The 42,100-nt window shown below is 71.5% G+C and carries 44 protein-coding genes and 1 pseudogene; 24 read left to right on the top strand and 21 right to left on the bottom strand.

Going from position 1 to position 42,100, the window contains the following annotated elements:
- From DLJ58_RS20910 to DLJ58_RS20880, 7 genes and pseudogenes are all read left to right on the top strand, one after another.
- A pseudogene (locus DLJ58_RS20910) lies at positions 1-324 on the top strand (nitrate- and nitrite sensing domain-containing protein); the annotation flags it as partial.
- Positions 324-746 carry a roadblock/LC7 domain-containing protein gene (locus tag DLJ58_RS20905; protein ID WP_112584065.1) on the top strand — a complete coding sequence of 141 codons (423 nt, stop codon included), beginning with the start codon at positions 324-326 and terminating at the stop codon, positions 744-746. The pseudogene DLJ58_RS20910 and the gene DLJ58_RS20905, both read left to right, overlap by 1 nt.
- Positions 736-1,125, top strand: coding sequence for a DUF742 domain-containing protein (locus tag DLJ58_RS20900; protein ID WP_124858707.1), 390 nt, complete (start codon positions 736-738; stop codon positions 1,123-1,125). The genes DLJ58_RS20905 and DLJ58_RS20900 overlap by 11 nt, the downstream gene beginning before the upstream one ends.
- Positions 1,106-1,708 (top strand): GTP-binding protein, encoded by a 603-nt coding sequence (locus tag DLJ58_RS20895; RefSeq protein WP_091405745.1) that lies wholly within the window; start codon positions 1,106-1,108, stop codon positions 1,706-1,708. The genes DLJ58_RS20900 and DLJ58_RS20895 overlap by 20 nt, the downstream gene beginning before the upstream one ends.
- A gap of 66 nt (positions 1,709-1,774) precedes the next feature.
- Complete coding sequence (locus tag DLJ58_RS20890) at positions 1,775-2,833, top strand: lactonase family protein (RefSeq protein ID WP_124858710.1); 1,059 nt, start codon at positions 1,775-1,777, stop codon at positions 2,831-2,833.
- Positions 2,834-2,990: 157 nt separating this feature from the next.
- Positions 2,991-4,748, top strand: a complete 1,758-nt coding sequence (locus tag DLJ58_RS20885) for a substrate-binding domain-containing protein (protein WP_124858706.1) — start codon at positions 2,991-2,993, stop codon at positions 4,746-4,748.
- Between the two features lie 216 nt (positions 4,749-4,964).
- Positions 4,965-6,446 carry a sugar transferase gene (locus DLJ58_RS20880; RefSeq protein WP_124858705.1) on the top strand — a complete coding sequence of 494 codons (1,482 nt, stop codon included), beginning with the start codon at positions 4,965-4,967 and terminating at the stop codon, positions 6,444-6,446.
- A 7-nt stretch (positions 6,447-6,453) separates the two neighbouring features.
- Here DLJ58_RS20880 and DLJ58_RS20875 read toward each other — a convergent pair whose 3' ends face one another.
- Entirely contained in the window at positions 6,454-7,584 is a 1,131-nt protein-coding gene (locus DLJ58_RS20875; RefSeq protein WP_124858704.1) for a PP2C family protein-serine/threonine phosphatase, read from the bottom strand.
- A gap of 97 nt (positions 7,585-7,681) precedes the next feature.
- On the opposite strand from DLJ58_RS20875, the gene DLJ58_RS20870 reads away from it, so the two are divergent.
- A complete protein-coding gene (locus DLJ58_RS20870) occupies positions 7,682-8,308 on the top strand; it encodes a MarR family winged helix-turn-helix transcriptional regulator (protein ID WP_124858703.1) in 627 nt (208 codons plus the stop codon).
- 28 nt (positions 8,309-8,336) lie between these two features.
- Here the strand turns inward: DLJ58_RS20870 and DLJ58_RS20865 are convergent, their stop codons facing one another.
- Positions 8,337-9,947, bottom strand: a complete 1,611-nt coding sequence (locus tag DLJ58_RS20865) for a PP2C family protein-serine/threonine phosphatase (RefSeq protein ID WP_244219058.1) — start codon at positions 9,945-9,947, stop codon at positions 8,337-8,339.
- A 126-nt stretch (positions 9,948-10,073) separates the two neighbouring features.
- Positions 10,074-11,312 carry an ROK family transcriptional regulator gene (locus tag DLJ58_RS20860; RefSeq protein ID WP_208741240.1) on the bottom strand — a complete coding sequence of 413 codons (1,239 nt, stop codon included), beginning with the start codon at positions 11,310-11,312 and terminating at the stop codon, positions 10,074-10,076.
- 78 nt (positions 11,313-11,390) lie between these two features.
- Between DLJ58_RS20860 and xylA the strand changes: the two genes are divergently transcribed.
- The 3 genes from xylA to DLJ58_RS20845 all read left to right on the top strand — a co-directional run bounded on the left by xylA (position 11,391) and on the right by DLJ58_RS20845 (position 15,542).
- Positions 11,391-12,578, top strand: a complete 1,188-nt coding sequence (gene xylA / locus DLJ58_RS20855) for a xylose isomerase (RefSeq protein ID WP_124858701.1) — start codon at positions 11,391-11,393, stop codon at positions 12,576-12,578.
- A 9-nt stretch (positions 12,579-12,587) separates the two neighbouring features.
- Positions 12,588-14,015, top strand: a complete 1,428-nt coding sequence (gene xylB / locus DLJ58_RS20850) for a xylulokinase (RefSeq protein WP_124858700.1) — start codon at positions 12,588-12,590, stop codon at positions 14,013-14,015.
- 93 nt (positions 14,016-14,108) lie between these two features.
- Positions 14,109-15,542, top strand: a complete 1,434-nt coding sequence (locus DLJ58_RS20845; RefSeq protein ID WP_124858699.1) for an MFS transporter — start codon at positions 14,109-14,111, stop codon at positions 15,540-15,542.
- Positions 15,543-15,892: 350 nt separating this feature from the next.
- Here the strand turns inward: DLJ58_RS20845 and DLJ58_RS20840 are convergent, their stop codons facing one another.
- The 5 genes from DLJ58_RS20840 to DLJ58_RS20820 form a co-directional block, all read right to left on the bottom strand.
- A complete protein-coding gene (locus tag DLJ58_RS20840) occupies positions 15,893-17,566 on the bottom strand; it encodes a glycoside hydrolase family 13 protein (protein ID WP_124858698.1) in 1,674 nt (557 codons plus the stop codon).
- 30 nt (positions 17,567-17,596) lie between these two features.
- A complete protein-coding gene (locus DLJ58_RS20835; RefSeq protein WP_124858697.1) occupies positions 17,597-18,643 on the bottom strand; it encodes a LacI family DNA-binding transcriptional regulator in 1,047 nt (348 codons plus the stop codon).
- A gap of 69 nt (positions 18,644-18,712) precedes the next feature.
- Positions 18,713-19,681: a carbohydrate ABC transporter permease gene (locus DLJ58_RS20830; RefSeq protein WP_124858696.1), complete on the bottom strand. Its 969-nt coding sequence runs from the start codon at positions 19,679-19,681 to the stop codon at positions 18,713-18,715.
- Position 19,682: 1 nt separating this feature from the next.
- Complete coding sequence (locus DLJ58_RS20825) at positions 19,683-20,729, bottom strand: carbohydrate ABC transporter permease (RefSeq protein WP_124858695.1); 1,047 nt, start codon at positions 20,727-20,729, stop codon at positions 19,683-19,685.
- A 70-nt stretch (positions 20,730-20,799) separates the two neighbouring features.
- Entirely contained in the window at positions 20,800-22,146 is a 1,347-nt protein-coding gene (locus DLJ58_RS20820) for an ABC transporter substrate-binding protein (protein ID WP_124858694.1), read from the bottom strand.
- Positions 22,147-22,423: 277 nt separating this feature from the next.
- Here DLJ58_RS20820 and DLJ58_RS20815 point away from each other — a divergent pair, with 277 nt between their 5' ends.
- On the top strand, positions 22,424-23,170 hold the full coding sequence (locus DLJ58_RS20815; protein ID WP_244219057.1) for a M23 family metallopeptidase: 747 nt from the start codon (positions 22,424-22,426) through the stop codon (positions 23,168-23,170).
- Positions 23,171-23,221: 51 nt separating this feature from the next.
- On the opposite strand, the gene DLJ58_RS20810 is transcribed toward DLJ58_RS20815, so the two are convergent.
- From DLJ58_RS20810 to DLJ58_RS20795, 5 genes are all read right to left on the bottom strand, one after another.
- Positions 23,222-23,716 carry a TspO/MBR family protein gene (locus tag DLJ58_RS20810; RefSeq protein WP_124858692.1) on the bottom strand — a complete coding sequence of 165 codons (495 nt, stop codon included), beginning with the start codon at positions 23,714-23,716 and terminating at the stop codon, positions 23,222-23,224.
- A gap of 172 nt (positions 23,717-23,888) precedes the next feature.
- On the bottom strand, positions 23,889-24,032 hold the full coding sequence (locus DLJ58_RS34105) for a GPGG-motif small membrane protein (RefSeq protein WP_007464364.1): 144 nt from the start codon (positions 24,030-24,032) through the stop codon (positions 23,889-23,891).
- Entirely contained in the window at positions 24,023-24,799 is a 777-nt protein-coding gene (locus DLJ58_RS20805) for a metallophosphoesterase family protein (protein ID WP_124858691.1), read from the bottom strand. The genes DLJ58_RS34105 and DLJ58_RS20805 overlap by 10 nt, the downstream gene beginning before the upstream one ends.
- A 9-nt stretch (positions 24,800-24,808) precedes the next feature.
- Entirely contained in the window at positions 24,809-25,081 is a 273-nt protein-coding gene (locus DLJ58_RS20800; protein ID WP_124858690.1) for a hypothetical protein, read from the bottom strand.
- Positions 25,078-25,662, bottom strand: a complete 585-nt coding sequence (locus DLJ58_RS20795; protein ID WP_091405683.1) for a nucleotidyltransferase family protein — start codon at positions 25,660-25,662, stop codon at positions 25,078-25,080. The genes DLJ58_RS20800 and DLJ58_RS20795 overlap by 4 nt, the downstream gene beginning before the upstream one ends.
- Positions 25,663-25,844: 182 nt before the next feature.
- On the opposite strand from DLJ58_RS20795, the gene DLJ58_RS20790 reads away from it, so the two are divergent.
- Positions 25,845-26,513: a dTMP kinase gene (locus tag DLJ58_RS20790; protein ID WP_124858708.1), complete on the top strand. Its 669-nt coding sequence runs from the start codon at positions 25,845-25,847 to the stop codon at positions 26,511-26,513.
- Here the strand turns inward: DLJ58_RS20790 and DLJ58_RS20785 are convergent.
- Positions 26,498-27,190 carry an SDR family NAD(P)-dependent oxidoreductase gene (locus DLJ58_RS20785; protein ID WP_124858689.1) on the bottom strand — a complete coding sequence of 231 codons (693 nt, stop codon included), beginning with the start codon at positions 27,188-27,190 and terminating at the stop codon, positions 26,498-26,500. The two genes, DLJ58_RS20790 and DLJ58_RS20785, sit on opposite strands and share 16 nt — an antisense overlap.
- A gap of 157 nt (positions 27,191-27,347) precedes the next feature.
- Between DLJ58_RS20785 and DLJ58_RS20780 the strand changes: the two genes are divergently transcribed.
- The 4 genes from DLJ58_RS20780 (at position 27,348) to DLJ58_RS20765 (ending at position 31,659) form a co-directional block, all read left to right on the top strand.
- On the top strand, positions 27,348-28,364 hold the full coding sequence (locus DLJ58_RS20780; RefSeq protein WP_124858688.1) for an NAD-dependent epimerase/dehydratase family protein: 1,017 nt from the start codon (positions 27,348-27,350) through the stop codon (positions 28,362-28,364).
- Between the two features lie 75 nt (positions 28,365-28,439).
- Positions 28,440-29,354 (top strand): MurR/RpiR family transcriptional regulator, encoded by a 915-nt coding sequence (locus DLJ58_RS20775; protein WP_091405675.1) that lies wholly within the window; start codon positions 28,440-28,442, stop codon positions 29,352-29,354.
- Positions 29,351-30,292: an N-acetylmuramic acid 6-phosphate etherase gene (gene murQ / locus DLJ58_RS20770; protein ID WP_124858687.1), complete on the top strand. Its 942-nt coding sequence runs from the start codon at positions 29,351-29,353 to the stop codon at positions 30,290-30,292. Before DLJ58_RS20775 ends, murQ begins: the two co-directional genes overlap by 4 nt.
- Before the next feature lie 377 nt (positions 30,293-30,669).
- Positions 30,670-31,659 (top strand): sigma-70 family RNA polymerase sigma factor, encoded by a 990-nt coding sequence (locus DLJ58_RS20765; RefSeq protein WP_124858686.1) that lies wholly within the window; start codon positions 30,670-30,672, stop codon positions 31,657-31,659.
- 72 nt (positions 31,660-31,731) lie between these two features.
- On the opposite strand, the gene DLJ58_RS20760 is transcribed toward DLJ58_RS20765, so the two are convergent.
- A complete protein-coding gene (locus DLJ58_RS20760) occupies positions 31,732-32,709 on the bottom strand; it encodes a C40 family peptidase (RefSeq protein ID WP_124858685.1) in 978 nt (325 codons plus the stop codon).
- A 501-nt stretch (positions 32,710-33,210) separates the two neighbouring features.
- Here DLJ58_RS20760 and DLJ58_RS20755 point away from each other — a divergent pair.
- Positions 33,211-33,732 (top strand): DUF6232 family protein, encoded by a 522-nt coding sequence (locus DLJ58_RS20755; RefSeq protein ID WP_124858684.1) that lies wholly within the window; start codon positions 33,211-33,213, stop codon positions 33,730-33,732.
- 51 nt (positions 33,733-33,783) lie between these two features.
- Here DLJ58_RS20755 and DLJ58_RS20750 read toward each other — a convergent pair whose 3' ends face one another.
- The gene (locus tag DLJ58_RS20750; RefSeq protein WP_124858683.1) at positions 33,784-34,113 is read right to left on the bottom strand and encodes a DUF3817 domain-containing protein; all 330 of its coding nucleotides are present in this window, start codon (positions 34,111-34,113) and stop codon (positions 33,784-33,786) included.
- A 25-nt stretch (positions 34,114-34,138) separates the two neighbouring features.
- Positions 34,139-34,561, bottom strand: coding sequence for a hypothetical protein (locus tag DLJ58_RS20745; RefSeq protein WP_208741238.1), 423 nt, complete (start codon positions 34,559-34,561; stop codon positions 34,139-34,141).
- A 134-nt stretch (positions 34,562-34,695) separates the two neighbouring features.
- On the opposite strand from DLJ58_RS20745, the gene DLJ58_RS20740 reads away from it, so the two are divergent.
- The 3 genes from DLJ58_RS20740 to DLJ58_RS20730 are packed head-to-tail and all read left to right on the top strand — an operon-like array spanning position 34,696 to position 35,965.
- Positions 34,696-35,031: a DUF6158 family protein gene (locus tag DLJ58_RS20740; protein ID WP_124858681.1), complete on the top strand. Its 336-nt coding sequence runs from the start codon at positions 34,696-34,698 to the stop codon at positions 35,029-35,031.
- Complete coding sequence (locus tag DLJ58_RS20735; RefSeq protein ID WP_124858680.1) at positions 35,031-35,369, top strand: SRPBCC family protein; 339 nt, start codon at positions 35,031-35,033, stop codon at positions 35,367-35,369. Before DLJ58_RS20740 ends, DLJ58_RS20735 begins: the two co-directional genes overlap by 1 nt.
- A gap of 53 nt (positions 35,370-35,422) precedes the next feature.
- Entirely contained in the window at positions 35,423-35,965 is a 543-nt protein-coding gene (locus tag DLJ58_RS20730; RefSeq protein ID WP_124858679.1) for a DUF1360 domain-containing protein, read from the top strand.
- Between the two features lie 56 nt (positions 35,966-36,021).
- Here the strand turns inward: DLJ58_RS20730 and DLJ58_RS20725 are convergent, their stop codons facing one another.
- The 3 genes from DLJ58_RS20725 to DLJ58_RS20715 form a co-directional block, all read right to left on the bottom strand.
- Positions 36,022-36,216 (bottom strand): hypothetical protein, encoded by a 195-nt coding sequence (locus DLJ58_RS20725; protein WP_124858678.1) that lies wholly within the window; start codon positions 36,214-36,216, stop codon positions 36,022-36,024.
- A gap of 40 nt (positions 36,217-36,256) precedes the next feature.
- Positions 36,257-36,490, bottom strand: a complete 234-nt coding sequence (locus DLJ58_RS20720; protein WP_386997473.1) for a hypothetical protein — start codon at positions 36,488-36,490, stop codon at positions 36,257-36,259.
- 435 nt (positions 36,491-36,925) lie between these two features.
- Positions 36,926-38,020 (bottom strand): 3-deoxy-7-phosphoheptulonate synthase, encoded by a 1,095-nt coding sequence (locus DLJ58_RS20715; RefSeq protein WP_124858676.1) that lies wholly within the window; start codon positions 38,018-38,020, stop codon positions 36,926-36,928.
- A gap of 273 nt (positions 38,021-38,293) precedes the next feature.
- Here DLJ58_RS20715 and DLJ58_RS20710 point away from each other — a divergent pair, with 273 nt between their 5' ends.
- Entirely contained in the window at positions 38,294-38,512 is a 219-nt protein-coding gene (locus tag DLJ58_RS20710; protein ID WP_091405628.1) for a hypothetical protein, read from the top strand.
- Here the strand turns inward: DLJ58_RS20710 and DLJ58_RS20705 are convergent.
- Positions 38,479-39,228 (bottom strand): phosphodiesterase, encoded by a 750-nt coding sequence (locus DLJ58_RS20705; protein ID WP_124858675.1) that lies wholly within the window; start codon positions 39,226-39,228, stop codon positions 38,479-38,481. The two genes, DLJ58_RS20710 and DLJ58_RS20705, sit on opposite strands and share 34 nt — an antisense overlap.
- A 103-nt stretch (positions 39,229-39,331) precedes the next feature.
- Between DLJ58_RS20705 and DLJ58_RS20700 the strand changes: the two genes are divergently transcribed.
- Together DLJ58_RS20700 and DLJ58_RS20695 are read left to right on the top strand one after the other, a co-directional pair.
- Positions 39,332-40,621 carry a M16 family metallopeptidase gene (locus tag DLJ58_RS20700; RefSeq protein WP_124858674.1) on the top strand — a complete coding sequence of 430 codons (1,290 nt, stop codon included), beginning with the start codon at positions 39,332-39,334 and terminating at the stop codon, positions 40,619-40,621.
- The gene (locus tag DLJ58_RS20695) at positions 40,618-41,955 is read left to right on the top strand and encodes a M16 family metallopeptidase (protein WP_124858673.1); all 1,338 of its coding nucleotides are present in this window, start codon (positions 40,618-40,620) and stop codon (positions 41,953-41,955) included. The genes DLJ58_RS20700 and DLJ58_RS20695 overlap by 4 nt, the downstream gene beginning before the upstream one ends.
- The last annotated feature ends 145 nt before the right edge of the window (positions 41,956-42,100 follow it).

Below are 42,100 nucleotides of genomic sequence, written 5' to 3'. Positions count from 1 at the left end.
CCTGCCAATGGGCGCAACGAGGAATCGGCGACCCCAGACGAGCCGGACGATGAGCTGGATGGCCTGCCCCGCCGGGTGCGCCGTCGTACCCCCACCGCCCAGCCTCGCTCGACCGTCACCGACACGCCGTCGCCCCGCTCGCCCGAGGAGGTCCGCCAGGTGATGGCGGCACTCCAGGCCGGCACGGCGCGCGGACGCGCCACCGCAATCACCCCGACGGCGTCAACCGGCCCGACGGCGTCAACCGACCCGGCGGTCCAGGCGGTGCCCACCGACCCGCCGACGACCCCCGAACCCCCGACCGTGACTGAGAGGGACGCCTAGTGCGGCATTCGACGAAGCAGAGCGCCGGCCTGGACTGGTTGCTCGACGAACTGGTGCAACGGGTACCGGCCGCCCGCGAGGCGGTGGTGCTCTCCGCCGACGGCCTGCTGCTGGGCTGCTCGGCCGAGCTGGAGCGCTCCGACGCCGAGCACCTCTGTGCGCTCGCCGCAGGCTTCTCCAGCCTCGCCCGAGGCGCCAGCCGGCACGTGGACGGCGGCCCGGTGCGGCAGACCGTGGTGGAGATGGAGGCGGCGTACCTCTTCGTCACCGCCGCCGGGCAGGGTGCCTGCCTGGCCGTGGTGAGCGACGCCGACGCGGACATCGGGCTGGTCGCGTACGAGATGGCGATGCTGGTGATCCGGGTGGGGGAGAGCCTTGCCGCGCCGGCCCGATCGGCAGCGGGTGCCGGAGATGCGGACTGAGCCGCCCGGGCCGCAGCACGAGTGGCTGGACGGTGAAGCCGGCCCGGTGATGCGCCCGTACACGCTCACCGGAGGCCGGGTACGCTCCGCCGTCGACGATTTCAACCTGGTCGCGTTCGTGTTGGCCGGCTCGGACGTCGATACGTCAACCCAATCGCATCTGCTGCCGGAGCATCGACGGCTGGTCACCTTGGCCCACCGGCCGGTGTCGGTGGCCGAACTGGCAGCCGAGCTGGACCTCGCGGTCGGCGTGGTCCGGGTACTGCTCGGTGATCTCCTCGCCGAGGGCCTGGTCGCGGTGCACGAGCCGCCGGCCGCCGGCATCCTTCCCGACGACGATATCCTCAAGGCGGTGGTCAGTGGACTCCGTGCGCTATGACCAGGTGGGCACCAGCACCACCATCCCGCTGGCACTGAAGATCCTCATCGCGGGAGGCTTCGGGGCTGGCAAGACGACCTTGGTGAGTGCCCTGAGCGAGGTCCGTCCGTTGCAGACCGAGGAGGTGCTCACCGGTGCCGGAATCGGCACCGACGACATCTCCGGCGTGGAGGGCAAGTCCACCACCACGGTGGCGATGGACTTCGGCCGAATCACCATCAACGACGACCTTCAGGTCTACCTGTTCGGCACGCCGGGCCAGGACCGGTTCTGGTTCCTCTGGGACGAGTTGGCCTTCGGCGCGCTCGGCGCGGTGGTGCTCGCCGACACCCGGCGGTTGGCCGACTGCTTCCCCTCCATCGACTACTTCGAGCAGCGGGGAATCCCCTTCGTGGTGGGCGTGAACTGTTTCGACGACTCCCGCCGGTTCAACCTGGAGACCGTACGCCGAGCGCTCGACCTGGACCCGGACGTGCCGATGGTGCTCTGCGACGCCCGGGACCGGCAGTCCGGAAAGATGGTATTGATCTCTCTGGTGGAGCACGTCGCACGACAGCGCGGCGAGCCGGTGCCGGCGGCCTGAGATCCGGGCCGGAAAGCCGGTTAACGGGCGGGCAACGCGGGCAGCCTCTGGTTGGATCAACGAAGGATGCCGGCGGAGGAGTTGAGCGTGAGCGGTCACGGTGAGGTCGTCCACATCGGGGGTTACACCGCGCAGAGCGGCGGGCGGGGCAGCGGCATCGTCGCCGCTCGTCGCGACCCGAGGACCGGGGCGCTGACCCCGCTCGGCACGGTGGCGGTCACCCCGTCCCCCTCCTTCCTGGCGCGGCACCCCACCCAGCCGGTGCTCTACGCGGTCAACGAGCTGACGGACGGCGAGATCAGCGCCTGGCAGGTCGGGGCGGACGGCGCGCTGGACCCGCTCGGCAGTCGATCGACCGGCGGCGCCGAGCCCTGCCACCTGGCGGTGCTGCCCGGCGGGGGTCACCTGCTGGCGGCCAACTACGGCAGCGGCAGCATCGCGGTCTTCCCGCTCGACCCGCAGGGCGTGCCGGGCGAGCGCACCGACCTGGTGGTGCACGAGGGGCACGGCCCCGACCCGGAGCGCCAGGACCACGCCCACGCCCACATGGTCTCGCCCGGGGTGGGCCAGGGGCCGATCTTCGGCGTGGATCTCGGCACCGACTCGGTTTACCGGTACGACCTGGACGAGGCGACCGGACGACTGGTGCCGCGTGCGCCCCGGATGCGTACGAAGCCCGGCACCGGGCCCCGGCACCTGGCCCGGCACCCCGACGGACGGCGCTGCTACCTCGTCGGTGAGCTGGACGCCTCGGTCACCGCCTACGAGCTGACCGACGACGGCGCGTTGCACCAGCGCGGGCGGGTCGAGGCGAGCGAGCGCGCCGGTCACGTCCAGCCGTCGGAGGTCTCGGTCGCCCCGGACGGCCGGTTCCTCTACGTCGCCAACCGTGGGGTGGGGACCGTGGCGGTCTTCAGCCTGGGCGGGGAGCTGCCCGAGCTGGTGGCCGAAGTGGACACCGGCGGGGAGTGGCCCCGGCACTTCGCCCTCGTCGGGGAGCACCTCTACGTCGCCGACGAGCGGGCGGACATGGTGCGGGTGTTCCGCCGCGACGCCGACACCGGCGTCCTGGAGGCGGTCGGCGAGCCGGTGCCGGTGCCGAGTCCGACGTGCGTAATGTCCTGAACGATGGTTTAGAGACGTGAGAGCGACGCTGGTTTGGCAACGCCGTGAGGCTGTCGCGTCACTCTGTGTTGCAAAAAAGAGGTCAACTGTTTCTCCTCCGTAACTTTAGTCCGAACGGATGTGGCAGGGACGGCACCTAGTACGCAAGATGGTCACCGTGTCAGCAGGCCGCCATCGCATGCGTTCGAAACTCCACCTAGCCGCCGCCGCCGCAACGGCGGGGGTGCTCGTCGTGACGACGGGCGCGTGGTTCGGCTATCAGGAGTTGATTCAGCCCAGCTGCTCGGGAGAGATCCGACTCGCCGTGGCGGTCGCCTCCGAACTCGCGCCAGCGGTGGACGCCGCCGCGTCCCAGTGGGTCAAGGATGGCGCCGCGGTCGGCCCGACCTGCATCCGCGTCGACGTGTCCGCGTCCGACCCGGTCGACGTGGCGGCCGTGGTGGCAGCCAAGCACGGCGCTGTGCTGGCCGGCGTGGGGCAGGCCAGTGGCACCGCCGTCAGCCCGGACGTCTGGGTGCCCGACTCCTCGACCTGGCTGCTGCGGTTGAAGAAGGACGCGACCGCGTTCGCTCCGACCAACGGCGCCTCCATCGCGCGCAGCCCGATCGTCGTCGCGATGCCCGAGCCGATCGCCACCCGGCTGGGCTGGCCGGACAAGAAGTTCAACTGGACCGACCTGCTCAAGCAGGTCACCAACACCAGCACGCCGCTGCGGACCGGGATCGTCGAGCCGACCCGCGACGCGGCTGGCCTGTCCGGTCTGCTCTCGCTGACCGCGGCCGCCAACGGCGCCGGTGGCGACGCCCAACGCAACACCGTCGGCGCGCTCCGCGCACTGGCCATAGGGCGTTCCTCGCTCCGCAACGACCTGCTGGCCCGCTTTCCTACGGCCAACGACTCGACCTCCATCGCCAGCGGTCTCGGCGCGGCGGCCCTGTCCGAAGAAGACGTGATCGCGTACAACAGCAAGAAGCCGCCGGTGCCCCTCGCCGCGCTCTACATGGAGCCGGCGCCGATGCCGCTGGACTACCCGTACGCGGTGTTGCCGGGCATCGAGCCGAGCAAGGCGTCGGCGGCCAAGGTGCTGTTCGAGCTGCTCACCAGCCCGAACTTCCGCAACCGGCTGGCCGCGCAGTCGCTGCGCGCGCCGGACGGCAACTGGGGCGAGGGTTTCAAGGCGCCGCAGGGTGCTCCGAGCCCGTCCGGCGGCGCGCCCACCGCACCGGCGAACGGCGGCACCGCGGCGGGTGGCCTCGACCCGGCCGCCATCCAGCGGGTCGTCTCCAGCTGGTCGATCGCCACCCAGTCCGGTCGGATGCTCGCCGTCATCGACGTCTCCGGCTCGATGAAGGACCCGGTGCCCAGCGCCAACAACCGCAGCCGGGAGGAGGTCACCGTGGACGCGGCCCGTCGCGGCCTCGGCCTCTTCGACGACTCCTGGTCGATCGGCCTGTGGACCTTCTCCACCAAGCTCGTCGGCAACCGGGACTACCGGGAGCTGATTCCGATCGGGCCGCTCTCCGGCCAGCGGGCCCAGTTGGAGGGCGCGCTCGCCACCATCAAGCCTTCCAGCGGTGACACCGGCCTCTACGACACCATGCTGGCCGCGTACCAGGCGGTGCAGGAGAACTGGCAGCCCGGCCGGGTCAACTCGATCGTGCTGTTCACCGACGGCAAGAACGAGGACGACAACGGTCTCAACCAGCAGCAGCTGCTCGGCAAGCTCAAGCAGGTCGCCGACCCGGAGCGGCCGGTCCAGGTCATCATGATCGGTATCGGCGAGGGCGTCAGCAAGGCAGAGCTGGAGTCGATCACCAAGGTGACCGGTGGCGACGTCTTCGTCACCAAGGACCCGAGCGAGATCGGCAGCATCTTCCTCAGCGCCATCGCACGGCGTCCGCCAGCGCCGCGCTGATCCGACGCTCAGACGTCCAGGGGCCTGCCGTACCGTCGATTCGGTGTGGCAGGCCCCTTTTCGGCCACCAGGTTGTTGAAGAAAAGTGACGGCAATACGTCGGAAGCAATCGGCAGTCATAGTTGTCAAGGCAGGATGTCGACTGTTCCGGCATAGTCGGTCCGCCTCCGGTCCGACCCGTCGGCCGGGGCCATCCTGTACAGAGTGGGAGGGCCGGTGAGCGTGGCGACACTGTTGACCCCCGCCACGTCGGCGGAGCCGGACGCTCGACGCGCCGGGCTGGTGGCGCGTGCCGACGAACGGTCCTACGTGCGGGTCCTGGTGGTGCTGGACACCACCATCCTCATCATCGCGCTGCTGATCGGGTACGTGGCCCGTTTCGGTGACGACGAGCCGACCGGCTCGGAAATCCCGTACGTGCTGGTCGCCCCCGGGTTGGTGCTGGCCTGGCTGATCTCGCTCAAGGCGCTCGGCTGCTACGACGACCGGGTGATCGGCTACGGGGCGGACGAGTACCGGCGGGTCAGCTCAGCCAGCCTGCGCCTGGCCGGGGCGATCGCCATCATCGGCTACATCGCCGACGTCGGCGTCTCCCGGGGTTTCCTGGGCATCTCCTTCGCGGTGGGCACCGTCGGGCTGGAGGTGGCGCGGTTCGCCGCCCGCAAGCGACTGCACCGGGCCCGCTCGCTGGGCGCCGGCTGGTCCCGCAAGGTGCTGGTGGTCGGCGACACCGCCCACGTGTTGGAGTTGGTCCACACGCTGCGCCGCGAGCCGTACGCCGGCTACCAGGTGGTGGGCGCCTGCATCCCGGACGCGCTGCTCGCGCCGGTGGCACAGCGGCTGGGTGACGTGCCGGTGGTGGGGTCGTTCCGGGGTATCCCGGAGGCCGCCACCGCGATCGGCGCGGACACGGTCGCGGTGACCGCCTCCGGTGAGCTGACCGCGACCCGGCTGCGCCGCCTCGGCTGGCAGTTGGAGGGGACCGGCATCGACCTGGTCGTGGCGCCCGCGCTGACCGACGTCGCCGGCCCGCGCATCCACACCCGCCCGGTCGCAGGCTTGCCGCTGATCCACGTCGAGGCGCCCGAGTTCCGCGGGGTCCGCAAGCTGGTGAAAGGTTTCGTCGACCGGTCCGTCTCGTCGCTGGCGCTGGCGGTGCTACTGCCGCTGATCGCGTTCATCGCGCTGGCCATCAAACTGGACAGCCGGGGTCCGGTGCTGTTCCGGCAGGTCCGGGTCGGCCGGGGCGGGCAGGAGTTCGGCGTGTTCAAGTTCCGCACCATGGTCGTGAACGCGGACGCGCTGCTCGCCGAGTTGACCGCGCGCAACGAGACCGACGGCCTGATGTTCAAGATGCGCCACGACCCCCGGGTGACCCGCGTCGGCCGGCTGCTGCGCAAATGGTCACTGGACGAGCTGCCGCAGCTGGTCAATGTGCTGCTGGGGCAGATGAGCCTCGTCGGGCCCCGCCCGCCGCTGCCCTCGGAGGTGGCCCGCTACGACGGCGACGTGGCCCGGCGGCTGCTGGTCAAGCCCGGCATGACCGGCCTGTGGCAGGTCAGTGGCCGCTCCGACCTGAGCTGGGAGGACGGCATCCGGCTCGACCTCTACTACGTGGAGAACTGGTCCCTCGCCGCCGACCTCACCATCCTCTGGAAGACCTTCGGCGCAGTGCTGAACGGCCGCGGCGCGTACTGACCACCGCTCACGCCTGGGGGCCGGTCCAGTCCAGGCAGACGACCACCGCGTCGTCGACCAGGTCACCGGCCACGAACGCGCGCAGATCACCGATCAGCGACCGGACGGCGTCCAGGGGGGCCATCGGCCCGGTCCGCCGCAGGAACCGGTCCAGCGCCGTCTCGCCGTAGCGCATGTGCTGACCGGTGGCCTCCACCACCCCGTCGCTGACCACGAAGACCCGGTCGCCACGCTGCAGCGGGAACTTCTGCTCGTGGTAGTCGGTCGCCTCGAACATGCCCAGCGGGAACTGCGCCTCCAGGGGCTGCTCGGTGACGTCCCCGTCGCGGAGCAGGACCAGTCGGGGTGACCCGGCGTCCACCACGGTCATCATCCCGGAGCGCAGGTCCAACTCGATCAGCAGCGCGGAGAGGTGCTGCTCGCCCCGGTACAGGTCGTAGATGGCCTGATCGGCGAGGGCGGCCTGGTCGGCCAGGCTCAGCCCGGCCCGACGCGCGTTGCGCAGCGCGTGGGTGGCCAGCGAGGTGAGCAGAGAGGCGGCCACCCCCTCACCGGTGCCGTTGATGGTGGACAACCAGACCCGTTCCCCGTCGTCGGACCAGTCGAAGCTGTCGCCGCGCACCGCGTACGCCGGCTCCAACTGCCCGGCCAGGCTGAACGAGGGACGGATCCGGCTGCGGCCGGGGAGCAGGTCCCACTGCATCTCGGCCGCCAGGGTGAGGCGTTGGCTGCGCCGGGCCGCCAGATAGACGTCGGTGCCGGCGGAGACCGCCGCCACCTCGTGTGCGAGCGCGGTGGCGATGTCGGCCAGGTCGGCGAGAATCTCCCGGTCGTCCGGAACGGGCGACAGGCACAGCACCCCTCGACGCTCGCCACGCATGGTGACCGGGAACCAGGCGGTGCCGTCGGTCAGTATCGGCGACTGGTGGTCGAAGGCGCGCCAGGCCGGGTGCCCGGGGTTCGTGATCGAGTCACCGTCGGTGAGGGGCAGTAGTTCCGCGAGTCGGTAGTCGACCTGGTAGAGCTCGACGTCGCTGATCCCGTACGCCTGGACGAGCACTTCCCCGATCCCACCGACGAGCCGGTCAGCTGGTGTCTCGTTCAGGGCACGTCGTGCCCGATTGACCGGTTCGCTCATCGTCAGTCCTTCACTGAAAGCTCGACTACCAGGAGGTTCGGAGTACTCTCGGGCCACCATGGCCGAACTGAACCGTCCGACGGACCCTGAGACGAGTATGGCCGCCGCACTGGATGCGGCAGCCGCTGCCCTGCTGGGCATCTGGGAGTCTGCCCGGGAGGGGACCGCGAACCGCGTGTCCGGTGCCCAGTTGCGGGCGGTGATGGTGGTGGAGCAGTACGACGGGATCAACCTGCGTCGGCTCGCCACCCGACTCGACATGCTGCTCAGTTCCGCCAGCCGCCTCTGTGACCGGCTGGTCGCCGCCGGCATGCTGGAGCGCGAGCCGGGCCGCTTCGACCGGCGGGAGATCTCGCTGCACCTCACCCCGGAGGCCCGCCGGCTCGTCGCCCAACTGCGGGCCGACCGCCAGGCCCAACTCGCCGCCGTGTTGGCCGGGATGAGCCGGGAGGGCCGCGACGCGCTGCTGAGCGGGATGCGGGAGTTCGACGAGACCGCCCGCCGCCAGCAGACGCAGAACGTGCCGACGCCGGATGAGCCGACGGGCCAGGGGGACTGGCCGGACGACCCGGACCGGCCCGGTGGGCGGTCGGAGGACTGGTCGGGCGATTCGGGTCGGCAGACCCGAACGGGGTGGACGGGTTCGTCGGGCGGTCCGGAACGATCGGTCGGCACCAGCAGGGAATGGCCGGCCGACGGCCCGCCGGTGGCGCGTACCGCCTGATCAAGCCGGCCGGGCCGGCCCCGGCCGGTCATGCCGGCGTCGACGCGCCCACGGCCAGCATCGCGATGTCGTCGTGGGCCTGCCCGCCCAGCCAGTCGTCGACCGTGCGGAGCACCCGGTCGATCAGCGCCGCCGGCGGTTGCCCGGCCGCCGACGCGAGCGCGGCCCGCAGCCGGGCCTCGCCGAACATCGCGGCGTCGCGCGGGCCGCGAGCTTCGGTCACCCCATTGGTGTACGCGAGCAGCAGATCGCCCGGGTCGAGGTGCACCCGGGTCTCGGCGAACCGTGCGGCCGTCAGCGCCCCCACCGGCATGCCACCGACCGGGACCGGGGTGACCGTGCCGTCGGCGGTGACCAGCAGTGGCGCCGGGTGACCCCCGCCGGCGACGCGGACGTCCAGCCCGGCCGGCCCTCGGTCCACGGAACCGAGCAACAGGGTGGTGAACTGGTTGCGCCGTGCCGCGTCCGGCGCGTCGAGCAGGGCCTGGTTGAGCAGGTGGATCAGCTCCAGCGGGCGTTGCTCGACGAGCCTCAGCGTCTGCAACGACTGGCGGACCCGGCCGGTCAGCACCGCCGCGCCCACGCCCTTGCCGCACACGTCGCCGAGCGCGAACAGGGCGCCGCGCGGGTGCGGAAACACCTCGTAGAAGTCGCCGCCGATGCGCAGGGTGTCGCCCGCTGCCCGGTAGCCGCCGGCCATGCTCACGCCGGGCACGACGGGCAGCTCGGGCGGGAGCAGACTGGTTTGCAGCACCCGGGCCAGGTGGGCCTGCTCACCGTGCAGGTCGGCGGTGGCCAGCGCGGCACCCGCGCGGGCGGCGAACTCCCGGGCCAGCTCCACGTCGCGCGGGTCGAAGCCGGCCCGCCCGGCCCGACGGATGAGCAGCAGCGCACCGGCCGACCCGTTGGCGCTGAGCAGCGGGCTGACCAGCACCATGCCCGGTGGGCCGAACTCGGGCGGCAGCAGGTCGGCCAGGTCGGTGAGCGGGGCGTCCGGCCAGGGGCCCGGCTCGGCCCGGTCGCCGGCCAGCGCTTCGGTCAGCCCGGGTACTGAGCTGGTCAGCGCGGGGCTGGCCAGCCCGGTGATCGGGGCGGGCTCGCCGTCGGCGTACCGGATCCATCGGGGGTGCGGCTCGGCCGGCACGGTCGGTCGGGGCAGTGCCACGGCGACGTCGGCCAGGTAGGGAACGGCGAGCGTGGTGGTGGCCAGGAGGACCTGGTCCCGGTGCAGGGCCAGCGCCAGCCGGCTGCCGGCCTGGGCGAGGAACGCGGTGCGGGAGCGTTCGGCGAGCAGGGCGTCGGTGCGGGCGTGTTCCTCGGTGACGTCGCGGACATACCACGCCCACCGGGAGCCGGCGAGTTGCCGTCGGACGCCGCGCAGTCGCCGGCCGTGGTGGTCGGCGTCGAAGCTGTCAGTGCCGCTGGCGACCGCCCGGGCCAGGGCTGCCACCGGGCAACCGGCCAGCTCGGTGCCGGCGTCGATCTCCGGGATCAACTCGGCCGCCATCGCGTTGACCAGGGTGACCCGACCGGTCCCGTCTGTTGTCAGCACGGCCTCGGCGAGCCCGTCGAGCAACTCCCGGGCCAACCGTTCGTCGGCTGACAACGGTGTGCCGCCGGGTTGCTGGGTCGTGGTCAACGCCGGACGCCGGCTCGCGTCTGACGACGTGTGCGCATGCTGCCTCTCGACTCCTCACCGGGGATCGTTGCCGGAAGGCAAGGGTACCGATCCGCTCCGACAGCGGCGCACGGCGCGGGGTGGCGATCAGCCGGCGCGGGCCAGCCAGCCGGCGGGCTGGGCGACGATCCTGCGCACCACCGAGCCGGCGGCGCCTACCGCGGCGGCCTCCGCGCCGAGCGTCGAGGGGCGGACCGTGACCGGCGACCAGGCTGCGGTGAGCACCCGGGCACCGATCTCGGCGAGGACCGGGGGGCACAGCCAGGGTGCGAGCGCCGCGTAACCGCCACCGAGCACCACGGTGTCCAGGTCGAGCAGGTTGACGACGCCGGCCACCGCGACGCCGAGCGCCGTTCCGGCGTCGTGCAGCGCCCGCAGCGCGTCGGCGTCGCCGGCCTCGGCCAGCTCGGCCAACCGGGCCGTCGCGGTGTCTGCGGGAAGCTCGGCCCGGACCAGCCCGGCGGCGGCCACGATCGCCTCCTGGCCGGCGTACTGCTCCAGGCAGCCCTGCCCACCGCAGCGGCACGGGCGGCCCTCGGGGTGCACCGGAAGGTGCCCGATCTCGCCGCTCCACCCGCGTACGCCGCGAAAAAGCGCGCCGTCCAGCACGATGCCGGCGCCGATGCCCACCTCTCCGGAGATGTGCAGGAAGCTGGACGGGCCGGGTGGCTGCGAGTGCAGCTCGCCGAGCGCGGCGAGGTTGGCCTCGTTGTCCACCACCAGTGCGGGGACGCCGGGCACCTGCTCGATCAGCGGGGGGTGCTCGGCGAGCAGGGCGGGCACCGGCACGTCCTGCCAGCCGAGGTTCGGCGCGAGCCGGACCAGACCGGCGTCGTCCACCAGGCCGGGCACCGCGAGCGCGGCCCCGACCAGTGTGAGGCCCTGATCGGCGGCGTCGTCGCGGGCGGCCCCAGCCATCTCGACCAGCTGTGCCAGCGCGTCGGCGGGGGCCACCGGACGCAGGTCGGCCCGGTGCACGGTGCGGTGCCGGACCTCACCTGCGAGGTCCACCACGCAGACCGCCAGGTAGTCGACGTTGACCTCCAGGCCGAGCCCGGCCGGCCCCTGGTCGGCCAGGACCAGCCCGCGGGCCGGACGGCCGGCACCGGAGCGGGGAGCCGGGTCGGACTCGCTGACCAGCTGGCCGGCGAGCAGGTCCTCGACCACCGCGGACACGGTTGCTCTGGTGAGGCCGGTCGCGGTCGCCAGGTCGGCTCGGGACGGAGGGCGTTCGGCCGCGGCGATCCGGCCGAGCACCAGGGCGAGGTTGAGCTCGCGCAGACTGCCCTGACGGACTGCGCCGGCCGGGGCGTGGGTGAGGCTCACCCCTTGACAGTGCCATAGGGTGGGCAAATAATTCAATCGCTGAACAAATAGAGGACAACACCACCCCGGAGGTTGCTCATGGCACCCCGTCCCACCCCCGCCGACAAGTTCTCCTTCGGGCTCTGGACCGTGGGCTGGCAGGCCCGCGACCCGTTCGGTGACGCCACCCGTCCCGAGCTCGACGCGGTCGAGGCAGTCCACCGGCTCGCCGAGCTGGGCGCGTACGGCATCACCTTCCACGACGACGACCTGATCCCGTTCGGCGTCGACGCGGCCACCCGTGACCAGCACATCGCCCGGTTCCGCAAGGCCCTCGACGAGACCGGCCTGGTGGTGCCCATGGTCACCACCAACCTCTTCACCCACCCGATCTTCAAGGACGGTGGCTTCACCAGCAACGACCGCGACGTCCGCCGGTACGCGCTGCGCAAGGTGCTGCGTCAGGTCGACCTGGCCGCCGAGCTGGGCGCCAGCACCTTCGTCATGTGGGGTGGCCGCGAGGGCTCCGAGTACGACCTCGCCAAGGACGTCCGGGCCGCGCTGGACCGCTACCGCGAGGCCGTGGACCTGCTCACCCAGTACTCCATCGACAAGGGCTACAACCTGCGGTTCGCCCTGGAGCCCAAGCCCAACGAGCCGCGCGGCGACATCCTGCTGCCGACCATCGGGCACGCGCTCGGTTTCATCTCCCAGCTGGCCCACCCGGAGCTGGTCGGCCTCAACCCGGAGGTCGGCCACGAGCAGATGGCCGGGCTCAACTACGCCCACGGCATCGCCCAGGCGCTGTGGCAGGGCAAGCTGTTCCACCTGGACCTCAACGGCCAGCGCGGCATCAAGTACGACCAGGACCTGGTCTTCGGCCACGGTGACCTGATGAACGCGTTCGCCCTGGTGGACCTCCTGGAGAACGGCGGCCCCAACGGCGGGCCGGCCTACGACGGCCCCCGGCACTTCGACTACAAGCCGTCCCGCACCGAGGACATGGAGGGGGTGTGGGCCTCCGCGGCGGCCAACATGAGCACCTACCTGCTGCTCAAGGAGCGGGCGGCGGCGTTCCGCGCCGACCCCGAGGTGGTCGAGGCGCTCGCCGCCAGCAAGGTCGGCGAGCTGAGCACGCCGACGCTCGGCGACGGCGAGGGCTACGAGGAGATCCTGGCCGACCGCTCCGCGTTCGAGGACGTCGACGTGGACGCGGTGGCCGCCCGGGGCTTCGCCTTCGTCCGGCTCAACCAGCTCGCCGTCGAGCACCTGCTCGGCGCCCGCTGAGGCCCCGCCATGCCGTTGGTCGCAGGCGTTGACTCGTCCACCCAGTCCTGCAAGGTGGTGATCCGGGAGGCGGAGACCGGCGCCCTGCTCCGGCAGGGCCGGGCACCGCACCCGGACGGCACGGAGGTCGCCCCGGAAGCCTGGTGGCAGGCGCTACGTAGCGCCGCCGACCAGGCCGGCGGGTTGGCCGACGTGGCGGCGATCTCCGTCGCCGGCCAGCAGCACGGCATGGTGTGTCTCGACGAGGACGGCCGGGTGGTCCGCCCGGCGCTGCTGTGGAACGACACCCGATCCGCCGACGCCGCCGCCGACCTCATCGAGGAGGCCGGCGGCGGCGCGGCCGGGAGTCGGTTCTGGGCCGAGGCCACCGGCAGCGTTCCGGTGGCCAGCTTCACCCTCACCAAGCTGCGATGGCTGGCCAGGCACGAACCGGAGCTGGCCGCCCGGGTGGCCGCCGTCTGCCTGCCACACGACTGGCTGACCTGGCGGCTGGCCGGCGCACCAGGGTTGGACGCGCTGCGTACCGACCGGGGTGACGCCAGCGGCACCAGCTACTGGTCGCCAGCCACCGGCCAATACCGGCTGGACCTGCTGGAGCAGGGCTTCGGTCGGCGGTTGGTGGTGCCCGAGGTGCTTGGTCCGGCGGAGTCTGCGGGAAAGCTGTCCGACGGCCTCGGCGGGCCGGGCGGCGCGCTGCTCGGCGCGGGCACCGGGGACAACGCCGCCGCCGCGCTGGGCGTCGGCGCCGGCCCGGGTGACGTGGTCGTCTCGATCGGCACGTCCGGCACCGTGTTCAGCGTCGCCGACGTGCCGGCCGCCGACGAGAGCGGGGCCGTCGCGGGCTTCGCCGACGCGTCCGGCCGTTTCCTGCCGCTGGTCGCCACGCTCAACGCTGCCCGGGTGCTGGACGCTGCCGCCACGATGCTCGGCGTCAACCTGGACGAGCTGGCCGAGCTGGCGCTCTCCGCGCCAGCCGGTGCGGACGGGCTGGTCATGGTGCCCTACCTGGAGGGTGAGCGGACGCCGAACCGACCGCTCGCCACTGGTGCCGTGCACGGCCTGACCCTGCGCACGTCGACCCCCGCGCACCTTGCTCGGGCCGCCGTCGAGGGCATGCTCTGCGCGCTCGCCGACGGACTGGACGCGTTGACCGCGCAGGGTGCCACCGCCCGCCGGGTCATCCTGGTCGGCGGCGGGGCCCGGTCGGCCGCCGTGCGTCAGATCGCCCCGCAGGTCTTCGGCTGCCCGGTCGTCGTCCCGCCAGCCGGGGAGTACGTCGCCGACGGCGCCGCCCGCCAGGCCGCCTGGGTCGCCCTGGGTGGCGCCGCGCCGCCGGTCTGGGCGGTAGAGGGCACCGAGGAGTACGCGGCGGCGGCCGTCCCCGCCGTCCGCGACCAGTACGCCGCGGCGCGCGGGTTGGTGCTCGACCGGCGCTGACCGTCGGGATCGACGCGGGTGGGTGCCGGTCGACGGTGACCGGCACCCACCCGCGTGACGACCTCCTTTGCGCGGTCTGGTTGGCTGCCGGTCATGACGGTGACCAGTGGCGGGCGCGGCCTGCGCCCGCACGCTCGGGGCGGTGGGCGGGCGCACCGGTTGTACAGCGTCGTGGTGTTCGTGCTGCTCGCCTCGCTGGACAACGTGGCGATCGGGCTGGTCCCCCCGCTGTACGGCCCGATCTCCGACGCGTTCGAGGTGTCCGGTCGGCTGCTCGGCGTGGTCACCGCGGTCAGCTTCCTGGTCAGCGCGGTGGCGGCGGTCGGCTGGGCGTACGTCGGGGACCGCACGAACCGCAAACCGCTGCTCATGGTGGGCACACTGCTCTGGGCGGCCGGCACCGGCGGTAGCGCGCTCGCCGGCGGCTACCTGACGTTCCTGGCCGCGCAACTGGTCGCGGCGGTCGGCCTCGGCGCGGTCGGCTCGGTGGGCTTCTCCGTGGTCACCGACCTGATCTCACCGACCCGGCGCGGGCTGGTGATGAGCTTCTGGGGGCTCTCCCAGGGGGTCGGCACCCTGGCGGGCACCCTCGTCGGCGGGCTGCTCGGGGCGGCCGACTGGCGTCGGCCGTTCCTGCTGTTGACCGGCGTCGGCCTGGTCGCCACCCTGGCCTACCTGTTCACGTACGACATCCGGCGTGGCCAGAGCGAGCCGGAACTGGCCGGCAGGTTGGACGCCGGCGCCGAGTACGACTACCGGATCAGCCGCGCCGACCTGCCGCGCATCCTGGCCCGGCGGACCAACAGGTGGCTGATCCTGCAGGGTCTGACCGCGCAGGCCGCGTTCGGCTCGTTGGTCTGGCTGCCGGTGCTCTTCGCCGAACGGGCCGAGGCCCAGGGCTACTCCACGTCGACCGCCGTGGTGGTGGGCAGCGTCTTCGCCACCCTGTTCCAGCTCGGTGGGGTGCTGTCCATCGTGGGCGGGCTGATCGGTGACGCCGTGCAACGGCGTACCCCACGAGGGCGGGCACTCGTCGCCTCGATCGGCATCCTCGCCGCGCTGCCGTTCTACCTGGTGTTGTTCTTCGTTCCGGTGACCATCGACGTGCCGGACGGCGCGAGCGGCGGCGCGGTGATCGGTGCGGTGCTGACCAGTGTCTTCACCGAGCCGTCGGTCGGGCTGAGCCTGCTCACCGCGATCGTGGCGCTCGCGTTGACGTCGGCGAACTCGCCGAACTGGTTCGCGCTGATCGCCGACGTCAACCCGCCGGAGCACCGGGGCACGGTCTACAGCCTGGGCAACCTGGTCAACGGGGTCGGTCGCGCGGCCGGCAACGGGCTGGTCGGGGTGGCCTTCCAGGCGCTGCGAGCGGCATTCCCGCCACCGCTGAACTTCGCCGTCGGGCTGGCCGCGTTCCAGCTTTTCTTCATCCCGACCGGTGTCATGTACTGGCTCGCCTCGCGGACCTCACCGGCGGACATCGACAACGTGCACGACCTGCTACACACCCGAGCCGACCGCCTCTGACGCGCCGAGCTGCGCCGCGCCCGCGCTGCGTTGCCCGCGCCCCGCGCTGCGTTGCCCGCGCCCCGCGCTGCGTTGCCCGCGCCCCGCGCCGTGCTGCCCGCGCCCCGCGCCGTGCACGCCTCAAGATCGCGCTACTTCCTGGTTCTAGTTGCCTTCCGGCGGGCCGAGGCCACTACATCCTGGAAGTAGCGCGATCTCGAGGGTGCGGGCGGTGCGGGGCACGGCCCGCGGGCACGGCCCGCGGGCGCGGGGCGTGAATCGTTGACGACATCAGCTCCACAGCGGGCCGCCCCGCACCGACCGGCCCGCCCGCGAGTACCGCTCGGCGGGGCGGGCCGGTCGGTGCGAGATCAGCCTCGCAGCCAGACGGTCACGTCGGCCGGGACCGCGCCGTCGTCGTCCAGGGGCGCGCTGGCGGCGAGCACCTCGGCACCGGCCGGCAGCGGCACCGGGGCGGCACCGAAGTTGGTCAGCACGGTCAGCTCACCGTTGCGGAAGCTCAGCACCTCGTCGCCGGAGGACAACCACTCCAGGGTGCCGCGACCCAGACCGTGTGAGCGGCGCAACCGCAACGCCGTGCGGTACAGCTCGTACGTGGAACCGGGCACGTCGCGTTGGCGGTCCAGCGCGTACTCCGCCCAGAGGGCAGGCTGCGGCAACCAGCTCGCGTCGGTCGGCCCGAAGCCGTACGACGGGGCGTCGGCCTCCCACGGGATCGGCACCCGGCAGCCGTCCCGGCCGCGCTGGGTGTGCCCACTGCGGGCCCAGGTCGGGTCCTGCCGGGCCTCGTCGGGCATGGTGGTGTGCTCGGGCAGCCCCAGCTCCTCACCCTGGTAGAGGTACGCCGAGCCGGGCAGCGCCAGCATCAGCAGGGTGGCCGCCCGGGCCCGGCGCAGACCGAGGGCGGCGTCCGGCTGCGGGTCGCCGATGCCGATGCCGTTGGGGCGTACGGTGCCGACCGGCAGGCCGAGCCGGGAGGCGTGCCGCACCACGTCGTGGTTGGACAGCACCCAGGTGGTCGGCGCGCCGACCGAGTCGGTCGCCTCCAACGAACGGGTGATCACCGCGTACTGGGCCGGTGCGCTCCACGAGGCGAGCAGGTACTCGAAGTTGAACGCCTGGTGCATCTCGTCCGGGCGGACGTAGCGGGCCAGCCGCTCGGCCGGTTCCACCCAGGCCTCGGCGACCAGCACCCGCTCGCCGGGGTAGCTGTCCAGGACCTGCCGCCACTGCCGGTAGATCTCGTGCACGCCGTCCTGGTCCCACATCGGCGGGCGGGGCTTGTCGATCTCGTTGCCGGAGAGGATCTCCTGCGGTTCCTGCCAGTCGGCCAGGTCGGCCTGCTTGATGAGGCCGTGCGCCACGTCGACCCGGAAGCCGTCCACGCCGCGGTCCAGCCAGAAGCGCAGCACGTCCAGGAACTCCGCGTGCACCTCCGGGTTGTCCCAGTTGAGGTCGGGCTGCCCGGTGTCGAACAGGTGCAGGTACCACTGGCCGGGCTGTCCGTCGGCGTCGACCGTCCGGGTCCAGGCCGGGCCACCGAAGACGCTCTGCCAGTCGTTCGGCGGCTGGTCGCCGGTCGGACCACGGCCGTCCCGGAAGATGTACCGCGACCGCTCCGCGCTGCCGGGCGCGGCCGGCAGCGCGGCCTGGAACCAGCGATGCGCCGAGGAGGTGTGGTTCGGGACCAGGTCGACGATCACCCGCAGGTTGCGGGACCGGGCCTCGGCGATCAACTTGTCCGCGTCGGCGAGGGTGCCGAACAGCGGGTCGATGTCGCGGTAGTCGGCCACGTCGTAGCCGGCGTCGGCCTGCGGCGAGGGGTAGAAGGGAGAGAGCCACACCGCGTCCACGCCCAGCTCGACCAGGTGGTCCAGGCGGGCGGTGATGCCGGGCAGGTCACCGATTCCGTCCCCGTCCGAGTCGGCGAACGAGCGGGGGTAGATCTGGTAGATGGCGGCCTCGGTCCACCAGCCGGTGGCCGGGTGACCGGAGGGGGTCTGCTGCGTCGGGTCGGTGTTCAGGGTCGTCTCCCGTGTTGCGGTGTTTGGATTTCAGTGTGCCCGGGGCGGTGCGGTCGAATCCCGGACCACCAACCGAGTGGGCAGGACCACCGGAGTGTCGCAACCGGCGCGCCGCTGACTGACGATGGGGCCCGGCGGTCGGGCCCCGAGCGGGTCGAGCAGCATCTGGGCGGCCAGCCGGCCCTGCTCGGCGGCGGGCTGGGCGACAGTGCTGAGCCCGAGCACACCGGCCAGGTCGTGGTCGTCGATGCCGACCACGCTGACGTCCTGCGGCACCCGCAGTCCGACGTCGCGCAGGGCGGTCATCGCGCCCATCGCCATCTCGTCGCAGGCGGCGACGATCGCGGTCGGTGGCTCGCCGCGGGCCAGCAGCTCGGCGGTGGCCCGGTTGCCGCCGTCGATGGTGAAGGTGGACTCGATGTCCAGGGTGGGGTCGGGTCGCAGGCCGGCGGAGCGCAGCGCCGCCTGGTAACCCCGACGTCGGTCGAGGTGGGTGGTGAAGGCCAACTCGTCGTCCGGGTCGCCGGAGATGTGGGCGATCCGGTGATGGCCGAGGTCGATCAGATGCTTGGTCGCGACCCGCGCGGCCGCCACGTCGTCGATGCGTACGCACGGCCAGTTGGGCACCCTGCTGCCCGAGCTGATGGTGACGCCGGGCAGTTCCAGTGTGGCCAGCGCGGTCAGGTCGGCCGGGCGCAGGGGCGTGGCGACCAGCATCATGGCGTCCACCCGCTTGTGCAGGTTGGCCGTACGCAGGACCCGCTGGCGGACCTGCTCCCGGCCGCCCAGGTTGTAGAGCAGCAGGTCGTAGCCGGACTGGTGGAGGTACTCCTCGACCGCCTCGACGACGGTGCTGAAGAACCAGCGGGTGATCCGGGGGACCACCACGGCGACCGTGCCGGTCCGGCCGCCGGCGAGCCGGGACGCGCTCGGTGAGACCTCGTAGTCGAGTTGCTCGGCGGCGGCGAGTACCCGGCGTCGGGTGGCGGCCGAGACCGTCGGTAGTCCGCGCAGCGCCCGCGAGACGGTGGCCGTGGACACGCCGGCCAGCCGGGCCACATCATCGATCCTCGTCACGGTTTCCCCCGCTCGGTGCCCGGAGCGTCCGCCGCCGCCCGAGGGGCCAGGCGGCGGCGGACGCGCGGGTCAGCCCTTGACGCTGCCGGCGAGCAGACCTCGCACGAAGAAACGCTGCAGGGACAGGAACACGATGAGCGGTACGACGATGCTGACGAACGCACCGGCGGTGAGGCGCTGCCACTCGTTGCCTCGGGTGCCGGCCATCTCGGCGAGCCGGACGGTCAGCGGGGCGGTCTCATCGCCGCCGCCCGCGAAGATCAGCGCCACCAGCAGGTCGTTCCAGACCCAGAGGAACTGGAAGATGCCGAACGCCGCCAGCGCTGGGGTGATCAGCGGCAGCACGATGGTGCGGAAGATCTTCGGGTGGGTGGCCCCGTCGACCCGGGCCGCCTCCATCAGGTCCCCCGGCAGTTGCGAGATGAAGTTGTGCAGCAGGAACACGGCGAACGGAAGCGCGAAGCAGGTGTGGGCGAACCACACCTGGGCGAACTTCTGCTCGTCGACCAGGTCCCAGGCCGGCATCAGGGTGACGCCGCCGAGGCTGACCCCGGTGGAGAAGAACCTCAGCAGCGGCACCAGGGCCATCTGCAACGGCACGATCTGCAACGCGAAGATCGCGATGTAGACCCAGTCCCGGCCGCGGAAGTTGATCCACGCCAGCGCGTACGCGGCGAGGCACGCGAAGGCGAGCGGGAAGAGCACCGACGGGATGGTGATCGCCAGCGAGTTGATGAAGGAACCGGCGAGCTGCCCGGAGGACGACGAACGCCCGAACAGGACCTGCTCGTAGTTCTCGAAGGTGAACTGCGGGTTGGTGAACGAGGTCCACCAGCCGGTGGTCTTGATCTCGTCCTCCGGTCGGAGGGAGGAGACGAGCAGGCCGAAGGTCGGGATGGTCCAGACCACCGCGATGACGATCGAGACGAGCGTCGCGGTGCGGCTGTTCAACCGCTTGCGGACCCGGCCGGCCGTGGTGGTCGGGGTGCCGTCGGTCTTCTGGGTGCCGGCGGCGACGGTGGGCGTTGCGGTGGTCATCTCAGCCCTCCCGCTGTTGACGGAGGTTACGGACCTGGTAGATCACGACCGGGATGACCAGGAGGAAGAGGAAGACCGCGAGCGCGGAACCCCGCCCGTTCTCGCTGTACCGGAACGCCTGGTTGTACATCTCGTTGGCGATCACGCTGGTGTCGTAGTTGCCGTTCGTCGAGGTCCGGACGATGTCGAAGACCTTGAGCGTGGCGATCGTGAGGGTCACCATCACGACGATCAGCGCCGGTCGGATGCTCGGCATGGTGATCTGCCAGAACATCTGCCACGGGCTGACACCGTCGAGCCGGGCGGCCTCGACGATGTCGCCGGGGATCGCCTTGATCGCGGCGGAGAGCACCACCATGGCGAAGCCGGCCTGGATCCAGACCATGATGACGATCAGCAGCAGCGTGTTCAGCGGCGATTCGAGCAGCCACTGCTTGGGCTCACCGCCCAGGCTGACCACGATCTGGTTGAGCAGACCGATCTGGTCGCCCTCACCTCGGTAGGCGTAGACGAACTTCCAGATGATGCTGGCGCCGACGAAGGAGATGGCCATCGGCAGGAAGATCAGTGACTTGGCCACGGCCTCGAAGCGGGCCTTGTCCACCAGTACGGCGTAGATCAGGCCGAAGCCGGTCGCCACCAGCGGGACCAGGAGCACCCAGATCAGGGTGTTGATCAGGACCCGGACGATCGCGTCGTCGGAGAACATCCAGCCGAAGTTGTCCAACCCCACCCACTCCGTGCTGGTCCTGTTCATCAGGGAGAGCAGCACGGTGCGGATGGCCGGCACGACCAGACCGATGGTGAGCAGCAGCAGCGTCGGCAGCAGGAAGAAGAGCGCGAAGATCCCCTCCCGCTGCTTGGGTCGACGGGGAAGTGGAGCACCACCCACCGAGGCGGCGACGAGCTGCGCCTCCCGTCGCCGGGCGAACCAGGCCGGCACCACGTCGAGCAGCAGTAGGAGACCACCCACCACCAGCACGAAGGCGACCAGCCCGTACATCAGCATGAGGAGCTTCGGCTGCTGATCGGCGAAGTCGAACTCCATCAACCCTCCCTTCCAGGTCCACCGCGGCCGGTGGCCCGGCCCGCGTCAGCGGACCGGGCCACCGCCGGGATCACTTAGGCCAGCTGCTCTCGATGCCCTGGAGCACCGGGGCGGTCGCCTTGCCGTTCAGCCACTCGACCATGCCCTTCCAGAACGTTCCCGCGCCGACGGCGGCCGGCATCAGGTCGGATCCGTCGAAGCGGAAGGTGCCCGTCTTGTCCTGGAGGATCTGGACGGAGAGCTTGTCGATCGGGCTGGCGACGTTGGCGATGTCCAGCTTGTTGTTCGCCGTCACCCAGTTGCCGAGCTTCGCGCGGCTGTTCACGTACTCCGCCGAGACGAGGTAGGTCTGCACGGCCTGGACCTCGGGACGGTCGGCGTAGCCGACGACGAACTCGCCTGCGCCCAGCACCGGCTTGCCCTTGGCCGGGTCGATGGCCGGGAAGTAGAAGGCGAACGCGTCGCCGTCCTCGGCCACCTTGGTGCCCTCGGGGAACTGGTTGGCGTAGAACGACGCCTGTCGGTGCATCGCGCACTTGCCGGTGGTCACCGGCAGGCCCGCCTCCTGGAAGGCGGTGGTGGTGATGCTCTTGACGCCGCCGAAGCCGCCGTTGACGTACTTCTCGTTCTTGAGGATGCTGCCGGCGCGGTCGACCGCGTCGACGATCTTCGGGTCGTTGAACGGGATGGCGTGGGTGGTCCACTGGTCGTAGACCTCGGGACCCTGCGTACGCAGGACCACGTCCTCGATCCAGTCGGTGGCCGGCCAGCCGGTGGCGTCACCGGACTCGACGCCCGCGCACCACGGCTTCGTGCCGCTGGCGGCGATCTTGTCGCTCAGGGCGATGAGCTGGTCCCAGGTGGTCGGGATCTCCCAGCCCTTCTCCTTGAAGGTCTTCGGCGAGTACCAGACGAAGGACTTCACGTTGGCGCCGAGCGGCACGCCGTAGAGCGTCCCGTTCACGGTGCCGTACTTCAGCCAGTCGGCCGGCATGTTCTGCTCGGCGAGGGCCTTGGTGTCGGCGCCGAGGGACTTCAGCTTGCCGGCGTCCGCGAATCGCTTCACCAGGCCCGGCTGGGGCACGAAGGCGATGTCGGGGGCGTTGCCGCCGTCGACCCGGACGGGGAGCTGCGCCTCGAACTCGCCGCTGCCCTCGTAGTCGATCTCGATGCCGGTGCAGTCCTCGAACGTCTTCCAGGAGTTCCTGAGCAGGTCGGCCTCGGCGTCACGGATGGACGCGTAGATGGAGACCTTCTTGCCGTCGTGGCCCTCGTACTTGTCGTATGCGGCGCACTCCGCGGAGCCCGCTTTGCTGCTCTTCTTGTCGTCGCCGGTACCACAGGCGGTGGCGCTGAGCGCCAGCCCGAGTACACCGGCGATCACGAAGGCCTGGCGTGGTCTGGTAAAGACCGCCATGCCGTCCTCCTTCCTAGCCGGCGCGGTCGTGCTGGTGACCTGTCGCCGGTCCGATTGGGCGTGCACACATGTAAGCGCTTGCATCCGGCCCGGTCCACCCCCTGTCAGACACGAGCGAGTAACAATCCGGAAACCTGCGGTCTGCCTGGTGGGCGCGCTCCCGGGACAAGCTGAGGACTCTTTCGAAGATTGACGATATCTGTCAGGCTGGCCACCTCGGATCGAAGGTTTTCGACATAGGAGGAGCTGTATGCGAAAGCGGTGGATCAGCCTGCTGGTGACGGGTCTCTTGGTCGGGGGAGCAGTGGCGCCGGCGACACCCGCGCTGGCCGCGCCGACCTTCAGGGTGCCGTTCCCGTGCGGGCAGACCTGGTCCGGGCAGACCCGGTCGGACCACAGCCCGGCCTACGCGGTCGACTTCAACCGCACCGACGACTCCGGCGACCCGGTGGTCGCCAGCGCACCCGGCACCGTCGACCGGGTCACCGACCTCGGCGGCACCAGCTACGGCAAATACGTCCGAATCAACCACGGGGGCGGTTACAGCACCTACTACGCGCACCTCAGCGGCTTCAACGTCTCGGTCGGGCAGACGGTCGGGTACGGCAAGGTGATCGGCTGGGTCGGCAGCACCGGGGGATCGACCGGCCCGCACCTGCACTACGAGCAGCGCCTCAACGGTGCCGACATTCAGGTCCGCTTCAACGGCACCCTGGCGCTGTACTGGGGCACCAAGAGCTACACCAGTGGCAACGGGTGCTCTTCGGGCAGCGGCAACGGCACTGTCGACACCAGCGGCACGCCGCTGACCGTCCGTTCCGGCCCCGGCACCGGGTACGCCTCGGTGGGTACCGTCGCCGACGGCACCCGGGTGACCATCGCCTGCCAGACCAGCGGCACCACGGTCACCGGCACATACGGCACCAGCTCGATCTGGGACCGGATCGGCTCCGGCCGGTTCATCGCGGACGCGTACGTGTACACCGGCTCCGACGGATACATCCCCGGCGTGCCCCGCTGCTGACCCGGTGACGGCCACGGTCCCCGGCGGACGCCGCCGCCGGGGACCGTGCGGTCAGTTGTTCAGCTGCCAGATCGACAGGTTCAACGCGGCGGCGAAGGTGACCCAGGCCCAGTACGGCAGCATCAGCGCCGTCGCCACCCGGGACACCCGGGCGAACAGCACCACGGTCAGGCCGATCGCCAGCCACATCAGCACGATCTCGGCGAACGCCAGCCCGTACTGCCCCGCGCCGAAGAACAGCGGGGTCCAGATCGCGTTGAGCACCAGTTGGGCGGTCCACGCCCAGAGGGCGGGGGAGAAGCCGACCCGGCGCCAGACCAGCCAGCCGGCCACCGCGATCAGCGCGTAGAGCAGCGACCAGACCGGGCCGAACAGCCACGACGGCGGGGCCCAGCTGGGCTGCCGTAGGTTCGCGTACTCCGCGGTGGTGCCCTGCACGCCCAGCCCGCCGATCGCGGCGGCCACGAAGACCGCCGCCGCGAAGCCAGCGAGGGCCCACCACGCTCGCCGCCCGGAGGTCGCCGGCGCGTCCTGAGACATCTCCATCGTCGAGATATTTCCCATCGGGGTCGGATCAAACCGCCGAGCGGGAGGGTGGTTCACGGGGCCGGCCAGCCACGAAAAAGCGCCGGGATCGCCACGGCCGATGCTTCTGTCGGGAGGACGAAGCTTCGGTCGCGGCGACCCCGGCGGGTCCCGGTGTCGAGGCGTATGAGCGCTAATTGAAAATGCTGACGCCACCCGGGCCGACCAACAGCCCGACGACGATGAGGACGATGCCCCACAGGATCTGCCGGCGGAACAGCGCGAGGATGCCGGCGACCACGAGTACGACTGCGAGAATCCAGAGAATCAGCTCCATGACCTCTGACTACCCGACTGGCCGATCGGGGAAACCTGGTCGGTGTCGAGTTGATCGCCAACGTGGAAGACGCTGTACGCCTGCTTGATCACCGGGTGCGCGACGTTGCGGACTCGTACCCCGCCGGGGGTAGTGCCGCGTTCGGTGCCGGCGTGCGCGTGCCCGTGCACGGCCAGCGCCGTGGGCGCCGAGTCGATCGCCTGCCCCAACTGGTACGACCCCAGGAACGGGTAGATCTCCAACGGCTCGCCGACCAGCGTGTCCGGCACCGGCGAGTAGTGCGTGAGCGCGACCAGCATGTCGCAGTCCAGTGAGCGCAGCGCCGCACCGAGCCGGTCCGCGCTGTCGGTGGTGGTCCGCACGAAGGCCTTCATCTCCGGCTCGCCGAAGTCACTGGCGCACCGCCCGGCGAACCCGCCGCCGAAGCCCTTGACGCCGGCGATGCCGAGCCGGCCACCCGCGCAGTCCAGCACGACGCCGTTGCCCTCCAGCACGGTGATGCCCGCGTCCTCCAGCACCTTGACCACCTGTGGCACCTGGTCACACTGGTGGTCGTGGTTGCCCAGCACGGTCACCACCGGTACGGCCAACCCACCGAACTCCTCTGCCACGCAGCGCGCCTCGGCCTCGGTGCCGTGCCGGGTCAGGTCACCGGCCAGCAGCAGCACGTCGGCGCACTCCGGCAGCTCCTCCAACGCCGGTCGGAACCGGCCGACCACGTCCTCGTCCAGATGCACGTCGCCCACAGCGGCAAGCCGGATCACCATGGAACCTCCTCAGGGCAGTTGCTCGATCTCCGTGGGCGCCTGGGCGCCGATCACACCGATGTCGCTGGTGATCGGCACGTCCGGGAAGCGCTCGGACACCCGACGCAGGATCTCCTCCCGCCGGTGCGGGCTCTCCACCTCGCCGTAGAGCACGAGGGCGCGTTCGCGGCGAACCACTGTGATCCCCTGTTCGGCGACGGCGGGGTCCTCGACGAGCAGCCGTTGGATCTCCGCCTCGACGTACTCGTCCGGTGGGTCGGCACCGATGTCGCGATCGGTCACGATGTCCCCTCTCCTGGCTGGGTGCCGGCTGCCGGCACCACCTCCAGCCGGTCCAGCAGCACCAGGAACGCCTCGGCGTACGGCGAGTGCTGCGTCTCCTTGCGTACCCGTTCCCAGTCGATCTGCTCCCGCAGCGAGCGGGCCAGCGGCAGCCCGCGGGCGAAGTCGCAGTAGTGCTGGGAGAAGCTGAGCAGTTTGTGCACCATCAGCTGGGTCGCGGACAGCACCGGCATGTGAATCGCGTCCACCGGTCGGATGACCGTGTCGGCGAACGTCTCCTCGGTCACCGGCGTCTCGATCGGCCGGTGGATCAGGTCCACCATCCGGCCGTCGTCGAAGACCTTCACCAGCCAGTCCTCCGGTGGACGCTCGGCGACGAAGCCGGCGGCCACCAGGGCCTCCAGTGCCTCTTCCACGTCGGCCTCCCGGATCAGGAAGTCGACGTCGTGATCACTGGAGTGGCCCCCGTGGGCGTAGACCGCGAAGCTGCCGCCCAGGGCGAACGGAATCTCGGACTGCTTGAGCACGGCGGCGACCTTCTTGAGGGTGTGCACAAGACTCTCGTCTCCGCGCTCAGCCATCTGGTTCTCCCGTCGTCGTGTTGGTGGACCGGCGGTTGGATTTCGAACTCCGGTACCCGGCATTCCGGTCGTCCACACCTGCTGGTGTCTCGGTCGGGCGTCAACAGGGATGAAGCACCACAAACCTCGCGGACCAGGTGCGCGGGTCGGATAACCTGTGGAGAGTGGCCAGATCATCGGGGATGCGACGACGCAAGGCCCGATTGCGCACCGTCGCCCTGATCGGGATCGACGGTTCGGGCAAGACCACGCAGGCACACCGGCTGGCCGACGCGCTGAATGCCGCCGGACGCCCCGCCACCTACCGCCGCAACGCCAGTGGCCGCCGCTGGCTCGGCCGACTCGCCCAACGCCTCGGCCGACCGGACGCGCAACGGCTCGTCGGTCGCGACGGCGTGCTGGCCGTGGAGTCGGTGCTGCGCTGGCTGGCCATCGCCATCGCCCTGCTCAGCTGTCTGCTCACCGGCCGGACGGCGGTGATGGACCGCTACTCGGCCTGCCAGTACGCGAGCATCCGCGCGCACGGCGGGCAGCGCTGGGAGCGGCTCGCCCGGGCCGGCTACCGGCTGTTCCCGACGCCGCAGGTGACCTTCCTGCTCGCCGTCGACCCGGCGGAGGCGTACCGGCGCATCGAGAAACGCGGTACCGACCACGAGACGATGGGGTGGCTGACCGCCGCCGACACCGCCTACCGGGCACTGCCCGAGTACCCCAGCTTCGTGCTGGTGGACGCGGGCCGCCCGGCCGAGGAGGTGACCGAGCAGATTCAGGCGCACCTGGAGACCTGGCTTCCGCCGTCCGCCTCGGGCGGAGAGGACGTCGGCCCTGTGGTGGCTCAGGCCCGCCCGTAGACCGGCACGGTGGCGCCACTGGTCGGGGCGGAATCGGCCGACGCGAGGAACCGGATCACCGGCGCGATCTCGGCCGGGGTGACCCAGCGGGAATGGTCGGCGTCGGGCTGGGCCGCCCGGTTCGCCGGGGTGTCGATGACGCTGGGCAGCACGGTGTTGCAGCGCACGTTCTGCGACCGGTACTCCACCGCGACCGCGTTGGCGAAGGCCAGAACCGCCGCCTTGGCCGTCGAGTAGCCGGCCGCACCGCGGAACGGGTTGACCGCCGCGCGGGCCGAGACGCAGACCACCGCGCCGCCGCCGGACGCCACCAGGTGCGGCAGCGCTGCCTGGGTGACCAGGTAGGTCGGCCGCAGGTTGACGGTGAGCATCCGCTCGAACTCCTCGACCGGGGTCTCGTGCACCAACCCGCCGCTGGCGTACCCCCCGACGAGGTTGACCACCGCGCGCAGCGGCGCCGCCGGTTCGCCGGCCGCGGCCTCGACCGCCTGCGCCGCGCCCGCCGGCTCGCCCAGGTCCGCGACCACCCGGACCAGTCCGGCCGCCGCCGGCTCCGACCCGGGCCGGGCTTTCCGCTCCGGTACGACCACCCGCCAGCCCGCCTCGACGAACGCGGTGACGACCGCCCCGCCGAGCCCGCCGGAACCCCCGGTCACCAACACGCTGCGCTCTCCCATACGCCCCACGCTAGTGCCCCCGCCGCTTCGAGCCCCTCCGTCGATCATGACGTTGTTGCCGTGACACGCCGAGCTGAGTGGCAACAACGTCATGATCGCGGTCTGCCGTGGGCAGATTGGTTGGGACGTTCGGCCCTCGGGGGCGCAGGATCGGCGGATGCGCATCCTCATTCTCGGTGGCACCCGGTTCCTCGGTCGGGCGACGGCACGGCTCGCCGTCGAACAGGGGCACGAGGTGACCTGTGCGGCCCGGGGCGTGTCCGGGGCGGTGCCGGCCGGGGCGCGGTTCGTGGCGGCCGACCGCGATGACCCCGAGTCGCTCGTCCCGCTCGCCGCCGCGGGCTTCGACGCCGTGGTCGACGTGACCCGCCAGATCAGCCACGCCCGGCACGCGCTGGACGCGCTCGCCGACCACGTCGGCCACTGGTCGTTCGTGTCGACGATCTCGGTGTACGCGGACAACACCACCCCGGGCCAGAGCGCCGCGGACGCGCCCGTGCTGCCGGCCGCACCGGCGGACGTGGACGGTCCGGTCGGCCCGGACCACCGCTGGTACGGCGAGTGCAAGGTGAGCATCGAGGAGCTGGTCCGGGAGCGGATGGGCGTGGATCGTTCGTTCATCTGCCGGGCGGGGCTGATCGTCGGCGCAGAGGATCCGAGCGATCGTTTCCCGTACTGGGTGCGGCGGCTGTCGGCCGGTGGTGAGGTGCTGGCCCCCGGGCACCCGACCGATCGGGTGCAGTTCGTGGACGTCGCCGATCTGGCCGGTTGGCTGTTGCACGCCGCCGGCACCCGCCTCGGCGGCACGTACGACGGCAGCGGTCCGGCGATGTCCCGGGCCGAGATGTTGGCCGGGGTGGCCGCCGGGCTGGGCATCGCCGATCCGGCCTTCACCTGGGTCGACCAGGAGTTCCTGCTGTCCAACGACGTACGCGAGTGGTCGGGGGAGCGGGCGCTGCCACTCTGGGTGCGGCTGCCGGAGACCGCCGGCCTGATGGACCGGGACGTCCGAGCGGCCCTGGACGCCGGTCTGACGATCCGTCCGCTGGCCGACACCGTTCGGGCGACCGCGTCCTGGATGACCGCGCACCCGGCGGCCGTCCGGCAGGGTGGACTCGACCCGGCGGATGAGGCGGCGATCCTGGGGAAGTGGCAGGCTGTGCGGGACCGGTGATCCCGGCGATCGAAGTTTCCCCCACCTCGGACAGTCATAGTTGACGCTCACGCCTGGTGAAAGTAAGTTTCATCCGTGGCGAAGAGTGCGAAGATTTCTGCGAGTCACGAGCCCGGTGGGCTGATCGTCCACATCAGCGGGCTGTTGCCGTCGCTGTCGCCCGCCGAGCAGCGGGTCGCCCGGTTGGTGGTCTCCGACCCGGCGGCCGCCGCCCGTCGGACGATCACCGACCTCGCCACCGCAGCCGAGACATCCGAGGCGACCGTCATCCGGTTCTGCCGTTCGGTGGGCATGGACGGTTACCCCCAACTGCGCATCCGCCTCGCCGCCGAGGCCGCCCGCCGGATCGAGCCACCGGACGCCCGAGTGGTCGGCGGTGACATCCCGCCCGGCGCCGACCTCGCCCAGATCATCGCCACCATCGCGTTCAACGACGCCCGCGCCGTCGAGGAGACCGCCGAGCAACTCGACCCCGCCGTCTGCGAGCAGGTGGTCGAGGCGATCAGCGGTGCCGGTCGGATCGACATCTACGGCGCCGGCGCCAGCGGGTTCGTCGCCTCGGACTTCCAGCAGAAGCTGCACCGCATCGGCCGGATCGCCTTCTACTTCCCCGACGTGCACACCGCGCTGACCTCTGCAGCCCTCCTGGGCCGGGGGGACGTGGCGATCGGCATCTCGCACACCGGCACCACCTCCGACGTGATCGAGGTGCTGGAGCAGGCTCGTACCCGTGGTGCCGCGACAGTGGCGCTGACCAACTTCCCGCGCTCGCCGATCACCGACGTGGCGGACTTCGTGCTGACCACGGCGGCCCGGGAGACCACCTACCGCTCCGGCGCGACGGCCAGCCGACTGGCCCAGCTCACCGTGGTCGACTGTCTCTTCGTCGGGGTGGCCGCCCGCAACCGGGCCCGGGCCCGCAAGGCCCTGGAGGCGACCGCCGAGGCGGTTCAGTCGCACCGGGTGGGTGCCAACCGGAGGCGGGCATGACGGCCGGTGCGGAGATGCCCGCACGGCCCGCTCGCCCCACGGTCCGGGTGGGTGCCCCCACCGAACGGCGTAACCCGCTCAGCGTCGACCTCGACCTGATGTCGACCCGGGACGTGCTCACCGTGATCAACGAGGCGGACCGGCGGGTGCCCGCTGCGGTCGCCGCGGTGCTCGACGAGATCGCCACCACCGTCGACCTGGCGGTCGCGGCGCTTCGCGGCGGTCACCGGGTGCACTACTTCGGGGCTGGCACCTCCGGCCGACTGGGCGTGCTCGACGCGGCCGAACTGGCCCCCACCTTCAACTCGCCCCGACACTGGTTCTGCGCGCACCTCGCGGGAGGCCCGGACGCCATGTGGCGGGCCGTCGAGGACGCCGAGGACGACGACCGGGGCGGCGCGGTCGAAGCGGCCAGTTGTGTACGGGCCGGCGACCTGGTGGTTGGTCTGGCGGCCAGCGGACGCACCCCGTACGTCCTCGGGGCGCTTGCCTCGGCCCGTACCAAGGGCGCTTCGACCGTGCTGCTCTGCGCCAATCCGGAGGCGGAGGCCGCCCGGTCGGTCGACGTGTTCATCGGGGTGGACACCGGACCCGAGGTGGTCACCGGGTCGACCCGGATGAAGGCGGGCACAGCGCAGAAGTTGGTGCTCAACACGTTCTCGACCGCCGTCATGGTGCGCCTGGGGCGGGTCTACTCGAACCTCATGATCGATATGGTGGCCACCAACGCGAAACTCCGCGGACGAATGATCTCGATTCTGGTCGAGGCCACCGGTTGCTCGGAGGAGCTCTCCCGGCAGGCCCTCACCGAGGCCGACGGGGACCTGAAGACGGCGCTCGTCGCCCTCGTCTCGGGCGCCGAGATCGCCGCCGCCCGGGCCGCGCTGGCCCGCTCGGCCGACCAGGTGCGCGGCGCCCTCGCCCTGCTCGCCTCATAGCGCCGCCCGCGCCGGGAAGCGAACCGTCCCTCGGATTGTTCATCTGGCCGGGGGGTAATAACACCCCCGTGAATGAACCGACCGGTCCACCGGTGCGTATCTGGCAGTGACCAGGATCGCATCGCGGTGGTGACCCGGGTCGCTGTGCCCCCACGGCGGGCGGTGTTGCCATGGTGCGGTAACCCGTACGTGGTGCCCAGTGGCGAGCCACCCGATGGGGTGCTGACAGCAAACATGGACCGTGCTCTCAGCTACTACTCAGGCATTCGTGACACTTTCGACTCACGACGAGGAATCCCCGACACGTCTCATCTGTTGTGTAGGTGTCAGCACCGATCGGCACAGCAGAAGTTACCAGGGGCTGACAGGTGTGGGGAATGGCAAGGAACCGGGCAACCGGCGCGAGCGAGGGGACCGTGGGCAACGTGGACAAGAACATCGGCATGCGAACCGACGAGGTTGCCGAGGAGCGCGACCTGGTCGGCGTCTACCTGCACGAGATCTCCCGGACGCCACTGCTGGACGCCGCCAAGGAGGTCGATCTCTCCAAGGCGATCGAGGCCGGCCTCTACGCCGAGCACCTGCTCGGTGAGGAAGCCCTTCCCGCCGGTGTCGACCGGGCCGACCTGGAATGGCTGGTCGTCGAGGGGGAGCGGGCGAAGGACCTATTCATCCGCGCCAACCTCCGACTGGTCGTGTCGATCGCCCGACGGTACGTGCGTTCGGGGATGCCCATGCTGGACCTGATCCAGGAGGGCAACACCGGCCTCGTCCGGGCGGTCGAGAAGTTCGACTACGAGCGCGGCTACAAGTTCTCCACCTACGCCACCTGGTGGATCCGGCAGGCGATCAGCCGGGCGATCGCCCAGCAGGAGCGCACCGTCCGTCTACCGGTGCACCTGGTGGAGGACGTCAACCGGATGCGCAACGTGGCCCGGCAGTTGACCCGTGAGCTGGGCAGCGACCCGGAGCCGGAGCAGATCGCCAACGCCCTCGGCGTCACCGTCGAGCGGGTGAACGAGCTGCGCCGTTGGTCGCAGGACACCGTCTCACTGGACACCCCGGTGGGCGACGACGGCGACACGAACCTCGGTGACCTGGTCGCCGACAGTGACGCGCCGTCGCCGGAGGACATCGTCCTCAGCGGCCTGGAGCGGCAGCGCATCGAGGGGCTGCTCAACCACCTCGACGACCGGTCCGCCGGCATCATGCGGGCCCGCTACGGGCTGGAGGACGGCCGGGAGCACTCGCTCACCGAGGTGGCGTCCCGGTTCTCGCTGTCCCGCGAGCGGATCCGGCAGCTGGAGATCCAGGCCCTCGGCCGGCTCCGCGAGCTGGCTCGTGCGGAGGGGCTGCAAGCAGCCTGACCTGGTAGTAATGACGGCGAACGGCCGGCGTCCGATAGGGGGACGCCGGCCGTTCGCCGTTTGCGGTCGTGGTTAGCGGACCCGGCCGTAACCCTGGATGGACATCATGTTCATGCCACGCTTGAGCACGTTGCGACCGGCGCTGGGCGCGTCGATCACCTGACCGTCGCCCACGTAGAGGGCGACGTGCCCGAGCCCGCTGTAGAACACCAGGTCACCGGGGCGTAGTTCGCCCCGCCCGATGTGGGCCACCGCGCTCCACTGCATCCGGGTGTTGTGCGGAAGGGACTTCCCGGCCGCCCGCCAGGCCGCCGAGGTCAGGCCGGAACAGTCGTAGCCGTTCGGCCCGTCGGCCGCCCAGATGTACGGCTTGCCGATCGCGCCGAACGCGTAACGCACCGCGGTGCCGGCAGCACCGGACACGGCGGGCACGTTCTTGGCCTCGGTCGTCGCCGCCTTGGGCTCGGGTCGCTCGGTGGCGGCCCCGTACGCCTGCCGGCGCAGCTCGTACAGCTTGGCCAGGTCCTGCTCGATCTGCTTCTTACCCGCGGCGAGCTGACGAGCCTGCGCGGCCTGCCGGGTCAACGTCGCGCCCAGGCGGGCCTTCTCGTCGAGCAGCCGCTGCTGGTCGGCCGTGAAGCCGGAGATGCGCTCCTGCCGCTGGCGGGTCAACTGCTCGATCGTGCCGAGCCGGTCCAGCAGCGCGGCCGAGCCGCCCGGGCGCAGCAGGGCGTCCGCGGTGCGCAGGCCGCCACTCTTGTACGCGGTGGAGGCGAGCTCCGCCACGTCGGCCCGGCTCTGCTCGACCTGCTGTTCGAGCGGGCTGATGCGGGTCTGTAATCGGGCCACGGCGGCCTCGTTTGCCTTGATCTCCTCACGCAGCTTGTTGTACGACTCGACGACCCGCTCCAACTCGGCCGAGGACGTCTCGATCCGGCGGGTCAGGTCGGCGGGGGACGGCTCGGCCTGGGCCACCGCCGTCGGGGCGATCAGCGCGGCCGACATGCCGACCAGCGCCACGGTGCGCAGCAGATTTCTCAGGGATGACAAGAGCGGAAGGCCCCTCTCCCACGGCCGCCGGGGCTGCTGACGCCCTCGACGACACCGGCCGGGGCCATCCGGGCGGACGGCACTGGGCCGGACCGGCTCGCCCAACCTAACCCGGGACGGTTGTCGCTCGCAGTTGAAGCAGGGGTGAAAGTTGGGGGAGTTGCCGGTCGGGCCGGTGGGTTGGGTGGCGTCATCGTGGCTGATGACGCCTCAGAACGAGGAAACAATGCCCCTTTCGCGAGCTAATGACGGATATACGACTTTCGTCGTTCCGGGCGTATGCCGCCGGAGCCCTGGCCGCCATAACCGATAAAACCTGAAATGGATGCTGTTTCTCGGCGATGTCACCCAGGCGTGACGAGCTGTCGGGACCCGGTAAATGCCCAGGTCGACTGGCGGGGCCGCAACACAATGAAGTCCGGAGCCGGGAATCCCGTCGACAGCCAGCGATGACTGTCGCCAGCGGGCCCACTCGGCCAACCGTCCCCTTCGGGAGGAACCGTGAATCGTGAAGGCGCAAAGACGCGACCGCCGCGAACGGTGCCGGGCGCCCGGTCGACCCTGCTGTACGCGAGGCCCGGCATCATCGTGACCGTCGACCGGTTCACCGTCGGTCGGAACAGCTACCGGGTCGCCGACCTGACCCATCTGCGTACCACCCGGGGTCCGCACGACCGGATCGCCGTCCGGGCCGTGGTCATCACCGCCAGCATGCTCGGCGGTGTGGGGGTGCTCCTCGGCTTCACCGGCGGTCTGCAACGCCTCACCGCCGAGGCGTACCTGATCCTCGGCGCGGTGCTCCTGCTCCCGGCCGCTCTCGCCCTGGTCGGCGATCGCTGGCGCCCACCGCCGCACGAACTGTGGGGGTGGTACCAAGGCTCGGAGGTGCTGCTGTTCAGTGCCGACGACGAACGGCAGTTCGGCCAGGTCACCCGGTCGCTGCTGCGGGCCCGGGAGGTCAACCGCTACGGCGGTTGGGTCGACCCGCTCGCGGAAGCGGACCCGTGGCGGCCCAACCGTTGACCCGACGGCGGCGGGCCGGAGCCGCGTCGGCCCACCGGCCGCTCAGCAAGCTCAGCGGGCGACCGGCTCCGGAGCCCGTTCCTGCTGCGGCGCGGCCACCCAGGCGCTGACCCGGCGCTCGGCGTAGAACGAGACGAACGGCACCGTGCCGGCCAGCATGACCAGGATCATCCGCTTCAGCGGCCAGTCGGCCCGGCGGCTGAGGTCGAACGCGGCCGCCAGGTAGACCATGTAGAGGAAGCCGTGCGCCTGACCCACTGTCTCCACCACGACGGGGTTGTCGAACGCGTACTTCAGTGGCATGCCGATCACGACCAGCAGGATCAGCACCACGCCCACGATCCAGGCGATCACGCGGTACCGGGTAAGGGCAGCGCCCACCTTCGTCCGTCCTTCCGAGCCCGGCTCAGCCGGGATAGTCACCGGGCCGGGCGCCCGGATTGGCGTTCAACCATGACAGGTAGTGGTTGTAGGCGGCCAGGTCGGTGTCCTCGACGACATCGCCGGTGGCCGGCACCCGGGACACCCGCACCGGGCGGCGTACCGCCGGTCGGGACCCGGCGGCGACCGTTGGCGCGGGCTCGACGGCCGGATCCGCCGGCGGCGCGTCGGCCTCCGCCGCCTTGCGGCGGGCCAGCTTCACCTCACGCCACCAGACGTAGACCACGAAGCCGGCGAAGATCGGCCACTCGACCGCGTACCCCCAGCTCAGGCTGTTGCCGGCCGCGGCCCGGCTGATCTGCCACCAGCCCAGCCCGAGGAAGCTCACGACCAGCACGACCATGGCCACGTGGCGTGCGATCCACGCCGGGGTCCAGAGCCGCCTCATGTCATTGAGGGTACCGGGGGCGCTGCCGGTCTCCGACACCGTGTCGTAGTCGTCGCCTCGCGGGCTTGGTTTGGCATCACCACGCCTGGGCAATCGTCTAGACGCCAGCCCAAACGAGATCAAGGGGGGCGGTCATGACCGGATCGGTACGTGAGGACGACTTTGCGTCCAGCGGCAGTGCGGATATGAGCCCGGAGCAGCGGGTGCCCGAGTGGGGCGGCGATCAGCTCGCCGACCCGGCTGGCGCTTCCGGCCTCGACGGCGACCTCGGCATCGACCCGACGGAGCTGACCGACGAGGACCTGATCCGCGAGATGCACAGCCTGCACCGAACCCGCCTGGACACTCTGCGGCACGCGGCGGACTCCGCACTCGCGAACCATCTCCGGCGCACGGCGGAGCTGGAGACCGAGTACCTGGCCCGACACCCGGGTCGTGAGGTCGATCCCAGCCGCCTGCGGGACGCCTGATGGCGGCCCGCGCCGTGCGCGGCATGTCCGCGCCACCCGAGGTGGTCTTCAACACGGCCACCGACCCCGACCGTGCCTCGGCCTGGCTGCCGGAGCCGCTGCGCGGCGACGGCAGCCCCGCTGCGGAGATCAGTGGCGAGGAGCTGCGCGCCCGCTGGGGCGACGGCGACACCGACGACTGGTCCGCCGAGATCCGGGTGGAGCCGGCTGATTCCGGTGGCGCCCGGATCCAGCTCGACCTGGCCGACGGGTCCGGCGGGCCCAGTCTGGACCAATTGGCCGACGAAGCGCTCACCAACCTGGTACGCGAGGTCGCCGACAACCTCCAGGCCGGCTGAGCCGGCCGCGCGGGACGCCGTTCCCGTACCACCACGACACGTGAGGAGATCGGGTGAGCGACACTGGCCTGCGGCAGAAGGCGGCCCGGCTGCGCCGGGCGTACGCGCCGCACGAGCACCGGCCGCTCGGCGGCTACCTGGTGGCGATGGGCGCCTACGCCGGGGTGACCGGAGCTCTCGCCGGCCTGGTCAAGGCGACCGGCCGACCGGTGCCGGAGCGTCCCGCGCCGTCCGACGTGGTGCTGCTCTCCATCGCCACGCACAAGCTGAGTCGGTTGCTGTCCAAGGACGCGGTGACCAGCCCGTTGCGGGCGCCGTTCACCCGCTACGACCGTCCGATCGGCAGCGGCGAGGTGATGGAGCAGGTCCGCGACTCGGGCAGCCCCACCCGGCACGCCATCGGCGAGCTGCTGAGCTGCCCGTTCTGCCTGGCGGTCTGGGTGGCCACCGGGCTGACCGGTGGCCTGGTGCTCGCGCCCCGGCTCACCCGCCTGGTGGCCACCGCGCTGACGGCGGTCGCCGCGTCCGACTTCCTCCAGATGGCGTACGCGACGGCGCAGCAGGCCGCCGAGGGTGGGCACCAGGACGACGACTGACGAACAGGACACGAGAAGGGGGGCCGGCGCATGCCGGCCCCCCTTCTGCGTACGTCTCAGCGCTGCATGCCGGACCAACCGTGCGGCGACTCCGGCTCCCGTTCGTCCTCGTCCGCCCCGGTGATGATGTCCCGATCCACCGCCGTGCGGTCGTGCTCGTTGGCGAAGTCCGGCTCGGGCGTGGTGTCCCTGCCCTTCGGGGGCTGACCCAGCGCCGGCACCGTCTCGTCGTGGTCCTCGTGGTGCGTCATGTCGTGTCCCTTCTGCGGTCGCTGACTCGATGGCAGGCGCTCAGCCGATGGAACCGCCCAGCAGGTCGCTGGCCTCGTCCACCGCGTACTCACCCTCGGGAAGCGCGTCGATGCGGGCGAGCAGGTCCGGTGGAAGCTCGGCGGCCACCGCCCGGCGATAGATCTCCGCCTGGGTGACCCGCTCCTGCGCCCGGAAGATCTCGTCGAGCAGGTCGTCGAGGGCCTGCGTGTCCGGCTCGTCGGCCACGGATGCGTCGTCGGTCACGTCGATCAGCTACCCGGGGCGGAATCGGTCAAACGTCACCCCGGACCGGTGGCGGCCTGCGCTCTCGGTCGATGGCCCCGCGAACCCTCCTTTGCTCTGCACCCGCCCAGGCGACAGTCACGCTCGGTAGGTGGTGCACGGACGGGTGCAGAGCAAAGGAAGGCAAAGAGGTAGCGCGGGCGAGGGTGATGTTGCTCGGCCCTCTCGGCCGGGCCGGGTCCGCCGGGGCTCGCCCAATACAGACAGCGCCGCCCCCGGCCTTGTGGGCCGGGGGCGGCGCTGGTGTCGGTGTGCAGGTCGCCTCTCGGCGAGTGGCACTACGCGGCTCCAGCCGGACGGTATTCCGCGAAGGCTATTAGGTGAGGCCCGGGGACACTGGACACACCGACACCCCTGTCAACGAGCCGACCCCCGCTCGTGTTCCGCGGGTCGCGGTGTCGGCGGTCACACCGTCGTCGGCAGGGTGGCCCGACGGGCCCGCACCGCGGAGGCGAGGTGGTCGAGCACCTCGGCGGTGTCGTCCCAGCCCAGGCAGGCGTCGGTGACCGACCGGCCGTACTCCAGCTCCCGGGTCGGGTCGAGCTCCTGCCGGCCGGGCAGCAGGAACGACTCCAGCATCACGCCGGTGATCCCACGCTGGCCGGCGGACAGCTGGGCGGCCACGTCCGCGGCGACCAGCGGCTGGTTGCGGTGGTCCTTGCCGCTGTTGGCGTGGCTGGCGTCGATCACCAGCCGCTCCGGCAGGTCGGCGGCGCGGAGCAGGTCGAGCGCCCCGGCGACCGACTGGGCGTCGTAGTTGGGCCGGCCGCCCCCACCGCGCAACACCAGGTGTCCGTCGGTGTTGCCCCGGGTGTGCATGATCGCCGGAGTGCCGGAGAAGTCGATGCCGGGGAAGACGTGCGGCACCCCGGCGGCGCGGATCGCGTCCACGGCCGTGCCGATGCTGCCGTCCGGGCGGTTCTTCATGCCGATCGGCATGGACAGGCCGGAGGCGAGCTGACGGTGCACCTGGCTCTCCACGGTGCGGGCACCGATCGCGCCCCAGGCCACCGTGTCCGCGATGTACTGCGGGGTGATCGGGTCGAGGAACTCACAACCCACCGGCAGGCCGAGGCGGAGCACGTCGAGCAACAGCGCCCGGGCCAGCCGCAGACCGGTGTTGACGTCCCCGCTGCCGTCCAGGCCGGGGTCGTTGATCAGGCCCTTCCAACCGACGGTGGAGCGCGGCTTCTCGAAGTAGACCCGCATGACGATCAGCAGGTCGTCGGCGAGCCGGTCGGCTGCCGTCCGAAGACGCTGCGCGTAGTCCAGGGCGGCGGCCGGGTCGTGCACCGAGCAGGGACCGACCACCACCAGCAGGCGGTCGTCCTCGCGGTCCAGCACGCGACCGACCGCGCGGCGGCCCGTCAACACGGCCGACGCGAGCGGGGCGTCCAGGGGCAACTCGTGGTGCAGCAGGGCGGGCGTGGTCAGCGGCACGACACGGTCGATCCGCTGATCGCTGACCCGATCGGTCTCCGGGGTCGTCACGGTGGGCATCCTTCCGCCGACCGTGCCCGGGGCCGGTGCCCGGGACGAGCCGGCTGCTCGTACGCAAAAGGGCAGGAACGACAGCTCCTGCCCAGCCGGCTCGGTCCGTGGTGACGTCAGTTCATGGTGAAGTCACCGGCGTGCGAGCCGGCTGCCTAAACCATCGATAGGAACGCGTCACCGGGCCAGCGTACCCGACCGGACGCGGTCACCCGTCCTGTCGTCCCAAGATGCGGGGCGAAGATCGCGTGCCGGGGGTGCGGTCGGGGTAACAGGGGTGCCATGACACACGAGCAGAGCGATCAGGAGCGGGTGGAGTCCCGCGCGCACCACCTCCTGCCCGAGGAGGAGGCGGTGGGCAGCGACGACCCGGAGGCGCAGGCCGAGGCCATCCTCGCCGATTCGGACATCCGCGAGGCGGACCAGAACGCGGCACCGGACACGGTGCTGGAGCGTCGTACCTCGGATCAGACCGTGGTGGCGGTCGAACCGCCGGACTGAGCGGTCGCCCCGCGGGCCCGGCGCGACCCCCGGTAGGTCTGGTCGCGCAGCCAGGCGAGCGGACCTGCCACCCGCAGTCCGGGTGGCAGGTTGCGCACCGGGTCGAACGCGAGCGTCGCGTCCTCCTCGGCGCTGAGCTGGGCATCGAGGCTGACCTGCCCGACCAGCCGCCACGGCCCCACCGCCGACGCGACCGCGAGCACCAGGCACGGCGTGTCCGTCCGGGTCGCGGCGGCCGCCGCGGCCAGGCTGCGACCGAGGTCGGCCGAGTCGGGGTCGGCCAGGGCGGCCAGCCACAGGCGGCGCCGACCCGCGCGGTAGTACGTGATCGTGCTGTACGTGCCGGTGAAGCGGCGTCGGGGCAGCGGCAGGTTCCGCAGCACCGGGGCTGCGCCGCTGGAGCTGACCAGCAGGTCGAACGGCCGGCCGCCGTCGCGGTGCAGGCGCAGCGCGAGGCCCAGGACGTCGGGCCAACTGCCGGGCGTGGGCGTCCCCTTGGAGAGCCGGATGGTGGTCCGGTACCGGCTGGGGTGGTCCAGCAGAGCGACCCCGGTGGGCGGTCCGGGCGTACCCCAGATCACCGTCTCGCCGACGAACGAGTGACCGGCCGGATGCAGCAGCCGGCCGCGGCGCAGCCGGCCGAGTGCGGTGCTGGCGCGTACGACGGCGGTGGCGGCCCGGCCGGCGGACCGGGACGGAGGCGGGGTGACGGTCATTGCTCTCCGGTACCCCACGCGGCGGCTCCGATGCCGCCCGGGTCGGCTCGCCGACCGACCGCACGTCACCTTTCCGCCCCCGAGATCGGATAGCGTCGGGGGCATGCCCGACAGCGGTTACCCCTGGCCCATTCAGACGTCCCGACTGGACAACGGCCTGCGCGTGGTGGTGAGTGAGGATCGCACCGCGCCCGCCGTGGCCGTCAACCTCTGGTACGACGTCGGCTCCCGGCACGAGCCGGCCGGGCAGACCGGTTTCGCCCACCTCTTCGAGCACCTGATGTTCGAGGGCTCGGTGAACGTGGCGAAGACCGAGCACATGAAGCTGATCCAGGGCTCCGGCGGCTCGCTCAACGCCACCACCAACCCGGACCGGACCAACTACTTCGAGACGGTCCCGGCCGAGCACCTGGAGCTGGCGCTCTGGTTGGAGGCCGACCGGATGGGCGGCCTGGTCCCCGCCCTCACCCAGGAGACGCTGGACAACCAGCGGGACGTGGTGAAGAACGAGCGCCGGCAGCGCTACGAGAACGTGCCGTACGGCGACGCCTGGCTGCGGTTGCTGCCGCTGCTCTACCCGCCGGGGCACCCCTACCACCACGCGACGATCGGCTCGATGGCCGACCTGAACGCCGCCGACCTGGCCACCTTCCAGGCGTTCCACCAGACCTACTACGCGCCGAACAACGCGGTGCTCACCGTCGTCGGCGACGCCACCGCCTCCGACGTGTTCGCGCTCGCCGACAAGTACTTCGGCGCGCTGCCCGCCCGCGACGACATCCCGCCGGCACCGGACGGCCGCAGCGTCCCCGCCACCGGGCAGACGGCCGTCGAGTCGGTGAGCGCCGACGTGCCCGCGCCACGGGTCTACATCGCCCACCGCAGCTACCCGTTCGGCAGCCCGGGATACAACGTGATCACCGTGCTCGCCACCATCCTGGGCAGCGGCCGGGGCAGCCGGCTCTACCAGCGCCTCGCCGACGGCGAGCGGATCGCGCAACCGGACCTGGTCGGGGCGTACGGGGTGGACCTCGCCCACGCCCCGGCACCGCTGATCGCCACCGCCACCGCCCGCCCCGGAGTGAGCGCCGAGCGGCTGGCCGAAGGGCTGGCCGAGGTCGTCGACGAGTTGGCCACCGTGCCGGTCACCGCCACCGAGCTGGATCGGGCCAAGGCGTTGCTCAGCACCGGATGGTGGCGTCAGCTGTCCACCGTCGACGGCCGTGCGGACCTGCTCGGCCGGTACGCCACGCAGTTCGGTGACCCGGCCCGCATCGCCGAGCAGTTGCCGGCCCTGCTCGCGGTGACCGCCGAGCAGATCGCCGAGGCCGCCGCCGACGTGCTCGCCACCGACCGGGTGACCCTGACCTACCTGCCCGAGGAGACCTCATGACGCTGATCGCCGACCGTCCCGGCCCGGGTGCCGCCCGCCCGTACCGGTTCCCGCCGGTGGTCCGCCGCGCCGCGGCCGGTGGTCAGGTCGTCGCCGCGCACCTGCCGGGGCAGAACCTCGCCGTGGCCCTGCTGCTGCTCGACGTGGGCGCGGGTCAGGAGCCGGTCGGCAAGGAGGGCTTGTCCGGTGTGCTGGCCAAGGCGTTGGAGGAGGGGACCGCGCAGCGGGACGCCGCCGCGTACGCGCTCGCCGTCGAAGGGCTCGGCACCGCTTTGTCGACCGGTCTGGACTGGGACTCGTTCCAGGCCAGCGTGGTGATCCCGGTGGACCGGCTGAACGCCGCCGTGGAACTGCTCGCCGAGGCGGTCCGGACGCCCAGGCTCGACCCTGCCGACGTACGCCGGGTCCGCGACGACGAGGCGACCGCGCTCCGGATGGACTGGGCCAACCCCGGCCCGCGGGCCGACGCCGCGCTGCGCGCCGACCTGTTCGGCGCGCAGAACCGCTGGGGACGGCCGATGCACGGCGACCCGGAGTCGGTCGCCGGGTTGGACGTGGAGGACGTGACGGTCTTCCACTCGGAGTGGTTCCTGCGCCCCGGCACCCTGATCGTCGCCGGTGACCTGGACCGGATCGACTTGGACCAGCTGGCCGCCGCGGCGTTCGCCGGCACCGGTGGTGGCCCCGCCGAGCGGCGCGGTCCCATCGAGGTGCCGCTGCACAACGGTCGGCGGATCATCCTGGTGGACCGGCCCGGCTCGGTGCAGTCCACGCTGCGGCTGGGGCACCCGTCGCCACACCGAGGGCACCCCGACCACGTGCCGATGACGCTCGCCGGCACGGTGCTCGGCGGGGCGTTCACCTCCCGACTCAACCACCTGCTGCGGGAGGTGCACGGCTACACCTACGGCATCCGGGGCGACTTCGCCGCGTCGCGGCGGTTCGGTCGGTTCGCGGTCAGTTCCGGCGTGCAGACGGCGGTCACCGCGCCGGCCCTGGTCGAGGCGGTGGGCGAGATCACCCGTACCCAGGCGACCGGGGTGACCGAGGACGAGCTTGAGGTGGCCCGCTCCTGGCGGGCCGGGCAGCTGTCGGTCGAGTTGCAGAGCCCTCGGGCGATCGCCTCCGCGCTGACCACCCTGGTGGTGCACGACCTGCCGGACGACTACCACGCGCGGTTGCGCGAGTCGCTGCTCTCCGCCGACGTGGCCCAGGTCTCCGCGGCGGCAGCCACCCACCTGCACCCGGAAGCCCTCACCCTGGTCATCGAGGGCGACGCCGCAGTGATCCGCGACGACCTGGAGGCCACCGCCCTAGGAGATCTCCTCCCCTAACCCCCGGACAACGCCGTTGATCAAGAGGTTTGCGTCATCCGGAGCACGGTTCCTGACGCAAATCTCTTGATCGACAGCTGTAGGGCGGGATGTGAGGTGGGACCCGGGGGGTGGGAAAGGGGTCCCACCTCACATCCCGCCCTAC

This window comes from Micromonospora arida (genome assembly GCF_003857035.1).
GTDB classification, from domain to species: Bacteria; Actinomycetota; Actinomycetes; order Mycobacteriales; family Micromonosporaceae; genus Micromonospora; species Micromonospora arida.
This window is presented reverse-complemented; position numbering and strand designations above follow the sequence as displayed.

Excerpts from the sequence above, each read along its gene's own strand:
- DLJ58_RS20795 (WP_091405683.1), bottom strand. The coding sequence starts at position 25,662 with ATGGCTGAGCGCGGAGACGAGAGTCTTGTGCACACCCTCAAGAAGGTC.
- DLJ58_RS20765 (WP_124858686.1), top strand. The coding sequence starts at position 30,670 with ATGGCAAGGAACCGGGCAACCGGCGCGAGCGAGGGGACCGTGGGCAAC.
- DLJ58_RS20790 (WP_124858708.1), top strand. The coding sequence starts at position 25,845 with ATGCGACGACGCAAGGCCCGATTGCGCACCGTCGCCCTGATCGGGATC.
- DLJ58_RS20900 (WP_124858707.1), top strand. The coding sequence starts at position 736 with ATGCGGACTGAGCCGCCCGGGCCGCAGCACGAGTGGCTGGACGGTGAA.
- DLJ58_RS20875 (WP_124858704.1), bottom strand. The coding sequence starts at position 7,584 with ATGAGCGAACCGGTCAATCGGGCACGACGTGCCCTGAACGAGACACCA.
- DLJ58_RS20735 (WP_124858680.1), top strand. The coding sequence starts at position 35,031 with ATGGCGGCCCGCGCCGTGCGCGGCATGTCCGCGCCACCCGAGGTGGTC.
- DLJ58_RS20740 (WP_124858681.1), top strand. The coding sequence starts at position 34,696 with ATGACCGGATCGGTACGTGAGGACGACTTTGCGTCCAGCGGCAGTGCG.
- DLJ58_RS20805 (WP_124858691.1), bottom strand. The coding sequence starts at position 24,799 with ATGGTGATCCGGCTTGCCGCTGTGGGCGACGTGCATCTGGACGAGGAC.
- xylA (WP_124858701.1), top strand. The coding sequence starts at position 11,391 with ATGGCACCCCGTCCCACCCCCGCCGACAAGTTCTCCTTCGGGCTCTGG.
- DLJ58_RS34105 (WP_007464364.1), bottom strand. The coding sequence starts at position 24,032 with ATGGAGCTGATTCTCTGGATTCTCGCAGTCGTACTCGTGGTCGCCGGC.
- murQ (WP_124858687.1), top strand. The coding sequence starts at position 29,351 with ATGACGGCCGGTGCGGAGATGCCCGCACGGCCCGCTCGCCCCACGGTC.
- DLJ58_RS20745 (WP_208741238.1), bottom strand. The coding sequence starts at position 34,561 with ATGAGGCGGCTCTGGACCCCGGCGTGGATCGCACGCCACGTGGCCATG.
- DLJ58_RS20830 (WP_124858696.1), bottom strand. The coding sequence starts at position 19,681 with ATGACCACCGCAACGCCCACCGTCGCCGCCGGCACCCAGAAGACCGAC.
- DLJ58_RS20710 (WP_091405628.1), top strand. The coding sequence starts at position 38,294 with ATGACACACGAGCAGAGCGATCAGGAGCGGGTGGAGTCCCGCGCGCAC.
- DLJ58_RS20810 (WP_124858692.1), bottom strand. The coding sequence starts at position 23,716 with ATGGAGATGTCTCAGGACGCGCCGGCGACCTCCGGGCGGCGAGCGTGG.
- DLJ58_RS20695 (WP_124858673.1), top strand. The coding sequence starts at position 40,618 with ATGACGCTGATCGCCGACCGTCCCGGCCCGGGTGCCGCCCGCCCGTAC.
- DLJ58_RS20825 (WP_124858695.1), bottom strand. The coding sequence starts at position 20,729 with ATGGAGTTCGACTTCGCCGATCAGCAGCCGAAGCTCCTCATGCTGATG.
- DLJ58_RS20780 (WP_124858688.1), top strand. The coding sequence starts at position 27,348 with ATGCGCATCCTCATTCTCGGTGGCACCCGGTTCCTCGGTCGGGCGACG.
- DLJ58_RS20715 (WP_124858676.1), bottom strand. The coding sequence starts at position 38,020 with ATGCCCACCGTGACGACCCCGGAGACCGATCGGGTCAGCGATCAGCGG.
- DLJ58_RS20700 (WP_124858674.1), top strand. The coding sequence starts at position 39,332 with ATGCCCGACAGCGGTTACCCCTGGCCCATTCAGACGTCCCGACTGGAC.
- DLJ58_RS20870 (WP_124858703.1), top strand. The coding sequence starts at position 7,682 with ATGGCCGCCGCACTGGATGCGGCAGCCGCTGCCCTGCTGGGCATCTGG.
- xylB (WP_124858700.1), top strand. The coding sequence starts at position 12,588 with ATGCCGTTGGTCGCAGGCGTTGACTCGTCCACCCAGTCCTGCAAGGTG.
- DLJ58_RS20820 (WP_124858694.1), bottom strand. The coding sequence starts at position 22,146 with ATGGCGGTCTTTACCAGACCACGCCAGGCCTTCGTGATCGCCGGTGTA.
- DLJ58_RS20890 (WP_124858710.1), top strand. The coding sequence starts at position 1,775 with ATGCCGGCGGAGGAGTTGAGCGTGAGCGGTCACGGTGAGGTCGTCCAC.
- DLJ58_RS20785 (WP_124858689.1), bottom strand. The coding sequence starts at position 27,190 with ATGGGAGAGCGCAGCGTGTTGGTGACCGGGGGTTCCGGCGGGCTCGGC.
- DLJ58_RS20845 (WP_124858699.1), top strand. The coding sequence starts at position 14,109 with ATGACGGTGACCAGTGGCGGGCGCGGCCTGCGCCCGCACGCTCGGGGC.
- DLJ58_RS20725 (WP_124858678.1), bottom strand. The coding sequence starts at position 36,216 with ATGACGCACCACGAGGACCACGACGAGACGGTGCCGGCGCTGGGTCAG.
- DLJ58_RS20705 (WP_124858675.1), bottom strand. The coding sequence starts at position 39,228 with ATGACCGTCACCCCGCCTCCGTCCCGGTCCGCCGGCCGGGCCGCCACC.